Origin of the sequence: Marinobacter sp. G11, from assembly GCF_021282325.1 — a bacterium.
Taxonomy (GTDB): Bacteria; Pseudomonadota; Gammaproteobacteria; order Pseudomonadales; family Oleiphilaceae; genus Marinobacter; species Marinobacter vinifirmus.
In genome coordinates this window covers 1-57671 of record NZ_JAJSPB010000022.1, presented here as the reverse complement: position 1 = coordinate 57671, position 57671 = coordinate 1, and the positions used below count along the sequence as shown (strand labels likewise).

Sequence of the window (57671 nt, the reverse complement as noted above, 5' to 3'; positions counted from 1 at the left end):
GGCGCGGCGGGCGCAGTTTCTGGAGGAGATGTGCCGGCAGTTTGCGATGGCGCATCATGGGTTGGCGTTGAGTCACTATGATCTGCATACGGCGATCCGGCCGTCGAAGCGGGAGCGGTTTGCCTTGTATCCGTTTGTGCCGGGGCGGTCGGCGCCGGCGGTTCAGTGTGAGTTTTTGCTGGAGGCGGAGGTTGAGACTTTGCTGCTTCAGCACCAGGAATCCACGGTGTTTTCGTCGTTTACATCCAGCCTTTTGAAGGCCGAGAGTTTTACGGTGGAGCTGGGTAAGGTTGAAGCGTTCGGGCGTAATGATTTGCGGCGCTTTCGGGGCATTGAGCGGGCATTGCGTCGTCGGTTTTCTGGAGCGGCCGCACCACAGGCCCGGCCGCCGTTTGACCGGTTAACGGTGTTCGAGGTGGTGCATGAGGTGTTGAACACCGGGCCGTCGTTCCGGTTTCATGTGCCGGATGAGGTGGCGAATTTTACCCAGTACCAGCCCGGCACGGTAATCTGGGAAGATGACAAAACCAGCTACCGGGTGGGTACGGCGCCGGAGGCGGTGGTGTTTCCCAATCCCCACGTGCCGGTTGGGCAACGTGTGGGTTTGATGATTCGTGCGAAGAACGAGTTCAGGGCCGGGTGATGACCCGGCCCTGCTGTTTTACGCCGGGGCGTTTTCCGGCTCGGCTACCGGCAGTTTGATGACCTTGGCGCACACTGATGGAATCACAAGCAGGGTGAGCACGGTACTGGCCAGCAGGCCGGAGATGATGGCCCAGGCCATGGGTGGCCACAGCGTGGAGCTGGAGAATGCCAGCGGCAGCAGGCCGGCCACGGTGGTGGCTGTGGTCAGCAGGATGGGGCGCGTACGTTGTTCTACCGCGGTGCGCACGGCATCGGCAATGGCCCGGCCTTTTTCCAACTCCCTGTCCATCACATCCAGCAATACAATCGCGTTGTTCACCACAATGCCTACCAGCGCAATCACCCCAAGCAACGACTGAAAACCGAACGGCGAGCCGGACAAGACCAGCCCCGGGAAGATTCCCACGGTGGCCAGCGGCACCGTCAGCAGGATGATGCCAACCCGACGGAAGGAGTTGAACTGCAGTAGCAGGAAAAACAGCAGCAACAGGATGCCGATGGGCGCTGCGGTCAGCAGGGCACTGTTGGCATTGTTGGAGCCTTCGGCATCGCCGCCCAGCTCTACCCGGGTACCGGCGGGCAGGGGTTGTTCGTCCAGTGCTGCGAACAAGCCGTCCAGGGCCTGGCTGAAGCTGTAGCCGTCTTCCAGGTTCGCCGTTACCGCATTCACCCGCACGCCGTTTCTCAGGTATCGGGCCGCCGGCTCCCAGGTGGTTTCAACCGTGGCCACGGCCGACAGCGGAATGGCATCCCCCTGGTCGTTGTAGGTGTTCACCGACAACAGGCGTGACAGCGACAACGCGGTGCCTTCCCGGGAGCGCAGGATGATGGGGATAGGATCATCTTCCTGCCGGTAACGCTCGGCCACCACGCCATAGCTCTGGCCGTACAGGCTCTGGGCTACGTCTGCACGGGTCAGGCCGTAACGGGCGGCGGTGGCGTCGTCTACGTTGATGGCAATGCTGGGCACACCGATGTCCAGGTCGTGCCGTACGTCAACGGTGCCGGTTACGCCACGCAGCACACTGAACACCTGCTCGGTGGCACGGGCCCGGGTAGCGTCATCGGGGTGATAAATTCGCACTTCAACCGGCGCGGTACGCGGCGGCCCCTGCCCCAGAATACCGGCAGAAATATCCAGCTCCGGCACGGTGGGCGCCAGCTCATGGCGAATCCAGTCTACGAGGTCTGTGGTGTCTTCGAGCGCCGGCGTACGCACCACCAGCCTGGCCCGGTTAGGTGCCTGGGGCGCTCGCTGCAGGTTGTAGTAAAACGCCGGGCCGGTGAAACCGACAAACCGGTGCACTTCCAGGGTTTCCGGGCGGGCGCGAATGGCCCGTTCCAGCTCCGCAGCGGCCTCAGAGGTTTGTGCCTGGTCGGTGCCTTCGGGCAGATACACTTCTACAATCACCCGGGGCCGGTCTGCGTTGGGGAAAAACTGCTGGGCCATGAACGGCGTCATGCCCACGCTGATGGCGACCAACAGAGTGCCCGCGACAATCAAACGGCCCGGATAGCGATACACCAGGCCCCCCAGCGAACGGGCCAGGCCCATCAGCCGGTCTTTGTGGATATTCTTTCGCGGCTTGAGGAACCGGGCCGCCAGCAGCGGCACGGCGGAAATGGCCAGCAGGTAACTGACCGACAGCGTGAGCATGATCATCACCGGCACGCCACGGGTGAAATCAGCCGCACCGCCCTTGGCCATCAGCAGGGGTGCGAAGGCTGCCAGCGTGGTGCCGGTAGACGCACCCAGTGGCCCGGCCAGCTCGCCAACGGCCTTGCGCAGGGCATCCAGCCGGCGCATGCCTTCGTCCAGGTGACCCTGGATGTTCTCCACAATCACAATGGCGTTATCAATCAGGATACCGAGCGAGATCACCATGCCGATCACGGCAATCTGGTGCAGCACGCCACCGCCCAGGTCGTACAGCCCCACACTGATCAGGGCCACCATGGGCAGGATGGATGCCACCAGCAGCCCCATGCGAATACCCATGCCGGTAAACACCACCGCTACGATAATCAGCACCGACAGCACCAGGCTCCAGGCCAGGTCGTCCAGCCGGTCGGATACCTTGTCGGGCTGGAAGAACATCTCGCGGATTTCGTAGGGCTCGAAGTCAGCACGTACCTGTTCCAGCCGCTCGCGAATACGCTCGCCGAAACGGATGGCGTCGGTGGAACCTTCTTCCATGATCACCGAAAGCAGCACGACCCGCTCACCATCAAACCAGGTTTCCGGCTGCCGGGGCTCCGCCGGGCCGCGCCAGACTTCCGCGGCTGCCGCCAGCGGCACCTGGGAGCCATCCGGCAACTCGATGGGCGTAGCGCGAATGGCGTCGATATCAGCAAACTCGGTATTGGGAAGAACCGACAACCGCTTGCCTTCCACCACCACAAAGCCCCCGGGGATGGTCTGGTTTCGCCGGGCCAGGGTATCCAGGATGCGTTTGGGCGCTACACCAAGGCGGTAAAGCGCGGCGTCGTCCAGCGCCAGGGTAATCTGTTCGTCGGCGTCGCCCTCAAGGTCGATACGGGAGATGCCGGGAATATCCAGCAGGTTCTGCTTCAGTTTCTCCGCCACACCGGAGAGTTCGGTGACGGACGACGAACCACCCACCGCAAGCACCACCGCAGGAATATCAATCAGCCGGTCATCCAGGGTCATCAGGCCGACATCGTCCGGGAAATCCTGCCGTGCCCGTTCCATGGCCTGGCGCACCCGGTCCCAGGCGCTGTCAGTGTCGTAGATGTGATCACGCAGTTTCAGGCGGGCCAGCGCCACGCCGGTGCGTGCTGTGCCCTGGCTCCAGTCCAGCTCTTCCACCTGGCGCAGTTCATCGGTCAACGGGCGCAGTACCAGGCGCTCAACCGCCTCGGCACTGGCGCCCGGATAGCTCACGGTCACCATGCCGGCCCGGTACGGAAAGGTAGGGTCTTCCTGGCGTGGCATGGTGCTGTAGGCGGCAATGCCCAGCACACAGAGCATGGTTACCACCATGCCCAGCAAACGCTGGTAATTCAGCAGGCGGCGGGTCATCAGCGCACCTCCACGGTGTCGCCATCCACCAGCCGGGTCATACCGGCATAGACCACCTGGTCACCGGGGTTCAGGGCACCGGCGTGAATCATTACCCGTTCACCGATCACCCGGTCCACTTCCACCGGCACCTTGTAGGCCACGGAATTTTCAACCCGGAACACGCTGGTGCCCGTGCTGTCCCGCATCACCGCCAGCAAGGGCACGGTGACCGCAGATTCCTTAACCGGGGCGATGCCAACCTCCACCGGTTCACCGGCAGAAAGCGAATTCGGCGGCAGGCTCACCAGCACCGGATGCAGCTCGCCACGGATGGAACTGCCCTGGGCAATTTCCACCACCGTGCCGGTAGCCGGCTCCCGGTTGCGGTCCTGCACCAGCCAGACCGGCAGCTCCTGCCCGAGCCGCACATGGCCCAACAGATGTGCGGGCACCCGCACTTCCACTTCACGGCCCAGTGGCGAAGACAGGCGAACCACCGGCTGCCCGGCGGCGACAAATTCGTCCCGCTCTACCAGCAGGGCTTCTACCTGGCCGGCAAACGGGGCTTTCAATACGCTTTCTTCCAGTAACCGGGTAGCTTCCGCCAGGGAGGCCCGGGCCGTAGCCATGCTGGCCCGCAGGGAATCCCTCCGGGCGGCGATCTGTTCCAGGTTCTGTTCCGAGACCACACCGCGCTGGTGCAAGCGGCTGGAGCGCTCCCATTCCCGCTGGGCCTGGTCGTACTGGGTTTTCAGTTCATCCAGCCGGGCCGCAGCAGAATCCCTTGCCGGTTCCAGGGCCGGGTTATACACACTGGCCAGCACATCTCCGGCTTTCACTGTCTGCCCCAGTTCCACCGGCCGCTCTTTCAGCGTACCGCTCACCTGAAAAGTCAGGGTGGCCCGTTGGGCCGCCCGCACAATACCGGAGAAGCGCAGCGGAATTTCCACCACCTGGCCACCGGTTACCTCGGCCACCCGAACCGATACCGGCTGGTCTGCAGCCTGTTCGGAGGCACTGCTGTTGCAGCCGGATAAAGACACGACAGCCAGCAGTATGCTGGCCAGAGTTATTGGCAATGAACGCGCGAAGAGAGACATGACTGGTCAGCCCCGTTCCCTGAATAGATGATTTGTTGGCGCCTGTTTCCGTCAGAAGCCGCCGTTGTTTTCCCGACATCATGTCACTCTTTGACAAATTGTCAATAATCGGCTTTTATCCTCTATCAGTTATCATTCAGGCCATGACCACAACACCGGAAGCACCATGAACGAGCCGTTGAAAACACGCAGGGAACGGGAAAAACAGGCAAGGTACGATGCCATTCTGGACGCCGCCGAGCTGGTGTTTTCCGAGAAAGGCTACGAGCGCACCTCCATGGACGACATCGCCCGCACCGCCAGCCTGAGCCGCGCGTTGCTGTATGTGTACTTCAAGGATAAGGCGGCGATTCAGCGGGGCATCATGCTGCGGGCCGGCCAGAGCCTGGTCGCCCGGTTCGAGCAGGCACGCACAGCGGCAGATACCGGGCTGGCCCAGATCCGGGCCATGGGAGATGCCTACTACCGGTTTTACCGGGAAGAGCCGGATTACTTTTCGGCCCTGACCAAGGCCTCAACCGCCATGGCAGAGGCTGAGCAGGAACAGGCGTCGGAGATGATGTGTTCCAGGAACGAGCTGATGCAACTGATGGAAGCGGCCATCCACAAAGGCCTTGAGGATGGCACAATGAGCCGGGAGCGCATCACCTCGCCGGCCCAGACCGCGTTGTATCTGCGCGGCGCCCTGCACGGGGTGATCATGCTGTGCCAGGCAGAAGCGGGGGAAAACCCGGACTTTCCCGCCGACAACCTGATTCATCACACCATGGACATGCTCACCCGCTCTATTGCCAGCTGATGCCTGTCACAGCTGGAAATCGTAGATCGAGCCCAGCCCCAGTATACCGGTCAGTTCATCCAGGGCCTTGCGCACTTCGTCCAGCAGCATGGGGTCTGCCAGGTCCTGCTGGCTCAGCTCATCCCGGTAGTGGGCATTAACCCACGCGGTCAGGCGGTCGTACAGGGCATCGGTCAGAATCACACCCTGATTGATGGCACGCCGCTCTTCATCGCTCAGCACCACTCGCAGACGAAGGCAGGCCGGGCCGCCGCCATTGCGCATGGACTGCTTTACATCGAACACTTCCACTGCGGTAATGGGGCCATTCTGTTGCAGCAGGCTGTCCAGGTAACGGCTGACCGATGTCACCTCGCGGCATTCACCGGGCACCGCCAGCAACATGCCATCCGGGGTATTCAACAGCTGGCTGTTGAACAGGTACGAAACTACGGCATCTTCAATCGGTACCTCTGCCGCTGAGACCCGCACCGGTTGCAGTTCGGTTCCGGCCAAACGCGCCCGGATATCCGACAGCACTCCGCCTTCATCCAGAAACGCCAGCTCGTGGTAGAACAGACAGCTACCATTACCCACCGCAATCACATCGTTGTGGAACACCCCGGCATCAATGGCCGCCGGGTTCTGCTGGGCGAATACCGCATGGCGGTCGTCCAGCCCGTGCAACCTTGCAATCGCCCGGGAGGCCTCCAGCGTCTGCCGGGCCGGGTACTTCACCGGTGCCGGAGCGCTTTCATTGAACGCCGCCTGGCCATACACAAACAGCTCCACCCCGGGGTCACCATAACCGGCACACAAACGGGTATGGTTGGCGGCGCCTTCGTCACCAAAGTGACTGACGGATGGCAGGGCCGGATGGTGGGCGAAATAGCTTTCATCGGTGAAGATGGCTTTCAGGGCCCGGCCCGTCACCCTATGTTCGATGGAGCGATGGAACTTGGCACTCAGGTTGGCCGGGGTGAAGTGCACGCGGTGGTCTGCGGTATCGGCGCTTGGCGATACCGTAGCGGCATTGGCGGTCCACATGGCCGAGGCAGACGACACCGCCGCCAGGATGGCCGGATCCGCCTGCGCAGCCTGTTCCAGAACCTGCCGGTCGCTGCCGGCAAAGCCCAGGGCCCGCAGGGTGGGAATATGGGGCCGCTCGTGGGGCGGCAGAACCGCCTGCACATAGCCCCTGTCTGCCAGTTTTTTCATCTTGGCGAGGCCCTGCAGGGCTGCCTCTTTGGGGTTGGACACGGCGTTCACGTTAGACTTCGACGCCACATTACCCCAGGACAACCCGGCGTAATTGTGGGTAGGGCCGACCAGGCCGTCGAAGTTCGCTTCAACTGCGTGTGTTGCCATCTCTCTCACCTTCGGTGCGGAATTCGTAATTGATCTTTCAGGGGCGCCAGCCGAACCGGGTCTCCGAACTCTACCCGAAGCGCATCTGCCACATCCCGGGGCAACCGGATGGTATCCGGCTCGATGCAGTCCACGGGGATGGTGGTTACCCGGAAATCCCGGAACGAGCGGTTGGAGATCATCACCCGCTGCTCCGGCGGCACATCGAGATCAACGGGCTTGCTCACCACCATGGCGTGCCGGTTGACGGATTCGCGGATGCTGCGGATGTTATGAATAAAGGCCTCCACCACCGGGCCGCCGTCGAAGATATCGACCATGCCGTTAAAGTTGAAGCCCTCGGCTTCCAGCATCTTCAGGGCCGGCAGGGTGTTGTCGTGCACCCGGCCAATCACCGCCCGGGCGCTGTCGGGCAGCATGGGCAAGTAAATGGGGTATTTCGGCATCAGTTCAGCAATGAAGGACTTATTGCCCAGGCCGGACAGCCGGTCCGCCTGGCTGAACTCCATGTCGAAGAACTTGCTGCCAAGGGCATCCCACAGGGGGCTCTGGCCATTGGCATCCGACACGCCACGCATTTCTGCGAACACCTTGTCGGAGAAATGCTTGCGAAATTCGTCCAGGAACATGAACCGGCAGCGGGACAGTAGCAACCCGTTGCCGCCGCCCTTGTAATTGTCTGCCAGCAGCAAAGAGCAGATTTCAGTGGTATCAGTCATGTCATTGGACAGGTGCAGGGTGGGCGTCCGCACGTGCACACCCAGTTCGCGGGAGGCGTTTACGGTCAGGCTCAGGCGATAGTTGTAGAATACTTCCTCGAGCCCGACCCGGGCTTCGATGCCGCTGATGCCCACCGCCTGCCCGGTTTCGGTATCTTCCAGCGCAAACAGGTAAAGGCCCGCTTCCGGAGCACAACGCTGGCTGAAGGAGTCCCGGGCACGGTCGATCTTGCGTTGCAGCAGCTCCGTGTCTGCCGGCAGTGTGGTCAGGCCTTTGCCGGCATTCTGCGCCATGGCAAACAGGGCATCCAGGTCGTTTTCCTGCAGTGGCCGGATCAAAAGCATGTTGGTGCCCTCCCCTTTTTCGTGGTCATAGCGGAGAGATCCTTGCCCGGTCGCCGGCACTCTTTTCCAGCCCCATCCAGGCACTGACCGGCACTTTCACATCGTCGGTGAGGGTTTCTGCCATCGGGGTAAGCAGGCACCGGAAATGCTCACCTTCACCGGCCGCAACCAGGCAGTTTTCACCATGCTCGTCGTGGCTGCCATGCAGGGTTTTCGGGTGGCTGGTGATCAGGGTTCGCAGGCCATCCGTGCGGGCCTCCAGAACCGGCCCGCCATCGAAGATATCCAGGTAATTACCGGGCAGAAAGCCTTCCTGCTGAAGCAACTCGTAATTTGCCCGGGTCTGGCGGTGGGGCTGGCCGATGGCGGCCTGGGCGGAGTCGCTCAGCAGGGTGACGTAGATGGGGTTAGGCGGCATCAGCTCGGCGATGAAGGTTTTGCTGAGCTGGCCGGAGTACTGGTCTGCGGTTTCAAAGTCCATGTTGAAGAAGTGCCGGCCCAGGCTGTCCCAGAAGGGTACTCTGCCGTCTTCGTTCTGAACGCCCTGAATTTCCACCACCATGCGCGAGCTGAACCAGTCCCGGTGGCTGGCAATGAACAGCATCCGGGCCCGGGAGAGCAGCTCGAAAGCGGTCGTCTCGCGCAGTTCGGGGCGCAGGCTGAAGGCGCACAGCAAGGTGTGGTCGGTTAGTCCGTGGCTGGGGTAAAGCACCTCGACTCGCCGGGAGGTGCCCAGTTCGTGGGAGGCGTGGATCAGGTGGTCGCGGCGGTAGTTGTAGAAGGGTTCGCCGTTGCCGGCCCGGCTGTCTATGCCGGCGGTACCTGCTATCTGGCCGGTTTCGGTGTTTTCCAGTACCAGCAGGATGCGCCGTGGGGTTTTGGGAGCCTGGGCGGCGAGAGACGCCTGGGCGTGGCTGATGCGTTCGGCCAGGCGTTGTTCGGTTTTGGGTAGCGTAGAAGATAGCCTGGCGCCCTGGGTTCCGGCTATGTCCAGTATTTGTTGCAGGTCATCCAGTTTTGCTGGACGGACTCGCCACATGGGCTTACTCCCTCTTCCGGTAAGACATACAACGTCGTTAGCCAACCGGTGCTGAACCGGGAACGCCCTTCCGGAAACCGCTACAAGCACCCGCAAGCGGGTCCAGCCAGCAATCATAGATTGCTGTCGTTCGGCTACGCATGAAGCTTAGCTTCATAAACGCTTGCCTCACCCCTGTGCGCTTCTCTCCGGCCATCCATGGCCTGCGAAATTTCCGGAAGGGCGTTCCCGGCCCATCACCTACTGTGTCATCAGCCTCGCAGCTACGGAATTATGCCGTCAGTTTTTTAACCGCTGCCTCGAAACGCTCCAGCGCTTCTTCAATGTCGACTTCCGGGATGATCAGGGACGGCGCAAGGCGAATCACGTTGGCGCCGGCCATCAGTACCATCACGCCTTCTTCCAGCCCGGCGTTAAGGAAGTCCTTGGCCTTGCCCTGCCACTGTTCGGTCAGTACACAGCCTAGCAGTAAACCAGCGCCGCGCACTTCGGAGAACACGCCGTAACGTTCGCCGATGTTCATCATGCCTTTGCGGAGCTTGTCGGATCGGGCGTTGACGCCTTTGAGGATTTCCGGCTGGCTGACGGTGTCGATCACCTTCTGGGCCACGGCGCAGGCCAGGGCGTTGCCGCCGTAGGTGCTGCCGTGGGTGCCGACGCCGAGGCTTGCGGCGACTTTGGCTGTGGTCAGCATGGCGGCGACCGGGAAACCGCCGCCCAGGCCTTTGGCGCTGGACAGGATGTCGGGGGTTACGCCGTACATTTCGTAGGCGTACAGGTAGCCGGTGCGGCCGACACCGGTTTGCACTTCGTCGAACACCAGCAGAGCGTTGTTTTCGTCACACAGCTGGCGCAGGCCCTTGAGGAATTCGGGATCGGCCGGCAGTACGCCGCTTTCGCCCTGGATGGGCTCAACCACCACGGCACAGGTTTTCTCCTTGGAGATCAGCGCCTTTACCGAGTCCAGGTCATTGAACTCGGCGTGGTGAATGCCGCCCGGGGCCGGTTCAAAGCCTTCCAGGTACTTGTGCTGGCCGCCCACACTGACGGTGAACAGGGTGCGGCCGTGGAAGGCGTTTTTGAAGGAGATGATTTCATGCTTCTCCGGGCCATAGTGTTCCCACGAATAACGACGAGCCAGCTTGAAGGCGGCTTCGTTGGCTTCGGCACCGGAGTTGGCGAAGAATACCCGCTCGGCGAAGGTGTGGTCGCACAGGGTTTTGGCCAGGCGCAGGGCCGGTTCGTTGGTCATTACGTTGGACAGGTGCCAGACCTTTTCGGCCTGTTCCTGCAGCGCGCCAACCAGGCCCGGGTGGGCGTGGCCAAGGCTGGTGACCGCAATGCCGCCCTGAAGATCGATAAACTCTCGCCCTTCCTGGTCCCACACGCGGGAGCCCTCACCTCGCACCGGAATGATGTTTCCGGGGGCGTAGTTGGGCACCATAACTTCATCGAAAAGTTCGCGGGACACGGGTTCTCTGTTCATCGGTTTCTCTCAGTGACTCATTGCTAAGTGACAGGGTGAATCTTCCCATAATACGCCACTCACGGCATAAGAACAGCCGGTTGTGCAACAGCGGGCAACTCGATGATGCGGTGATGGTTTTTGTCTTTCCCCAGAAGTGCCTTGGCCAGCAGCTTGTAGGAATCCAGGTCGAAGGTGACCGGTTCGTTTCCAGGCTGAAAGTCTACCAGTTCCTCTTCACTGTGCAGGGTTTGCAGGTGTATCCAGTTCCAGATAACCAGCAGGTCTGTGCGTTCGTTATCCGGATTCTGCTCCACCAGAGCTACCGGACCGGCCCAGGGCCAGGTTTTCAGGCGCAGGCCATGGAAGGCAATCTGCATGCGCAGGTTGTAGCGGGTTACGTCCTCGGCACCCTCACAGGCACCTTTGCAGCGCCCAAGGCTTCGCTGGAAACAGGGCCCGGGGCCTGTAGGTTCCAGGCCCAGCAGCTTGCCGCAAAGGTCATTCTTGCCAGCAATGCCCCGTAACGCCGCCACCGCATCCCGCTTGCTGCGAAACAGGCCGTAATACTGCCCCAACTGATCCGGCTGCAGGCTGCGGGCAATGCGTGCCTGCAGATAGCCGCCGGCACCCTCTTCCAACACCAGGCTGGCCAACTGCTTTGCCGCCCGGGAGCGGCGGTTGTAGAGGGGATTCAGGGTTTTGATCTGTTTGAGTTCCAGCAGCAACGCACCCAACTCACCGGCGGTTTCTGTGAACTCCACCCGGCGCAGGCTTTCAGACAGCCGTAGCCCGCGGCTGGACTGATGGTCTCCCGAGAAATGGGATGCCACCCGCTGCGCTATATTGGTGCTTTTGCCAACGTACAACAGCACATCGTTGTCACCGTAAAACCGGTAAACCCCCGAGCCATGGGGCAGTCCGGCGAATAATTCGGCAGGTACGTTTGAGGGCGTGCTCTGGCGCTGCAAGAGCTTCCGAATAGCGTTGTTGATGGCATCCGAACCGTGCTCTGCGCGGGCATGCTCGAAAAACGCCAGCATCGCCGCTACATCGCCCATGGCCCGATGCCGCTCCACCTCAGGTAAATTGTGACGGGCAATGAGGGCATCCATGTTGTGCCGGCTATGTTCCGGATACAACGCCCGGGACAGGCGCACCGTGCACAAAACCTTCGCACTGAACGGCCGGCCCAAACGACGGAACTCGGACTTTATGAAGCCATAGTCAAAGCGGGCGTTGTGGGCAACAAAGACCTTTCCCTGCAGCTGCTGCTCCAGCTTGTCAGCGATATCGGCAAACAGCGGCGCATCAGCCACCATCGCATTCGTGATGCCAGTGAGCCTTTCAATAAAACCGGAAATTCTGGCCTCCGGGTTCAGCAAGGTTTGCCATTCCCCCACCACCTCACCGGCTCGCCAGAACCGGATGCCGATTTCCGTGATCCTGTCGCGCTGCGGGTTTCCGCCGGTGGTTTCAATATCCAGGAAAGCGAAGGTTTCTTGCTGCAAGGGACTGTTTCTGGTTGTCATCATGGACCGTACGCCGATCGCCCAACTTTGGTTTAGCTCACCTTGAACTCAGGGCCTATAGACATTCGTCTAAAGAGTGATCAATTCTGTTTGAATTGTCACCTAACCGTAACTAACTTGTTTGTGGGTCCAACAAAAATAAAGATGTGGAGACAACAACGATGCAAAATAACAAATTGAGAATGGCCATTCGTGCGACGGCGGCTGCGGCAATTTTTGGTGTTGCCGGGCATGCGCACGCCTTCAATTTCAGTGCTGGCGATGTAGATGCAAGGTAGATGCAAGCATTTACGGCTATGCGAAGCTGAACATGAGCTACGATCTTGACGAGAACGTTGCTGACAATAGCCAATCCGGAACCTTCCCAACTATTACCGACACCAACGAAGTAGATGGACATTTTGGTGCCTCTGCAACACAAAGCCGCATTGGTGTAAAAGCAACCAATGCAGACGGAGTCACTTTTAATGTCGAAGGTGATTTCTACGGAAATGGCGGTGGTGGGTTCCGCCTTCGCCACGCTTACGGAAGCTACAACGGCATTCTTGCTGGTCAGACATGGTCAAATTACAACAGTTTCGTAGGTAACACCCCAACCGTTGATTTCAGTGGTTCTGCAGGTAATGCGGGTTATCAACTTCGCTCAGCCCAGCTGCGTTACACCAGCGGCCCCCTATCATTCTCCATCGAGGACCCTAAAGGCGGCGGCTTCGATGACAGCAAAGACGGTATGCCCGCAGTAACTGCAAGGCTGGAAGATAGCGCCGGCGGCTTATCATATTCTGCAGCAGCTCTCGTAAAACAGAACTCCTACGACACCGGAACTCAAGATGACTCAGCCATGGGGTATGCCGCATTTGTCGCTGCCAAGATGGCGCTTAGTGACATGATCAGCATTCAAGGCGCACTGAACTACAGTGATGGTGCCAACGCATACCTTTACCGCTCCGGGGGTGATGATGCTTATCTAGACGGAACGGACCTGGAAACCATATCCGGGTACGGTGGCGTAATCGGCACCTCCATCAGCTTGGGTGGTGGACGCAGCATCAACATTCAGTACGGCATGACTCAATTGGACGTTGACGATCTGGGCGCAACTGCTCTTGAAAGAAACAGAAGCGCCTTTGTTAACTATATGTGGACTCCAGTTAACAACGTTAAGATGGGGGTTGAGTACGGCTATTTCGCCAGTGAAAACCAAGGCGGCGACGACGATGACGCCAACCGCTTGATGTTCGCAGCCCAATACAACTTCTGATCCTCCCTATCAGAAGTTAACTCAGAATCACCCCGGCTCCGGCCGGGGTTTTTCGTTTCTGGCTGGTGCACACGCACCATTCTGGCTCAATTTCCAAAACCCACACCTGCCCGGCTCTGGCCTTTCCCTCGGGTATTCAATACTTTACAAGCCAGAAAACAATCTGGCACAGCTCATGCAAATACCGAATTGCAAGCCGGTGAAAACCACTCACCGCATCAACCGCTGCAACTCTGTGAGGTAATGCCATGAAACTTGCCAAAGACCAAAGCCTGTTGTTTGAACTTACCCAAACCGCAGAAGCCTATGCCATGCAGGATCTACACGATTACTTTGACTGGATGTACTTCGCGAACTAACCAGGATGCGATGCAGGGCCGGGCCAAAGGCCCCGGCCCTGCAAACTGCCTATTCACCCGCCCGGAGCCTGCTACGGACGCTTCGGGTTGTCATCACGCCGAGAACCTCCATCAACGACAGAATCCCCCGGTCATGCTGTTTCGGTGCTTTGCCCCTGGCAATCCGGCCGATCTGCCGGGTGTACCAGCTCACTTCCATCAGGGCCATGTCATCAATCAGTCGAATCCCTGTTTTGATGGGCCTAACCGCGCTGGTCACCTGATCGCCTTTCATAATCCGGTTCGGCAAATCCGGCTCCACCACCAACGGCCTCGCCAGGCCCACCAGGTCCGTGGCGCCGGAAGCCAACGCGTCGGCCATTCCGGTCTCGGTGCGGAAGCCGCCGGTCACCATCAAGGGTACGTCGGTGAGCTTGCGCACTTTCTCGGCGAACTCCAGGAAGTAGGCCTCCCGCGCCAGGGTACTGGCCTTTACTTTGCCATTTTCAGCGCCCTTTGCCATGGCCGGGTTCTCGTAATTGCCACCTGAGATTTCCACCAGATCAATGCCCTCGGCCACCAGGGCCTCAATCACCGCCAGCGATTCCCCTTCGGTAAAACCTCCTCGCTGAAAATCCGCTGAGTTCAGCTTGATGCCGATGTTGAAACTAGCGCCACAAACCTCCCGAATGGCCCGGTACACGGCCAACACAAAGCGCCTGCGGTTCTCCGCCGAACCACCCCACTGATCCGTACGCTGGTTGTGGTGGGGTGACAGGAACTGGCTCACCAGATAACCGTGGGCCCCATGAATTTGCACGCCATCGAACCCGGCTTTTTTGGCGATGGCGGCACTGCGGGCAAAACGCTGGATAACATCCTCAATCTCTGGGCCAGTCAGTGCCCGGGGCGTGGCAAACATACCCCGCAGCTCCTTCTTGAAGGGAATCGCGCTGGGCGAGACCGGGTCCTTGTTCAGCATTTTGGGGCTTTGCTTGCCGGGATGGTTCAGTTGCATCCAGATCTGTTTACCTCCCTTTTGCCCGGCCTTGGCCCAGGCGGTCAGAAGCTCAAGGTCGCCTTCGTCTTCCACCACCACATTCTGTGGCTCTCCGATCTGCCGGCGGTCGATCATCACGTTGCCGGTTATCGACAGCCCTGAACCACCTTCGGCCCAGGCCTGATATAGGGTCGCCAGTGCTTTGGTGGGGTGGTTATCAATGGTTCCCAGGGTCTCGCTCATGGCGGACTTGGCAAAGCGATTGGAAATAACAGAGCCGTTAGGAAGCTTGAGTGGCTGAGAAAGCAGTTCTGCGGGAGTCATAAGGGCCTCAAGGTGGTTTGCGGGTTCCATGAGGCTGATAGTGGATCTGCCCGGCGAACCGGGCATTGGCCGAAGAGACTGATTTTATCAAAAGAAAGCCTGAATGCCGGGCAACACCGAATTCGTCACTGATGCCATTGCCGCCGAGCATGTCGCTGGCCAGCCATAAACGGCGCCCCGACAGGGGCATCCGTCGGAGGCCGAAAGCCAGAACGAGCCTGATGACTGCGCTAGAGCTTGTGATGTATAGTTGTACGGAATATCCGTACATAAAGGTGTTTTATGGACACAATCAGCGTAAACAAGTTTAGAGATAACCTGAAAAATGTTGTTGAGCAGATAGTTAGTCAGCATGAACCGGTCAAGGTTACGCGCCGAGCCGGAGAAGCTTTCGTGGTGATGAGCGCTGAGGACTGGGAGCGAGAGCAGGAAACCCTTCACGTGCTCCAAAGTAAGAGCCTGATGCAGCAAATTGCGGCGTCCCTTGAAACCCACAACCGTGGGGAAGGTTATAAACCGACTGACGAGCAGATGGATGAGATCACTGGTATTTGAGGGCAATACCTGGCAAGCGTATGAGGCCATGCGCGAGAAGGATAAACGATTGCACAAAGCCTTGTGCAAACTGCTGAAAGAAATGCTGCGATCCGAAGACCCGTCTGCCGGTCTGGGAAAGCCTGAACCGCTCAAGCATAACCTCTCTGGACTTTGGTCAAAGCGGATATCACAGAAAGACCGCCTGGTATATCGATTCGATGACAAAGCCATTTACATCTTCGCCATTGGCGGCCACTACGATGAGTCCTGATAGCAAATTGGTAGAGATTTGGCCAGACTCAACGCAAAAACGAGAAAGCCGCCCCGCAACTAAAAAGCTACGGAGCAGCCCTCGACTCAGGACTACAGCAACAAGGTCCGAATATCCCCCAGCAGCTGCGTCAGCAGGTTGGTAAACCGAGCGGCATCTGCCCCGTTCACTGCACGGTGGTCGTAAGACAGCGACAGCGGCAGCATCAGCCGCGGCTGGAATTCCTTGCCGTCCCACACCGGCTTCATGGATACCTTGGAGACACCCAGAATCGCCACTTCCGGCGTGTTCACAATCGGTGTGAACGCAGTGCCGCCAATGCCTCCCAGGCTGGTGATGGTAAAGCAGGCGCCCTGCATTTCTGCTGGCTTCAATTGCTTGTCCCTTGCCTTCTGGGCCAGCTCGGCGCTTTCCGCCGCCAGCTCCCACAGGCCTTTCTGGTCGACATCCCGGATCACCGGAACCATCAGGCCATGAGGCGTATCCACCGCAATACCGATGTGGATGTACTTCTTGCGCACTACCTCTTTGCGTTCCATGTCCAGGGACACGTTGAACTGAGGCAGTTCCGCCAGTGCTGCCGCGCAGGCCTTTAGCAGGAACGGCAGCGGGGTCATTTTCACGCCACGCTTTTCGCCGGCTGCTTTCTGGCCTTTGCGGAAGGCTTCCATTTCGGTGATGTCGGCATCGTCGAACTGGGTTACGTGGGGCACGTTCAGCCAGCTGCGCTGCATGTTGGTGGCCGTAGCCGCCATCATGCGGGACATGCCTTCACGCTCGACCTCACCAAACTGGCTGAAGTCCGGCAGTTTCACGCCCGGAATGCCCGAGCCAACCGCCACGCCGCCGCCCTGCTGGGCCTGCTGTAACTGACTCTTCACGTAGGCGTGCACATCATCCTTGATGATGCGGCCTTTCGGGCCAGAGCCTTTCACGCGGGTCAGGTCTGCGCCCAGTTCCCGTGCCAGTTTGCGCACGGCCGGGCCGGCATGCACCTTGGTGCCCGGTGCCGGCGGCTCGTAGGTAGAGCCTTGTGGCTGCGGGGCCGCTTCGGGCTTTCTCTCTTTCTTCTCCGGTTTGCTTTCCCGGCTTTCCGCCTGGGCGCTGTCACCGGAATCTGCCGCTTCGTCCTCATCCTCACCATCATCTTCGATGGTCATTTCCAGCAGGTCGGAGCCTTCAGAAAGCTTATCGCCCTCCTTTACCAGAATCTTGCCAACCTTGCCAGCATAGGGGGACGGAATTTCCATGGTGGCCTTGTCGGACTCCACGGTCACCAGCGGATCATCCTCGCCAATGGTGTCGCCTTCGGCCACGTTGATTTCGATCACCGGCACGTCGTCGAAGCCATCCAGCGAAGGCACCTTCACCACTTCGGTGCGGGAGCCGCCAGACTTTTTCTTCTTCGGTGCAGGCTTGCTGTCTTCAGACCTGGCCTCGGATTTCTCCTCGGCCTTTTCTTCAGGCTTGTCCTCTTCCGCATCGTCAGAGCCACCGGCGTCTCCGCTGGCAGACAACATGCCGATAACATCGCCTTCCTTCACCTTATCACCCACCTTCACGGTGATTTTGGTGATCTTGCCGGCCGCAGGGGCCGGCAGTTCTACCGAGGCTTTATCAGATTCAACGGTCAGAATCGGATCTTCTTCTGCAACCGAGTCCCCTTCGCTGACGATGATTTCGATGATCTCGACTTCATCTGCACCGCCAAGATCGGGAACCTTGATTTCCTGTTCACTCATAGCGGTCTCCTTAGCTCAGCACCGGGTTCGGTTTGTTGCGATCGATTCCGTACTTGCGCATAGCTTCGAGAACCTGCTCCTGCTTGATTTCACCGTCTTTGGCCAGGGCTGCCAGCGCGGTTACCGCCACGTAGTAACGATCCACTTCGAAGAAGCTGCGCAGCTTCTCGCGGGTGTCACTGCGGCCGAAACCGTCGGTGCCCAGCGTCATGTAGGTTTTCGGGATGAATGCCCGCAGCTGCTCGGAGTGCAGCTTGATGTAGTCGGTAGACGACACCACCGGGCCCTGCGCATCTTCCATACACTGGGTCACGTAGGCCTTGCGGGGCTTGTCGTCCGGGTGCAGGTGGTTCCAGCGCTCCACGTGCTGGCCATCACGGGCCAGTTCGTTGTAGCTGGTTACGCTCCACACATCGGAAGCCACACCCCAGTCGTCTTTCAGCATCTGTGCGGCGGCGCGCACTTCATTCATGATCGAGCCGGCGCCCAGCAGCTGAACCCGCGGGCTCTTCTTGCGGCCCTTGGTTTCCACAGACTCGAACTTGTACATGCCTTTGATGATGCCGTCTTCACAGTCTTTCGGCATGGCGGGCTGTTCGTAGTTCTCGTTCTCGATGGTCAGGTAGTAGAAGACGTTCTGGTTGTCTTCGAACATCTCCTTCATACCGTGACGGATCACCACGGCCATTTCATAACCGTAGGCCGGGTCGTAGGCCTTACAGTTCGGAATGGTGTTCGCCAGTACGTGGCTGTGACCGTCCTGGTGCTGCAGGCCTTCGCCGTTCAAGGTCGTCCGGCCGGCGGTACCGCCGATCAGGAAGCCTCGGGCCTGCATGTCGCCGGAAGCCCAGGCCAGGTCACCCACGCGCTGGAAGCCGAACATGGAATAGAACACGTAGAACGGAATCAGCGGGAAGCTGTTGGTGCTATAGGACGTAGCCGCGGCCATCCAGGTGGACATGGCACCGTCTTCGTTGATGCCTTCCTGAAGGATCTGGCCCTTCTTGTCTTCCCGGTAGTACATGATCTGGTCGCGGTCCTGGGGCACGTACTTCTGCCCTTCCGCGGTGTAGATACCCAGCTGGCGGAACATGCCTTCCATACCGAAGGTACGGGCTTCGTCCGGCACGATGGGTACTACACGCTTGCCGATGCGCTTGTCTTTTACCAGCGCGGCCAGGATGCGCACGAACGCCATGGTGGTGGAGATTTCACGGCCACCGGAGCCCTCCAGCACCTGCTTGAAGATATCCAGTTCCGGAATCTGCAGCGGCTGGCAATCCTTGTTGCGCTTGGGATAGAAGCCACCCAGCTCCTGCCGGCGCTTCTTCATGTACACCAGCTCCGGGCTGTCCGGCGCCGGGCGGTAGTAAGGTACGTCTTCAAGCTCTTCGTCTTTCAGGGGCACACCGAAGCGATCCCGGAAGGATTTCAGGGTATCGATGTCCAGCTTCTTCAGGGAGTGCGCGGTGTTCTGGGCTTCGCCCGCTGCACCGAAACCATAACCCTTGATGGTGTGGGCCAGAATCACGGTGGGCTTGCCGTTCGCGTGGTTCACCGCCTTGTGGTAGGCCGCATATACCTTGTACGGGTCGTGGCCGCCGCGGTTCAGCTTCTGGATATCTTCATCCGACATATCCTCCGCCAGCTTGGCCAGCTCCGGGTGCTTGCCGAAGAATTCCTTGCGGGTGTAAGCCGGGCCCTTGAAGGTCAGGTTCTGCAGCTCGCCATCACAGATCTCGTCCATGGCCCGTTGCATCACGCCGTCTTCGTCTTTCTCGAACAGCGGATCCCACATGCGGCCCCAGACCACCTTGATCACATTCCAGCCGGCACCACGGAACACACCTTCCAGCTCCTGGACAATCTTGCCGTTACCACGCACCGGGCCGTCCAGGCGCTGCAGGTTGCAGTTAACCACCCAGATCAGGTTATCCAGCTTCTCGCGGCCGGCCTTGGAGATGGAGCCCAGGGTTTCCGGCTCGTCACACTCGCCGTCACCCACGAACGCCCACACCTTGCGGCCGTCCATGTCGATCAGCTCACGGCTGTGCAGGTACTTCATTACGTGGGCCTGGTAGATAGACTGGATAGGCCCCAGACCCATGGATACGGTCGGGAACTGCCAGTAATCCGGCATCAGCCAGGGGTGCGGGTAGGAAGACAGGCCGTCGCCGTCCACTTCTTCACGATACTTGTCCAACTGCGCTTCGCTGAACCGGCCTTCCAGGAAGGAACGGGCGTAGATACCGGGCGATGCGTGACCCTGGAAATACACCAGGTCTGACGCGCGTTCGTCGCCACCGCCGTGGAAGAAGTAATTGAAGCCCACGTCATAAAGGGTGGCTGCAGAAGAGAAGGTGGAGATATGGCCACCCAGGTCACCCGGGCGCTTGTTGGCCCGTACCACCATGGCCATGGCGTTCCAGCGAATCAGGGAACGGATACGGCGCTCCATGAACAGGTCACCCGGCATCCGGGATTCCTGGGTAACGGGAATGCTGTTGCGGAACGGCGTGGTAATGGAATACGGCAGCTCGGTGCCGTCCCTGCTGGCGCGCTCAGACAAGCGCTCCAGAATATATTTGGCACGGTCGACGCCTTCGTTTTCGATTAACGACTCTAGTGCGTCAAGCCATTCGCTGGTTTCAATGGGATCATCATCGCGGTACATCAAACCCTCCCCCTCGGGAACAATTTAAGCTCTCACAAGCATAGAACAGCTCTGGCATTTTTCCTGCTGAACGACAGAAGAGCATTCAGGAACAAAACTTTCGTATTTTTACTACAAAACGACGCCAGAAAACAAACAAACAGGCGTTTGAAAGTACTTTAATTAGCATTAGTTACGTAATAATGACTACTTCCGATGACAGGAACAAGACGCTCTCAGACCAATGTCTCACACGTACTTCCAACGATAATTCCATCGCCTGACTAAACACTGACCTTAAAGAATTTTTGACGAAATTAGCCGAAAAACGGCACAAATCGATGCAATTTGACACTTTTAAAGGCACTGATCAGCGCCAGGAATCTCTACAATTAATTAGACCTGAAAATGAATTGCGATTTATGTATACTTGCCTGCCCGATTTTTGACCAGTGAAGGAGGAAAACACCCCTCCTTTTGATTTTCCGACACACAACAGAGGGCGATCTATGAACTCCATCGTCACCTTTCCGAACCGCATCCCGGTTCAGGAATTCGAGGAACGCCGGTTCAAGGTTTTTACTGACCGCCAGCTCGACAAAATTGAGGCGATCCAGAATCTCCCTGAAGACACCCTGTTCGAGATGAAAGTGGTAGCCAGCGTGCTGCCATTCCGGGTTAACGAATACGTGATCAACGAACTGATCAACTGGGACAAGGTACCAAACGACCCCATCTACCAGCTTGTCTTCCCTCAAAAAGGCATGCTGAAAGACGAACATTACGAGCGCATGGCCAAGCTGCACCGCGAAGGCGCAGAAAAAAAGGACATCCAGGCCGCAGCCAAGGAAATCCGCGACGAGCTGAACCCGCACCCGGCCGGCCAGATGGAAATGAACATGCCGGAGCTGGATGGCGAAGTGCTGGACGGCGTACAGCACAAGTACCGCGAGACCGTGCTGTTTTTCCCGTCCCAGGGCCAGACCTGCCACAGTTACTGCACCTTCTGTTTCCGCTGGGCCCAGTTTGTCGGTGACAAAGACCTGAAAATGGCCAGCACCGATGCCGAGAAACTGCACGGCTACCTACAGGAACACACCGAAGTGACCGATCTGCTGGTGACCGGTGGCGACCCCATGGTAATGAAGACCAAGAACCTGGTGCAGTACCTGGAGCCGCTGCTGCAGCCGGAGTTCGACCACATCCAGACCATCCGCATCGGCACCAAGGCCCTCACCTTCTGGCCGTACCGCTTTGTGACCGATAAAGATGCCGACGAGCTGATTGAACTGTTCGCCAAACTGGTTGATGCCGGCAAGCACGTGGCCATCATGGCCCACTACAACCACTGGCAGGAAATCACCACCGACATCGCGGAAGAAGCCATTCGCCGCATCCGCGCCACCGGTGCCGAAATCCGCGCCCAGGGCCCGCTGATCAAGCACGTGAACGACGATGCCGACGCCTGGGCCAAGCTGTGGAAGAAAGAAGTGAAGCTGGGCATCATCCCCTACTACATGTTTGTAGAGCGGGACACCGGCGCCAAGAACTACTTCGAAGTGCCCCTGGCCGAGGCCTACAACATCTACCGCGAAGCCATGAAGCAAGTCAGCGGCCTGGCCCGAACTGCCCGAGGCCCCAGCATGAGCGCCGGCCCCGGCAAGGTGGAGATCCAGGGCATCACCGAGGTCAAAGGCGAAAAGGTGTTCGTGCTGCGCTTCCTGCAAGGCCGCAACCCGGACTGGGTACAGCGCCCGTTCTTTGCCAAGTACAGCGAAACGGCCACCTGGCTGCATGAGCTGGAGCCGGCCTTTGGGGAGGAGAAGTTCTTCTTTGAGGATGAGTTTGAGGCGATGAAGCAGGGGAACGCCTGAATCAGGTGATACTCAGCTAATCCAGAGAGCCGGGCAAATTGCCCGGTTTTTTTGTGCAATACAAATAGATCATGATGATCAGTGGACCTTCGGCACAAACCCCGCCGGCTTCTCCCGAATCCACTCCACGAATCCCCTCAACTCCTCCAGCTCCATCAACTTATCCCGGCTGTTGTAATACAACCCCAGCTCATACTCCGAGCAAGCCTTATGAATCGCGTTATGGCAGGGCCGGCAAACCCAGAGCGTGCGGGTGATCATGTCTTCCTTGCTGAACAGCTTCTGGAAGCGCTTCTTTCTATGCAGGTGCTTGGGAATCAAATGATGGCGGGTGAGCCCGGCAACGGGGCGCTGGCAGAGTTCGCAATCATCGGGCTGGGGCGGAAGTTTGAGCATCTTCAGGTCATTATCAGAGCCAGGCGGTGATGCAACCGCCCGGCTCGGCTCTGGCAGACCGGGTCAGTGCATCAAGGTATACAGCTTCCTACGATAGGCCCGCACATCCGGATTGTTGTTCCCCAGCTTCTCGAACAGCTCCACCAGGGTGGTTTTGGCAATGCCATCTTTATAAGCACCGTCCGCCTGCATCAGGCGAATCAACAGGTCCATGGCTTCGGCATTTTTCTCCTGTAGCACCCTGTGCAGGGACAACTGGTGCAGTGCCTCCGGGTCTTTCGGGTTGGCTTCCAGTTTAGCTTCCAGCTCGGCCTGCGGCGGCAGTTCGCCAGATTGCTTGAGGAACTTCACCCTGGCTGCCAACTGTTTGGCCTTGTGCTGCATTTTCTCTTCCGGCGGCAGGCTGTTGAGTACCTGCTCGGCGGTGTCCAGATCGCCCTGCTCGGCTTTCAGCTGTGCCAGGTCGATCAGCACATCCAGGTTTTCCGGGTCTTTCTGGTTCATTTCGGTGAGGATCGCCAGGGCACCGTCTACATCGCCAGCGTCCCACAAGGCGTGGGCCTTTTCATACGGGTCTTCCGCCGGGGCTTCGATGTGCTTTTCCAGTACCTTGCGGATTTCACTTTCCGGCATGGCACCGTTGAAGCCATCCACTGCCTGGCCATCCTTCACCAAAATGACTGTCGGCAGGCTGCGCACACCCAGGGATGCTGTCAGCTCCTGCTGCTCGTCCGCATTCACCTTGGCCAGCTGGAAATTGCCCTGATACTCCTCCGCCAGCTTCTGCAGAATCGGCATCAGCTGCTTACAAGGCGCGCACCATTCGGCCCATACGTCCACCAAAATAGGTGTAGTGGCGGAGGCTTCCATCACTTTCTGCTGAAAGTTGTCGGCGGTGGCGTCGAATATATACGGCGAGTTGCTCATAAGTCGGGAACCTGAACCAGAATGAATAAAATTGCCATAAAGATATGGAGCCGGCAGCAGAAAAATCAAGCCAGCTTGAAAACCTGGCTTTCGTCGTCACATAGGTCTTTAACCACTCAGCCCTGAGAGCAACACGGTATGAATGACGAGAACCGCAAAGACTCCCTGGAAGAATTTGAAGACGACGTGACGGAGTACATCGGCAAAGACGAGAACAGCAAAAGCCTGATCCTGCCGCAGCAGGCCAGGCCGCGGCGTATGTATGTTTTGCCGGTGTCTAACCGGCCGTTCTTTCCGGCGCAGGTGCAGCCGGTGGTGGTCAACCAGAATCCCTGGCAGGAGACCCTGAAGCGGGTGGGTGAAACCGAGCACAAGGTTCTGGGTATCTGCTTTGTGGAAGATCCGGAATCCGACACCGGCATTCCCGCCAGCGACGACCTGGAAACCATTGGGTGCGCGGTGAAGGTTCACCATGCCCAGAGCGAAGGTGGCAAGGTTCAGTTTATTGCCCAGGGCATGCAGCGGTTCAGGATTGTTCAGTGGCTCCGCCGTCGCCCGCCCTACCTGGTGGAGGTGGAATACCCGGAGGAGCCGGAAGAACCGGCGGATGAGCTCAAGGCCTACACCCTGGCCATTATCAGCGCAATAAAGGAGCTTCTACGCACCAACCCACTGTATGGCGAAGAGGTGAAGCAGTACCTGTCCCGCTTTGGCCCGGAAGACAGCTCGCCGCTGGCAGACTTCGGCGCCTCTATGACCAGTGCCCCGGGCCGGGAATTGCAGGATGTGCTGGATACCGTGCCCCTGCTCCGGCGTATGGAGAAAGTCCTGCTACTCATGCGCAAAGAGCAGGAAGTGGCCCGCCTGCAATCCGAGATCAACGAGGAAGTGAACGAGAAGGTGCAGAAGCACCAGCGGGAATTCTTCCTGCGCGAGCAGTTAAAGGTCATCCAGCGGGAGCTGGGCATTGCCAAGGACGACAAAACCGCCGATGTGGAGCGCTTTGAAGAGCGCATGGCCAAACTGAACCCACCGGACGCGGTGCAGGACCGGTTCAAGGATGAAATCCAGAAACTACAGGTGCTGGAACAGGGCTCCCCGGAATACGGCGTTACCCGCAACTATCTGGACTGGATTACCCAAGTGCCCTGGGGTGTGCATTCCGAAGACCACTTCGACCTGGCCGAAGCCCGCCGCATTCTGGACCGGGACCACGACGGCCTGGACGATGTAAAAGACCGTATCATCGAGTTCCTGGCCGAAGGCACTTTCAAGGGCGAAGTGAGCGGTTCCATACTCTTACTAGTCGGCCCGCCGGGGGTGGGCAAAACCTCCATCGGCCGTTCGGTAGCCGATGCCCTAGGCCGTGAGTTCTACCGGTTCAGCGTGGGAGGCATGCGCGATGAAGCCGAAATCAAAGGCCACCGCCGCACCTACATCGGCGCCATGCCCGGCAAGTTCGTACAGGCCCTGAAAGACAGCAAAGTGGCCAACCCGGTAATCATGCTGGACGAGATCGACAAGATCGGCAGCTCCTATCAGGGCGACCCGGCCTCGGCCCTGCTGGAAACCCTGGATCCGGAACAAAACAAGGAATTCCTGGACCACTACCTGGACGTGCGCATGGACCTGTCCAAGGTGCTGTTCGTGTGCACCGCCAACCAGCTGGACACCATTCCCCGTCCGTTGCTGGACCGGATGGATGTGATCCGGCTGTCGGGGTACATCGGCGAAGAAAAACTGGCCATCGCCAAGCACCACCTGATGCCGCGGCTGCTGAAACGGGCTGGCTTGCTGAAAAAACAGCTGAACATCACCGATGCGGCCATCCGCCAGGTGATCGAAGGCTACGCCCGGGAAGCCGGCGTGCGGAACCTGGAAAAGCTGCTGCACAAGATCATCCGTAAGGGCATTGTAAAACTGCTGGAAAACCCGGACCAACCGGTAAAAGTGGGCGTTGCCGACCTGCCGGACTACCTGGGACAGCCCGCCTTCCGCAAAGAGAAATCCATGAAGGGCACTGGCGTGGTCACAGGCCTGGCCTGGACCGCCATGGGCGGCGCCACCCTGAGCATCGAGGCGTCACAGGTTCACACCAGCCAGCGCGGGTTCAAGCTCACCGGGCAGCTGGGGGATGTGATGAAAGAATCCGCCGAGATTGCCTACAGCTTTGTGTCGTCCAACCTGAAACGGTTCAAGGGCGACCCGACCTTCTTCGACAAATCCTTCGTGCACCTGCACGTACCGGAAGGCGCCACCCCGAAAGATGGACCCAGCGCCGGAGTAACCATGGCCACCGCCCTGCTCTCCATCGCCCGCAAAGAAGCCCCGCAGCAGAACATCGCCATGACCGGGGAGCTGACCTTAACCGGGCAGGTGTTGCCGGTGGGAGGTATTCGCGAAAAGGTGATTGCTGCGCGCAGGCAGAAGATCAACAACCTGATCCTGCCGGAGGCAAACCGGGGGGATTATGAGGAATTGCCGGAGTATCTGAAGGAAGGGATTACCGTGAACTTTGCGAAGCACTATAACGATGTGTTTCAGGTTTGCTTTGGGAATAAGCCCAGGAAAGGGGCTTCGGTGCACTGATTTTTTTTGCCACGGAAGGCGCGGAAGGACACGGAAAAAAGAAAGCTTCTTTGCCACGAAATCCACCAAAGAACACGAAAGGGAAAGACAGAAAGGCTTCTGATTGTCAGTGAATCTTTGTTCGTGTTTTTTCGTGGATTTCGTGGCAAAAAACCAACCGACTATAACTCACAAGCCTGCCGGAACCAGCCACCATGGGTTTCAGGTTGGGTGCCATGGAGGGGAGCCCGAATAAGCCTTGTGCCATGGGGGTCTGTCCACGTAGGGACAGACCCCTTGCCAGACTGCGTCTCAGGCTTTTTCTTTCCAGCCGTCGTCTTTGAGGACGGAGCCTACGGTGAGTACCGGCGAAGCGTCGATGTCGTCGGCGTCCATCATATTGGCCACGCGCTGCAGCGAGGCCAGGATCATGGTCTGCTCCCACTCTGCCAGGCTCTGGAACTTCTGGATGAAATCTTCCTGCAGGGGGTTCGGCGCCCGGGCCAGTATCTCGGCGCCGGCTTCGGTCAGGTGGGCGTGCACCTTGCGCTTGTCCTGGGTGCTGCGCACCCGGTACACCAGCTTACGCAACTCAAGGCGATCCAGAATGGTGGTCACCGTGGCCTGGCTCAGGCTCACATTCTCGGCAATGGTGCCGATGGTCACCTCACCCAAGTCCCGGATGGTGCGCATAATCAGAAGCTGCGGCCCGGTCAGGCCTGCGTGCTTGCTCAACCGCTTGGAATGCAGATCCGTTGCCCGGATAACCCGCCGAAGTGCTACCAACACCTGCTCGTAATTATTCACACCCTACTCCACTCAGGACCCGTTATTTATACCTCTAATTATTAGAGGTCTTTGCACCACAGAATGCAAGTGGCGGATATTACCTAGCTTGCGCCCTTTCTGCCCGCTGTATTCAACACCCCATGCGGCATTATTTCCGCCAGCCACTATGCTAAGGTCATCACCTGCTAGCCAATACATGCACCAGAAAACGGAAACGGTTGATGATCAGGTACTTTCTAGCGTTCGTCTTTTCACTCGCCTTCGCCACCACGCTCCAGGCACAACAGCAGCAACTGGGGCCGGACAAAGAGCTCACCGCAGAAGACGTTGAGGAAAGCATCAAAACCCTCGAAAAGCCCATGTATACCCCGTTTGTGGAGCTGTACCTGCTGGACGAGTCCAAGGCCCTGCGCAAGGAAATGCAGGACACCCGGGCCGAGTTGATCGAAAAGGTGGTAGAGAAAGAACTGTCCGTGGCTGACAAGTCCATGTCTTACGCCACCGATACCGTTACCTACTTCTTCTACCTGATTGCCGGTGCCACCTCCATCCTGGTGGTGATCGGCTGGAACTCCATCCGCGATATGCGCCACCAGCTCACCAGCCTGGCCGAAAAGCGGGTGAACGAACTGGTGGTGGAATACGAACAGCGGCTGAAGTTTATTGAGGAACAACTGCAGCAGAAGTCTGAAATCATCCACCAGAACCAGGCGGAGATTGAGCGCACCAACGAGGTGCACGCGCTCTGGTTGAAGGCAAGCCAGGAAACCTCCCAGCAGAACAAGATCGCTGCCTACGACCAGATTCTGGACCTGCGACCAGACGACGTAGAGGCACTGAGCTACAAGGCTGACGCGGTGCTGGAAATGCGCGAGCCATTGTGGGCCATCAGCCTGTGCCAGCGGGCGCTGAAGCTGGCTCCGGATAACGGCCACGCCCATTACCAGCTGGCCTGCGCCTATGCCGAGATCGGCCGCTGGGAAGATGCGGTGGCCACGCTGGAAAAAGCCATCGACATTTCCGAGGCTTACCGGGATGACGCCTCGGTAGACCCGAGTTTTGAACAGCTGCAGGATCACGAGACTTTCAGGAACCTGGTCTTTATTGACCAGGACGACAGCACGGACGCGTAATCATCCGGAGACCGGCACGGCGTTTGCTATTTCGACTTCGAATAGCAACGCTGTGTTCCGGAGCAAATGCCTCAGCTCCCATGCTTGACAAGGCTCGGGTGGTGGTGTTTTTTAAGTCTCTGAGAACATAAGAATAACCCTGACACAAACAGGAAAAACACGATGAATACCTCCGTAAAGAAACTCGTTACCGCTGTAAGCGCCTCCGTTGCCTTGATGGCTGCCGGCCAGGCTGCTGCTGAAATCAAGATTGGTATTGCAGGCCCCATGACCGGCCCCGTAGCCCAGTATGGCGACATGCAGTTCTCCGGTTCACGCATGGCCATCGAACGCATCAATGCCGCCGGCGGTGTGATGGGTGAAGAGCTCGTTGCCGTTGAAGTGGACGACGTGTGCGACCCCAAGCAGGCCGTAACCGTCGCCAACCGTCTGGTGAACGAAGGCGTTCAGTATGTGGTGGGTCACCTGTGCTCAAGCTCTACCCAGCCGGCGTCTGACATCTACGAAGACGAAGGCATCCTGATGATTACCCCGGCCTCCACCAGCCCGGAAATCACCCAGCGCGGCTACGAGCTGGTGTTCCGGACCATTGGCCTGGACAGCATGCAGGGCCCGGTTGCCGGCAACTACATTGCCGCCCAGAAGCCGGAGCGTGTGGCGGTGGTTCACGACAAGCAGCAATACGGTGAAGGTATTGCCACGGCCGTGCGCGACACCCTGAAAGACGCCGGCATTGAAATCGCCATGTTTGAAGGCATCACCGCCGGCGACAAAGACTTCTCTTCCCTGGTTACCAAGATCAAGCAGGCCGACGTGGACTACGTTTATTACGGCGGCTACCACCCGGAGCTGGGGCTGATCCTGCGCCAGGCACGCCAGGCCGATGTTGATGCCAAGTTCATGGGGCCTGAAGGTGTGGGCAACAAAGACATCAACACCATTGCCGGCGATGCCGCCGAAGGCCTTCTGGTAACCCTGCCACCGGCGTTCGACCAGAAAGAAGAAAACCAGGAACTGGTGGCAGCCTTCGCCGAGAAAGGTGAAGACCCCTCCGGCCCGTTCGTTCTGCCGTCCTACACCGCGGTTCAGCTGATTGCCGAAGGTATCGAGATGGCGGATTCCAAGGACCCGTTCGAGGTAGCCAGCGCCCTGCGTTCCGGCACCTTTGAAACTCCGATCGGCACCGTACAGTACGACAAGGCCGGCGATCTCAAAGCCTTCGAATTTGTTGTGTACGAGTGGCACGCCGACGGCAGCAAGACTCCGGCAAACTAAGCCAGATTCGTTTAATTGCAGTATAAACGAGAGCACCTTCCCGCCGTGATCCGGGGGAAGGTGCCTTTCTGGGCGCTGTTTCTCGGAGCTCCACACCCATGCAAGACCTCCTGTATTTCTTTCAGCAGCTCATTAACGGGCTGACGATCGGGAGCACCTACGCCCTGATCGCCATCGGCTACACGATGGTTTACGGCATCATCGGCATGATCAACTTCGCCCACGGCGAAATCTATATGATTGGCGCCTACACCGCGCTTATTGCCATTACCGGCCTGGCTACCCTCGGCATTGCCTGGCTTCCCCTGATCCTGATTGTCGCGCTGCTGTGCGCCGTGATTGTGTCCAGCTCCATGGGCTGGGCGGTCGAACGGGTTGCCTACCGGCCGGTTCGAGGCCGGCACCGGCTGATTCCCCTGATTTCCGCCATCGGCATGTCCATCTTCCTGCAGAACTATGTGCACCTGGCCCAGGGCTCCCGCAACATCGGTTTTCCGGCCCTGATGGAAGGCAGCTTCCGCTTCGGTTCGGCAGAGGGCTTCCAGCTTTCATTGTCTTACATGCAAATCACCATCTTTATCACCACCCTGGTGTGCATGACCATCCTCAGCCTGTTTATCTCCCGCTCCCGTATCGGCCGCGCCTGCCGGGCTGTGTCGCAGGATCTGGGCATGGCCAACCTGCTGGGCATCGACACCAACCGCATCATCTCTGCCACCTTTGTGATTGGCGCGGCGCTGGCTGCGGTGGCCGGCCTGTTGCTGGGCATGTACTACGGCTCGGTTGACCCGCTGTTCGGCTTTATTGCCGGCCTGAAGGCCTTTACCGCAGCGGTACTGGGCGGCATTGGCAGCATTCCGGGCGCCATGCTCGGCGGCCTGATTCTGGGTGTGGCAGAAAGCATGACGTCCGGCTACCTCAGTGGTGAATACAAAGACGTGGTGTCGTTCAGCCTGCTCATCCTGATCCTGCTGTTCAAACCCACCGGACTGCTTGGCAAACCGGAGGTTGAGAAGATCTGATGGCCACCCCCAACTTCAAACATGCGTTGTTCTGCGCAATCGTAACGCTGATTATTGCCTACCCCATTCTGGGCCTGAACCTGGTGGCGCAAGGCACAAAGGTGGGCCTGGAAGGCGCCACCACGTCTACCGTGATCTCGGTGGTGCTGGCCGCGTTCGTGGTGTTTTTCTTCCAGCTGTTCCGCGACAGCATTATGGGTAGCCTGGGCAAACTGCCGAAACTGAACCCGCTGAGCGGGCGCGAGCCCATGCCCCAGGCCAAACGGGCAAAGCTGGAATCCTGGGTGCTCACCGCCATCGTGGTATTTGCCCTGTTCTGGCCGTTCCTGGTGTCCCGCGGCTCGGTAGACCTCGCCACCCTGGTGCTGATCTACGTGATGCTGGCACTGGGCCTGAACGTGGTGGTTGGCCTGGCTGGCCTGCTGGACCTGGGCTATGTGGCCTTCTACGCCGTCGGCGCATATACCTTTGCACTGCTATCGCAATACTTCGGCTTCAGCTTCTGGGCGGCCTTGCCCATCGGTGCCTGCCTGGCGGCCTTGTTCGGCCTGGTGCTGGGTTTTCCGGTGCTGCGGTTACGGGGTGATTACCTGGCCATCGTGACCCTCGGCTTCGGGGAAATCATCCGCATCCTGCTGAATAACTGGACGGCGGTCACCGGCGGCCCCAACGGCATTGGCGGCATTCCCGAGCCCACCCTGTTCGGCATGGAATTCGGCCGGCGGGTGAAGGAAGAAGGCAATACCTCTTTCCACGAAACCTTCGGCATTGCCTACAGCGGCGAGCACAAGGTGATCTTCCTGTACCTGATCGCCCTGGTGCTGGCGGTGATTACCGCACTGGTGATTCGCCGGCTGATGCGCATGCCCGTTGGCCGCGCCTGGGAAGCCCTGCGGGAAGATGAAATTGCTGCCCGTTCGCTCGGCCTCAGCCGCACGGCGGTGAAGCTCTCCGCCTTCACCATCGGTGCTTTCTTTGCCGGCTTCGCCGGTACGGTGTTTGCCTCCAAGCAGGGCTTTATCAGCCCGGAGTCGTTCGTGTTCCTGGAATCCGCCATCATCTTGGCCATTGTGGTGCTGGGCGGCATGGGCTCGCAGATCGGCGTTATCCTCGCCGCCATTGCGGTCACCATCCTGCCGGAGCTGGCCCGGGAGTTTGCCGATTACCGCATGCTGATCTTCGGTGCGGCCATGGTGCTGATGATGGTATGGCGGCCGCAGGGGCTGATGCCCATGCGCAGGATTCACATTGAACTGAAACGGCAGGAGTGACAGGCATGCTAGAAGTATCCAATCTGTCCATGCGCTTTGGCGGCCTGCTGGCAGTCGACCAGGTAAGCCTGGACGTACAGGAACGGGAAATCGTATCGATCATCGGCCCGAACGGGGCCGGTAAAACCACAGTGTTCAACTGCATCAGCGGGTTCTACAAGCCGACCGGCGGCAAGATCCTGTTCGAAGGGCGGGAGATTCAGGGCACGCCTGACTACAAGATCTCCCGGCTGGGCATGGTGCGCACCTTCCAGCACGTGCGGCTGTTCAACCAGATGACGGTGGTGGAAAACCTGCTGGTGGCCCAGCACCGGCACCTGAACACCAACCTGCTGGCAGGCCTGATTAAAACCCCGAACTACCGGGAGCGGGAACAGAAGTCACTGGACCGGGCCACCTACTGGCTCGACCGGGTGGGCCTGCTGGACCTGGCCAACCGGGAAGCCGGCAACCTGGCCTATGGCCAGCAGCGGCGGCTGGAAATTGCCCGCTGCATGGTGACCGAGCCCAAGCTGCTGATGCTGGACGAACCCGCCGCCGGCCTGAACCCGGCCGAAACCAAAGACCTCAACCAGCTGATTGTCAGCCTGAAGTCCGACTACAACGTGTCGGTACTGCTGATCGAGCACGACATGAGCCTGGTTATGGACATTTCCGACCGGATAACCGTGATCAACCAGGGCCGCCCCCTGGCCAGCGGTACCCCGGCAGAAGTCCGCCAGAACGACGATGTGATCAAAGCCTATCTGGGCGAGGCCTGAGGAAACACCATGCTAGTACTGGAAAACGTTCATACCCACTACGGCAAGATCGAGGCCTTGCACGGGGTGTCTGTGGAGGTGAACAAGGGCGAAATTGTCTCCCTGATCGGTGCCAACGGCGCCGGCAAGACCACCCTGCTGATGACCGTTTGCGGCAACCCGCAAGCCAGCGCCGGCCGGGTCATTCTGGAAGGCCGCGATATCACCAACGAAGCCACCTCCAACATCATGCGTTCCGGCATTGCCATTGTGCCGGAAGGCCGGCGGGTGTTCTCGGGGCTGACGGTGGAAGAGAACCTGCACATGGGGGGATTCTTCAACACCAAGGCCGAAATCCGCAAAAGCCAGGACCACGTGTACGAACTGTTCCCGCGCCTGAAAGAGCGGGAGCACCAGAGGGCCGGCACCATGTCGGGCGGTGAACAGCAGATGCTGGCCATCGGCCGGGCACTGATGAGCAAACCCAGAATGATCATCCTGGATGAGCCGTCACTGGGTCTGGCGCCGATCATCATCCAGCAGATCTTCGAGATCATCGGTCACCTGCGCGAAGAAGGCATTACAGTCTTCCTGGTGGAGCAGAACGCCCATCAGGCGCTGAACCTGGCAGACCGGGGCTATGTACTGGAAACCGGGCGTATCCGGCTGCACGATACCGGCAAAAACCTGTTGGCGAACCCGGAGGTGCGGGAGGCTTACCTGGGGGGTTAAGGCTGCCTGAAAAACACAAAAGCCGGAGAGGTCCTGCCCTGCTCCGGCTTTTTTCTGGCATGGCCAGATCCGTTACTCTACGCTGCGGATCGTGCCCTTATAACCTTCAACGGTTACGTCGATGGTGCCGTAAACAAGATAGTCATTCTTCTTTACGATGTAGCGTGGAGCTACAATCACATCGGCGCCAGAGGTTTTGATGGCATTATAGGCAGCAGCAGACTTCACCGCAGAAACCGGATCCAGGCCACCCAGCCCCAGACCGCTGCCGCCGCCGTTGCCGTAGGTCATGCCATCGGCGTATTCGCTGTCGTCACTCATGGTGAAGAACAGGATCTTGGTTGCGGAGGATTTGCCAGTAATCTTCTCACCCACTTCGATATCGGCCTTGATATCGGTGGTCACGCTGCCATGCAGGGGAACCGGGTTAGAGCTGACATTCAGGGAGGAACAACCGGACATTGCGCCGGCTACCAGAAGGGTAGATGCAATCAGTGCTTTTTTCACAAAACTTCTCCATGTGTTGTTACTCGGCCGTCATGGCCGCGCGCACTATACTGAAAGCGCCTGCTTATGACAAGATCGGTTAAATTTTGAGAAAACCATCACATTTAGGCATAAGAAACCTCTTCGCCACGCCTCCCCGCCAACCCTTCCCTCTTCCAATACACTGATTTATTTACCCAAGCCAGTTTTGATCTATACTTGTAGTAACGGTCTTCAACCAAACCGGCACCGGCCGGGGCCGTTGTCTTGCAGCCAACCCAGGAAATTCCGGTTGCAGGGTATGCGACGAAGCAAAAAACCACATAAAGGAGTGGATAATGAAAAAACTGATCGCAGGTGCAATTCTTCTTGGCGCATCTTCCATGGCATTCGCCCAGCCTGGCTGTGGTGTTGGCGCCATGATCTGGAAAGGCCAATCCGGTATTGCTCCACACGTACTGGCCGCCACCACCAACGGAACCTTCGGCAACCAGACTTTCGGTATGACCACCGGTACTCTGGGCTGCTCCACCAACCAGTCTGTGCAATCCATGGCTATGTACATGGACAGCAACATCGACAAGGTTGCCCGTGACATGTCCCGTGGTTCCGGCGAAAACCTCGAAACCCTGGCCGTTCTGCTGGGTGTAGAAGAAGCCGACCGTGATACCTTCCGCAAAGTACTGCAAGACAACTTTGCAGCCATTTTCCCGAACTCTGACACCACCTCCGGTGAAGCGGTAGATTCCATCGTTTCCCTGATGGAACAGGACGAGTCTCTGAGCAAGTACGTAGCCGCCTGATCGGCTAAACCCGAAGGATTGAACCCGCGCCATGGATGGCGCACTATCGCCGTACCAATCCAAACCGGACGTAAACAATTCCCATGGGCTACCCCTTGCGCACTGGGCAGGCTGCACTCTGGCTTGCATGTTCACTCGCAACCCCGGCAACCTTTGCCGCCATTCCCGACAACCTTCACGAACATCCGGTATGGCTCACGCTTGGCCACTACCACCAGGATACCCTGGGCTCCGGTTTCACCAGCCAGGCAGACGATCCTGCGTTTTTCCTGAGCGAGAATGGCAAAACCTCGCCGGAAGCAGAACTACAGGCAACCCTGGAAGCCATCCGCCAGCCCGGCGGTGGTGATGACCATGCCCGCTGCCGTTTCCCGGCCCGGGATGCCTGGTTGCGGGAACAACTGGATTTACCGGACACCCCGGTAGACTGCCCGGCTTACGACGAATGGGCCGCGACCCTGAACACCGAGAAAGTCACCCTGGTGTTTGCGGCCTCGTACCTGAACAGCCCGTCCTCCATGTTCGGCCACACCTTCCTGCGGCTGGACCCGCCCCAGGACGACGAAGAAACCGATCTGCTACTGGCCAACACCATTTCCTACGCAGCCGATGCCGCCGAACACGACAGCGAGCTGCTATTTGCCTATCGCGGAATCTTCGGTGGCTATCCGGGCATCACAGCTATCCAGCCCTATTACGAAATGATCCGGCTGTACAACGACATCGAACACCGGGACCTCTGGGAATACACCCTGAACCTCACCCAGCCAGAGGTCAACACACTGCTGGCCCATACCTGGGAGATTCAGGACAAGAACTTTGACTATTACTTCTTCGACGAAAACTGTGCCTACCGCCTGCTGGCACTGATTGACGCTGCCCGCCCGGGCACTGACCTGCTGGATGAAGTAAGCACTCACGCCATTCCGTCTGACACCGTGCGCTGGGTGCGGGATGCCGGGCTGGTGGAAAGCATTCATTACCGCCCCTCCGCCGCCACCTCCGTTGCCCACAGCCTCGACAGCCTGCCTCCTGAACACCGGACCATCGCCGCTGCGGTCGCCAACGGCTATGTGGATGTGAACGGGCCGGAAGTCCGGGAGCTGGACAAGAACGACCGCGCCCAATTGCTGGACGCCACCTACGACTACGTTCGCTACCAGAGCGAAGCCGAAGGCTGGCCCCGGGAGCATGCGGCACCGCTGTCCCACCAGCTGCTGGTATCCCGCAGCAAGATTGTTGGAGCGGAAGAGTTGCCCAAGGTACCGGAACCTGAAATCCGCGACGACCAGGGCCATGACACCTTCCGCCTGAGCCTGGGCTCCGGCCAAATGGCCCACAGCGAATTCACCCAGCTAACCCTCCGGCCCGCCTACCACGACGTGCTGGACCCGCCCGCCGGTTACCGCACCGGTGCACAACTGCAGTTCCTGCGTCTGGATGCCCGCCTGTACCACGGCAACAACGAACTGCAGGTAGAGCAGATCACCGGGGTGGAAATACGCTCCCTGAGCCCGAGAAACCCGTTCTTCTCGCCAATCTCGTGGCAGGTGGGCTTCGGTGGCCGCCGCACCGATACCGGTGATGACCGCGTGCTCACACCCTATCTGGAAGGGGGAGCCGGTGGCAGCTGGGGCCTTGGCCAGAATACCCAGGCGTTCGCCATTGCCACCGCCGATGTGGAAATCGATGACGACCTGCGCCGCGGCCACGATTTCGCCCCCGGTGCAGACCTCGGCCTGCTGCACCAGAACAACCGCTTCAGTCTGCTGGCCGGCGCAAAAACCAAGGCCTGGATCATCAGCAGCCAGCACCGGCAGGATCAGCTGTACGCCGAAGGCAACTGGCACATCGGCCGGGAGTTCAGCGTATTCGCCAAATTCACCCGGGAAGACCACTTCGACAGGTACCAGAGCACATGGCAAGCCGGCCTTCACGCCTACTTCTGAATCCCAGGGCGGCCATCGTCGCCCTACTGGCCATCACCGCACTGCTGCAAACCGGCTGCAGCAGCGTGTTCTTCTACCCGGACAAAACCACCTACATCACCCCGGACCGGCTCAACCTGGACTATGAGGACGTCTACCTCGACACAGCCGACGGCGAAACCCTCCACGGCTGGTGGCTCCCCGCCCTCACCGACGAGCCTGCCAAGGGCACGGTTTACTACCTGCACGGCAACGCCCAGAACGTCAGCGCCCACATCCTCAACGCCGCATGGCTGCCAGAGCAGGGCTACAACGTATTCACCCTCGATTATCGCGGTTACGGCCAATCTACTGGTGCACCCGATATAGAAGGCGCTTTACACGACGTAGAAACCGGCCTGCGCTGGCTGATCGAACAGAAAGACACACAAAACCGCCCGCTTTACCTCCTCGGCCAGAGCCTCGGCGGCGCCCTGGGCGTTGCCCTCGCCAGCGAATGGACCCAGCGCAGCGAACAGCCCCCGCTAAACGGTCTCATCCTCGACGGCACCTTCTCCGGCTTCCGCTACATCGCCCGGGAGAAGCTCGGCCTGTTCTGGCTCACCTGGCCACTCCAGTACCCCCTGAGCTGGACCATCCCGGATGACTACGAAGGCACCGACAGGATCGCCGGTATGTCACCGGTGCCGGTGATGGTTATCCACAGCGTGCGTGATGGCATTATTCCGTTTGATCACGGTGTGCGATTGTATGAGGCGGCGGAGCAGCCCAAGGAGTTTTTGCGGACGGATACGCCCCATGCGGCGACGTTTGTGATTCCGGCATACAGGGAGGCAGTGCTGGAGTTTATGGAAAGGAATTTTTAGCCACGAAAGCCACAAAATCACACGAAAAAAATAAAAGCTTATTAAACAGAAAACCCGCCATGAAAGCGGGTTTTCGTGTTACTGACTAACTGAAAAATCAGTCAGCGAAGTCAGTCGGCTGCTCGCCTTCCTTAACTTCCTTCATGGACAGCTTCACGCGGCCACGGTTGTCGACATCCAGAACCTTAACCAGAACTTCCTGACCTTCGCTCAGCTCGTCAGTCACGTTCTCGATGCGGCGCTCGGAGATCTGGGAGATATGTACCAGACCATCCTTACCCGGCAGGATGTTAACGAAGGCACCGAAGTCCACAATGCGCTCAACGCGGCCCTTGTAGATTGCGCCCACTTCGATCTCGGCAGTGATTTCCTTGACCCGGTTTACAGCAGCCTGAGCGGCGGCGGCATCAGCGGCGTAGATTTTCACGTTGCCGTCGTCATCCAGGTCGATGGACGCACCGGTCTCGTCGCAGATACCACGGATGGTAGCACCACCCTTACCGATAACATCACGGATCTTGTCCGGATGGATCTTGATGGTGGTGATGCTCGGAGCGCGCTCAGACAGCTCGGCGCGGGGCTCGGCGATAACCTTGTTCATCTCGTCCAGGATGTGCAGACGCGCAGCGTTGGCCTGCTCCAGGGCGATTTCCATGATTTCGTCGGTAATACCCTGGATTTTGATATCCATCTGCAGGGCAGTTACGCCGTCTTTGGTACCGGCAACCTTGAAGTCCATGTCGCCCAGGTGATCTTCGTCACCCAGGATGTCTGTCAGAACCGCGAACTTGTCGCCTTCCTTGACCAGACCCATGGCGATACCGGCAACCGGCGCCTTCAGGGGCACACCCGCGTCCATCAGCGCCAGGGAAGAACCACATACGGAAGCCATGGAGCTGGAACCGTTGGATTCAGTGATCTCGGATACCGCACGGATGGCATACGGGAATTCTTCGATGGTCGGCATAACCGCGGCGACACCACGCTTGGCCAGGCGACCGTGACCGATTTCGCGACGGCCCGGGCTACCCATACGGCCAGCTTCACCTACGGAGTACGGAGGGAAGTTGTAGTGGAACAGGAACGGGTCTTTGCGCTCACCTTCCAGGGCATCGATGATCTGCACGTCACGGGTGGTACCCAGAGTGGCAGTTACGATGGCCTGGGTCTCGCCACGAGTGAACAGGGCAGAACCGTGAACGGACGGCAGTACGCCAACTTCGACCTTGATCGGGCGAACGGTTTTGTTGTCACGGCCATCGATACGGGGCTTGCCTTCGATAACCTGCAGGCGAACCACAGACTTCTCGACCTTGCCGAAGTACTTCTTCACTTCCTCTTCGGAAGGCTGGCCTTCTTCTTCACCGGCCAGTTTTTCAACGGCGGCAGATTTGATCTCGCCCAGACGCTCGTAACGGGCCATCTTGTCGCGGATCGCGTAGGCTTCTTCGATGGCACCACCGAATTCGGCCTTGATAGCGTTCAGCAGCTCGGTGTTCTCTGCCTCAGGCTGCCATTCCCAGCGCGGCTTGCCGTTTTCAGCAGCAAATTCCTTGATGGCGTTGATGGCAGTCTGCATTTCCTGGTGGGCAAACAGTACGGCGCCCAGCATCTGGTCTTCAGTCAGGCCCTTGGCCTCGGACTCAACCATCAGTACCGCTTCGTCGGTACCGGCCACAACCATGTCCAGCAGGGAGCTGCCCAGCTCTTCGAAGGTCGGGTTCAGGAAGTAGCCTTTCTCGTTGGTGTAACCCACACGGGCAGCACCAATCGGGCCGTCGAACGGGATACCGGAGATGGCCAGGGCTGCAGAGGCAGCCAGCATGGCAGCGATGTCCGGGTCCTGGTTCTTGCTGGACGACATGACCGTCAGCACAACCTGGACTTCGTTCATGTAGCCGCTTGGGAACAGCGGGCGGATCGGACGGTCGATCAGGCGGGAGGTCAGGGTCTCTTTCTCGGACGGACGACCTTCACGCTTGAAGAAGCCACCCGGGATTTTACCGGCGGCGTAGGTTTTTTCCTGGTAGTTCACTGTCAGGGGGAAAAAGCCCTGGCCCGGCTTGGGCTCTTTGGCGCCTACAACGGTGCCCAGAACAGAGATGTCACCACAGCTGACCAGTACTGCGCCAGTGGCCTGGCGGGCGATGCGGCCAGTTTCCAGGGTGAAGGTTTCGCCACCCATTTCGAATGTTTTAATACGTGGTTGCAGATCCACAATAAACTCCTGCTTTTTTCAGTTATGAACTCGGGTTTCAACTGCAGCAGCTTGACCTGTGAACCGAAAGGCAACCCGTCTGAAAGCTAACAGGCTGTTGTAAAACCCCGGCTGGGACTGTGGTTTCCCGACAGCACCCGGGCTTTCAACAACCTGCTATCAATATCGGCTTTCCATTAGACAGAGAAAATCCTTCGGTTTCACTGACAAATCAACTGCAGTAAAAATAACGGGAGAAAAGCGCGGTAAAGGCCGGGACACGCCCGGCCTTTACCTTCAGGTCGAAACCCGGATTAGCGACGCAGACCCAGACGCTGGATGAGTTCCAGGTAACGGTCGGCGTTTTTACGCTTCAGGTAGTCCAGCAGCTTACGACGCTGGTTTACCATCCGGATCAGGCCGCGGCGGGAATGGTGATCCTGCTTGTTGGCCTTGAAGTGATCCTGCAGCTTGTTGATGTTGGCGCTCAGCAGAGCTACCTGAACCTCAGGGGAACCGGTATCGCCATCACCTTGCTGAAAATCCTTAACGATCTGAGCTTTCTCACTGGCAGAAAGTGCCATATTACACCTCATAGGTTGCGATGCTGTTAAATCCGGCCGAACCGCGCATCTCTACAGCCCGGCTAAACAACGGCGGGGTTACCTGCCGTTGTTTTTTACCAGCCGGCGCGGCACCAGATTGGTGTCGTCGCCTTCCGGCATAGCTTCAGCCAGCCCCACAAAGGAACGGTCGCCATAAATGCGCACGAAGCCTTCCAGAGACTGACCGGGTATTCTAACCGGTTGTCCGTTCAAGATCGATACCAGCGCAGGCCCCGCCAACCGGTGCTCGGGGAACATGGTCAGGGCGCTTTCCGGCGGCAGCAACAGGCCATCCAGACTCTCGCCCCGCTCACGCATGGCTTCCAGGTCTTTGACATCACGGGCATTTGCCAGGGTGTAACCGGAGGCCAGGGTTCTGCGCAGGGCAGACACATGGGCACCGCATCCCAGAGCTTCGCCGATATCCTCGACCAGTGAGCGAATATACGTACCCTTGGTGCAGGTGACCGCCAGGTCGAGCTCCTGCTCGCGCACCGCCAGCAACTTCAGCTCGTAGATGGTGACAGGCCTCGCCGGCCGGTCAATCACGATGCCTTCGCGGGCGTATTCGTACAGGGGCTTGCCCTGGTGCTTCAGGGCGGAGTACATGGAAGGAACCTGCTGGATATCGCCCCGGAAGTTTTCCAGGACAGCCTCCACCTGCGCTTCGGTCAGCGCCGGCACCGGCTTTTCTTCCACCACCGCACCTTCACTGTCGCCGGTTTCGGTACGAATACCCAGCTTCGCAGTGGTGATATAGGCCTTGTCGCTGTCCAGCATCATCTGGGAGAACTTGGTGGCCTCTCCGAAGCACAGCGGCAATACGCCGGTGGCGAGCGGATCAAGCGCTCCGGTATGGCCGGCCTTGGCCGCACCATACAGGCGCTTGACCTGCTGCAGGATTCCGTTGGAGGTAACGCCCTGAGGCTTGTCGATCACCAGAATGCCGTTTACATCACGGCCTTTGCGTCTACGGCTCAAGCATCACGCTCCGGGTTGTCGGAAACGGGATCGTCGTTGTCGTCCCGGGGTACGGCCGGCTTGTCGCCTACCGCCTCGCGGATCAGCCGATCCATCTTACGGCTCTGGCCCAGCAGGGTATCGAAGTGAAAGCGCAGGTGGGGAACCACCCGCAGTTTCATCGCACGGCCTACCTGGCCCCGCAAAAAGCCGGAGGCATTGTTCAGCACTGCCAGCGATTCCTTCACCTCGGGCGATTCCTCGGTGAGCTCTTCGGTAGACAGCAATGAAACATAGATATCGGCATAGCCCAGGTCACGGCTGACCTTTACGTCGTTCACCGTGACCATACCAACGCGAGGGTCTTTCACCTCGCGCTGGATGAGCTGGGCCAGCTCACGCTGCATCTGGTCGCCAATGCGTTCTACGCGACTGTATTCCCGTGCCATCAGGCCCCCGTGGATTCAAGCTGACGTTCAACACGGACGCGATCGAATACTTCGATCTGGTCGCCCACTTTCACGTCGTAGCCTTTAACACCGATACCACATTCCATACCGTTGCGAACTTCCGGCACGTCGTCCTTGAAGCGACGCAGGGATTCCAGCTCGCCTTCGAAGATCACCACGTTGTCACGCAGTACGCGGATCGGCTTGTTCCGGTATACGGTACCTTCGGTCACCATACAGCCAGCCACCTGGCCGAACTTCGGTGAACGGAACACGTCACGCACATCGGCGATGCCCACGATATCTTCGCGGAACTCCGGCTTGAGCATGCCAGTCAGGGCCGCTTTCACATCATCGATCAGGTTATAGATGATGCTGTAGTAGCGCAGATCCAGGCCTTCCTGCTCAACCAGGCGCTTGGATGCAGTATCCGCACGCACGTTGAAACCGAAGATTACGGCGTTGGTGGCCATGGCCAGGCTGACGTCGGTCTCGGCAATGCCGCCCACGCCGGAGGACACGATCTTCACCTGAACCTCTTCGTTACCCAGGTCCTGCAGGGCCTTGGTAATGGCTTCCAGGGAACCACGCACGTCGGTCTTGAGCACAACGTTGAGGGTTTTGACCTCGTCTTTGCCCATGTTCTCGAACATGTTTTCAAGCTTGGCCGCCTGCTGGCGCTGCAGACGCTGTTCACGCTCGCGGGTCTGACGGAATTCAGCCAGTTCCTTGGCCTTCTTCTCGTCGGCTACGGCGAAGAACTCGTCACCGGCATCTGGTGTGCCGTTCAGGCCCAGAATCTCAACCGGGATGGACGGGCCAGCGTCTTTTACCTGGCGTCCGGCTTCGTCGGTCATGGCGCGAACCTTACCGAAGAAGGAACCCGCTACCACCATATCGCCCTGGCGCAGGGTACCGTTCTGAACCAGAACAGTGGCTACGGAACCACGGCCACGCTCCAGGCTGGATTCAACCACAACACCTTTGGCAGCCGCATCCGGAGAAGCTTCCAGCTCGAGGATCTCGGCCTGCAGCAGCACCGCTTCCAGCAGGTCGTCGATACCCATACCGGTATGCGCTGAAACCGGCACGAACTGAACGTCGCCGCCCCAGTCTTCCGGAATCACGTCCAGCGCAGACAGCTCGTTCTTGATGCGGTCTGGATCGGCTTCTTCCTTGTCCATCTTGTTGATGGCAACCACCAGGGGTACGCCTGCAGAGCGGGCGTGCTGAACGGCTTCCTTGGTTTGCGGCATAACGCCGTCATCGGCCGCCACCACCAGGATAACGATATCGGTACACTGGGCACCGCGAGCCCGCATGGCGGTGAACGCCGCGTGGCCCGGGGTATCCAGGAAGGACACCATGCCGTGATCGGTTTCTACGTGGTAGGCACCGATATGCTGGGTAATACCACCGGACTCGCCGGCAGCAACCTTGGCGCGACGGATGTAATCCAGCAGCGAGGTTTTACCGTGGTCAACGTGACCCATCACGCTGACAACCGGTGCCCGCTTGATTTTCTCTTTGCCTGAGTCGTCGCCGGTGATTTCACTCAGCACTTCTTCTTCAAAGGCATCTTCGCTGACAGCCCTGGGCTTGTGGCCCAGCTCTTCGGTTACCAGAACCGCAGTTTCCTGGTCCAGCGCCTGATTGATGGTGGCCATTACGCCCATACCCATCAGGGTTTTAATAACATCAGCGGCTTTGACAGCCATACGCTGGGCAAGGTCACCTACGGTGATGGTTTCCGGAATCTGTACTTCTCTTACCATGGGCTTGGTTGGCCTCTCGAAAGCATGACGCTTTTCTTTCGGTTTCTTTTTAGCCCGCAGCTGCTTGCGAGGACGGTTTTCTTCGTCGTCCTCGGAAATAACAAGAGGTTCTTCAACCGGACGGCTGCGAGGGCCGCGATGACCAGCCTGTTTCTTCTTAGGCTTGCCTTCTTCGATTTCGTCGCCGCGCTCGCGTACCTTTTCTTTCTTCTTCTTGGGCTTGCGATCCCGTCCTTCATCTTCCGGCGGAGGCATGGGAATGTCCTCCGGTGCCGGCTCGGGCTCCTGGGCTTTCTTCGGCTCGGCAGCAGCTTGTTCCTGCTCCGGCGCCGGGGCAGCAGCGGATGTCTCCGGCTGTGCCTGTTCTGCAGTTACCTGCGGTGCCTGTTCCGGCGCTTGCTGTTCCGCTACCGGCTGCTCTGCCACTTCTTCCGGCTTCGGTGCTGCCACCTCCGGCTCGGGCTGCAGTTCCGCACGCTTGATATAGGTGCGGCGCTTGCGTACTTCCACGTTCACGGTTTTTGCCTTGCCGGCCTTCAACGTGGTTGTGGTTTTACGCTTCAAGGTAATCTTGTTCGGCTCTGCCTGGGCTTCACCGTGGGTCTTTCTCAGATAAGCCAGCAACTGCTGCTTCTCATCACTGGTGACAGCGTCGTTCTCACTGCGGGCTTTCAGGCCCGCTTCAACGATCTGCTTCAGCAAACGATCCACGGGAGCGCCTACATCTGCGGCCAGTTGTTTTACCGTTACTTCAGCCATACTGGTCCTCCTCTCCCGAATCAGGCCTGGTCTTCAAACCAGGGTGCGCGTGCGATCATAATCAGCTGACCGGCGCGCTCTTCATCCATACCTTCAATATCAAGCAGATCATCCACAGACTGCTCGGCCAGATCTTCCATGGTACGCACACCCATCCCGGCGAGTTTGAACGCCAGGCCACGGTCCATACCTTCCATATTCAGAAGATCTTCAGCGGGTTCTGCACCCTCCAGGGCTTCTTCACTTGCCAGCGCCTGATTCAGCAGCACGTCTTTGGCACGGCGGCGCAATTCAGAAACGGTGTCTTCGTCAAAGCCCTCGATCGCCAGCATTTCTTCCATCGGTACATAGGCCACTTCTTCGATAGACGTGAAGCCTTCTTCGATCAGAACACCGGCAAACTCTTCATCAACGTCCAGGTGAGCGGTGAAGTGCTCAACCAGGCGGTTGTATTCCTGTTCCTGACGCTCACCGGCTTCTTCTTCGGTCATCACGTTCAGGGTCCAGCCGGTCAGCTCAGTGGCCAGGCGAACGTTCTGGCCATTACGACCGATGGCCTGCGCCAGATTATCTTCAGCGACGGCGACATCCATGGTGTGACGGTCTTCGTCCATCACAATGGAGGCCACTTCTGCCGGTGCCATGGCGTTGATCACCAGCTGCGCGGGGTTGTCGTCGTACAGCACGATGTCTACACGCTCGCCGCCCAGCTCGTTGGAGACCGCCTGCACGCGGGAGCCCCGCATACCAACACAGGCACCCACAGGGTCGATCCGGCGATCGTTGGTCTTCACCGCGATCTTGGCGCGGGAACCGGGATCACGGGCGGCGCCACGGATCTCGATCAGGTCTTCGGCGATTTCCGGAACCTCGATGCGGAACAGTTCGATCAGCATCTGGGCATCGGTACGGCTGAGAATCAGCTGCGGACCGCGATGATCAGTGCGGATTTCCAGCAGCAGGGCCCGTACCCGGTCACCCATGCGGAAGGTTTCCCGCGGGATCAGGTGTTCACGGGGCAGCAGCGCTTCGGCGTTACCACCGAGATCTACGATAACGTTGTCCCGTGTCACCTTCTTGACGGTGCCGGACACCAGCTCACCGATGCGATCACGGTAGCTGTCGACAATCTTCATGCGCTCGGCTTCGCGCACTTTCTGGAAGATGATCTGCTTGGCGGCCTGGGCACCGATGCGCCCGAATGCCACAGATTCCACCTTCTCTTCGTGCATGTCGCCCGGCCGGAGATTGGTATCAATCTCTTCGGCTTCCTGCATGGTCAGCTCGGTGCCCAGTGCCGGAACCGCATCGTTGTCTACCACCAGCCAGCGGCGGAAGGTCTCGTATTCGCCGGTACGGCGATCGATAGCAACCCGGATGTCGGCTTCTTCGTCTTCGTAACGTTTTTTGGCAGCGGTAGCGAGTGCGAGTTCGATCGCCTCGAAAATCACATCCTTCTCGACGCCTTTCTCGTTCGAGACGGATTCCACTACCAGCAAGATCTCTTTACTCATTGGATTGCCCTGCCCTCAAAATAATCGATACATCTACAGATTTGTTCGAATGTGTCATTCAAAAACCGGAATGATGTTGGCCTTTTCAATACTGTCGTACGGCAACAGGTACTCGTGGTCATCAACCACGACCACAACCTCGTCACCCTCGACGCCTTTGATCAGCCCCTGGAATTTGCGACGACCCTCAAAGGCCATGCGCAGCTTGATCTGTACTTTATGGCCGACAAACGCCTCGTACTGTTCCAGGCGGAACAACGGCCGGTCCATACCCGGGGAAGAAACCTCCAGGGTGTACTCGCTCTGGATGGGGTCTTCCACATCCATCACACCGCTGACCTGCCGACTGACTTTTTCACAGTCTTCAATGCTGATGCCGTTTTCGGCATCATCAATAAACACCCGGAGCATGGACTGATGCCCGCGGGAACGAAATTCAATGCCCCAGAATTCAAATCCGAGCCCTTCCACTACCGGGCGCAGGATGTCTTCCAGTTGTTTAAGCTTGGCTGACAAGTGTCGCCGCCTCCGTATTCAGATTTTCAGGGTACAAAAACAAAAAAAGGGCTGTTAATCAGCCCTTTTATGCACCAGGGCCCTTGCGCCAGGCCCCTTAATCAAAAAGCCCCTGAAAATGGGGCCTTTTGTTGCAAGAATTCGCAGAAAGCTAACCCAACCATGCTCTCTGCCGACAGACACCTGGCCTGCCTGGAAGCCAGAAAAAACACTGACTCCAATAACCGCCGGAGTATAGAGGACACCGCGCGGAGTGGTCAAGGACTGACCAAAAAAAACGGCCTGGGTTTGCCAAGCCGTCTTCTTCAAATATGGTGCCCGGGGCCGGACTCGAACCGGCACAGCTTTCGCTACCACCCCCTCAAGATGGCGTGTCTACCAGTTTCACCACCCGGGCAACACTCTTTACTCGAGGTCAGGGAGATCAGACTCCCCGGCCCCGGCTTCGCTACCTGCGCCTTCGTCAATAGCCGGCGCGCTGCTATCACTTGCAGGGGCCTGGGTAGATTCCTGAACTGTCGGAATACCCGCCTCACCTGCTACTTCAGCGCGCTGCTTGGCAAAGATCGCCAGCGAAAAACTTGTCACAAAAAAGACAACCGCCATCAGGGTGGTCATCCTGGTCAGGAAGCTGCCGCTGCCCTGACTACCGAAAACCGTCTGCGAGGCACCGCCACCAAATGCCGCACCGGCATCCGCGCCCTTGCCCTGCTGGATCAGAACCAGGCCCACCAGCGCCACGGCGATCACGACGTGAACTACAACTACCAGTGTTTCCAACCAATCCATACAGACTCTCGTAAACGTTTCGGATTACGCACCCGCCGGGAATGCCCGACAGATACTGATAAACTCATCGGCCTTCAGCGATGCTCCGCCAATAAGACCACCATCGATATCCGGCTCTGAAAACAGAGCGGCCGCATTATCCGCTTTTACGCTGCCGCCGTAAAGTACCGAAATGGATTCGGCAGGCGCTTTCATGCTCGAAAGCACATTGCGGATTTCCGCATGCATAGCCTGGGCGTCCTCTGCGGTTGCGGTTCTGCCCGTGCCAATAGCCCAGACAGGCTCGTAGGCAACAACCACCTGCGACCAGCTTTCACCCTCAACACGGGCCAGCCCGCGTATCACCTGGGTGGCCACAACACGCTCGGCATCACCGGCCTCACGCTGCTCCAGGGTCTCCCCAACGCACAACACCGCCGTCAGACCGCTTTGCAGAACCTGTTCAACCTTGGCTGCAACCATTTCATCGGTCTCACCAAACAACTGGCGACGCTCGGAGTGCCCAACCAGCACGTAACCGCAACCCATATCACGGGCCATGTCGGCGGAAACTTCACCGGTGTAGGCGCCGGACTGCCACTGACTGACGTTCTGGACACCTGTCGCCAGGTCATCTCCTGCCTCAGCCTGAACAGCACTTACATACAGCGCAGGAGGAATAATCACCACCTTTGCACCGTTATCGAGACGGCCAGCCTGCTCGCGAACCGGGCCAACCAGTTGCTGCACCAGGTCTTTCGACCCGTTCATTTTCCAGTTACCGGCTACAATCCTGCGACGCATACTTATTCTCAGCTATCCCGAAAACCCCGAACAAAAGGGAGCGCGAACTATACAGCAGTCATTTCCTGCACACAACCCGCTCCCCGCACCGCCACTCAGGGGTTTGAGCGCTCCACCACCCGGGCCAGCTCTTCGGCCACACGGGTAATTTCTGCGGCATCCCGGCCCTCTGCCATCACCCGGATCAGCGGCTCGGTTCCGGATGCCCGCAACAAGATACGACCGGCATCGCCCAGGCCGGCTTCAGCCTGGCGCACAGCCTCGACAATATCCGCGCGGGAAAACGGATCAAAACGCCGCGCCACCCGCACATTCACCATTTTCTGGGGCAGCTTGCTCATTCCCTGACGCAGCTCGCTCAGGGTTTTACCGGAATTGCGCACAGCCAGTAACACCTGCAGGGCAGACACAATACCATCGCCGGTGCTGGTGCAGTCACGAATGACCATATGGCCGGAACCTTCACCCCCGACCACCCAGTTGTTAGCCAGCAACCGCTCCATCACATAGCGGTCGCCCACTTTCGCCCGCTCGAACTGGATGCCGAGTTCACGCAGGGCCAACTCAACGCCCAGGTTGGTCATCAGGGTACCCACCACACCGCCTTTGAGGCGCCCTTCGGCCTGGCGCTGGTACGCGAGAATGTACAGCAGCTCATCGCCGTCCACCTCGGAGCCGTCACGGTCAACCATCAGCACCCGGTCACCATCGCCATCGAAGGCAATGCCCAGGTCGGCTTTTTTCTCGGCAACTGTCTGCTTAAGAGCATCCAGGTGGGTGGAACCAACATTCAGGTTGATGTTCAGACCATCGGGCTCGGCGCCGATCACGGTAATCTTTGCACCCAACTCCCGGAACACCTTGGGCGCCACGTGGTAGGTGGCACCGTGGGCACAATCCAGGACGATATGCAGGCCATCGAGGGTAAATTCGTTAGGTACGGTGCTCTTGCAGAATTCCACGTAGCGACCGGGCGCGTCATCAATCCGGGTCGCCTTGCCCAGTTCGTTGGGCTCACAGACCTTGATGGGCTGGTCCAGCCAGCGCTCGATTTCAGCTTCCAGGGCATCGTCCAGCTTGGTGCCGGCGGCAGAGAAAAACTTGATGCCGTTGTCGTGGTGCGGGTTATGGGACGCACTGATAACGATACCGGCAGAGGCGCGGAAGGTACGGGTGAGGTAGGCAATGGCCGGTGTCGGCATCGGGCCCAGCAGCTTCACATCCACTCCGGCGGCAGACAGGCCGGCCTCCAGGGCCGACTCGAACATATAACCGGACAACCGGGTGTCCTTGCCGATCAGCACACTGTTGCGCTGGCCATCTTTCTTGAACGCCTGGCCGGCAGCCCAACCCAGGTGGAGCATGAACTCCGGGGTAATCGGGCCTTCGCCAACATGGCCACGAATGCCATCGGTACCAAAATATTTACGCTCGGACATCAGATTGCCTCCTTAACCGCCGCTACTACCTTAACGGCGTCTACCGTTTCCCTTACATCGTGCACCCTGAGGATACTCGCACCTTTCATGGCCGATATTGTCGCGGCCGCGAGGCTTGCGGGCAACCTTTCATTCACATCCCGGCCGGTGATTGCTCCCAGCATGGATTTGCGGGACAGACCGATCAGCAGTGGATGGCCCAGCATGTGCAGCTGCTCCAGGGTCGCCAGCAACTGCACGTTGTGCTCGACGGTTTTGCCAAAGCCAAAGCCGGGGTCCAGGATGATCTTGTCCGGGTTCACCCCGGCGGCCTCTGCCACGCGCATGCGCTCGGTCAGAAACGAGCTGACTTCCCGGCGCACATTCCGGTAACGGGGATCGTTCTGCATAGTGTCCGGCTCACCCTGGATGTGCATGATACACACAGGAATATCCGCCTTCGCCGCCACTTCCGGTGCTCCGTCACGCTGCAGGGCACGGACATCATTGATCAGCCCCGCGCCGAGCTTTGCGGTTTCTGCCATTACCGCCGGGTTGCTGGTGTCTACGGAAATAACGGCATCCAGCTCCCGGGCAATGGCCTCGACCACCGGGCACACCCGGTCCAGCTCCTCCTGGGTGGAAACCTCTGCCGCTCCCGGCCGGGTGGATTCACCGCCTACATCAATAAATACTGCACCGTCCACCACCATCTGGCGGGCGCGGATCATGGCGGATTCCAGCGAATTGAAGCGACCACCGTCCGAAAACGAATCCGGGGTTACATTCAGGATGCCCATTACATGGCACAGGGAGAGGTCCAGTTCACGGCCGGCAAAGTTCATTTTCATAGCGAGGATTCCAGGGGCAACACTTTCGGGGAAACAAAAACAAACGCCGCCCGGAGGCCGGGCGGCGCGTTATATCACTCAGGCTTCGGCTGCGAGTCAGTGCTCGCCGGCCGGGCGCCCTACTCCGGGCTGGCGCCCGTCGTCAGAGCCTTTCGGCTCCGGAGCCTGCTCCGGCTCTTCAGCCTTTACGCCACCGGCGGGACCACTATCGCCCCAGTTCTTCGGCGGGCGCGGCTCTTTGCCGGCCATGATGTCGTCAATCTGGAAGCGATCGATGGTTTCGTACTTCATCAGCGCTTCCGCCATCATGTCGAGCTTGTCCCGGTTATCAATCAGGATCTGCTTGGCGGTCTCGTAGCAGGTATCAATGATGTTACGGACTTCCTCATCAATACGCTGTGCCGTTTCCGGCGAATACACGGTATGAGACTGCCCGGCAGAACGACCCAGGAACGGCTCTTCGCTGTCGGTATCGTACTGCAGCGGGCCCAGCTTCTCGGACAAACCCCAGCGGGTGACCATATTGCGGGCCAGGCTGGTAGCTCGCTCGATATCGTTGGACGCACCGGTGGTCACACCCTCAAAGCCCAGAGTCAGCTCCTCGGCAATACGGCCACCAAACAAACTGCAGATCGAGCTGGTCAGGTAGCGCTTGGAGTGGCTGTACTTGTCCTCTTCCGGCAGGAACATGGTGACACCCAGTGCCCGGCCACGGGGAATAATACTGACCTTGTAGACCGGATCATGCTCCGGCACCAGTCGACCCACAATCGCATGGCCAGACTCGTGGTATGCGGTATTCCGCTTTTCTTTCTCGCTCATCACCATGGACTTGCGCTCGGCGCCCATCATGATCTTGTCTTTTGCCAGCTCCAGCTCTTCCATGGACACCAGGCGCTGGTTACGGCGCGCCGCAAACAGGGCAGCCTCGTTCACCAGGTTGGCCAGGTCTGCACCGGAGAAGCCGGGAGTACCACGGGCAATCACAGCGGGATCGATGCCATCGGCAAGGGGCACTTTCTTCATGTGCACCTTCAGAATCTGCTCGCGACCCAGGATATCCGGCAAGCTCACCACCACCTGGCGGTCAAAGCGACCCGGGCGCAACAGCGCAGGGTCAAGAACGTCCGGACGGTTGGTTGCGGCGATCACGATAACGCCTTCATTACCCTCAAAGCCGTCCATCTCGACCAGCAACTGGTTCAGGGTCTGCTCACGCTCGTCGTGTCCGCCACCCATACCGGCGCCACGATGGCGACCCACAGCATCAATCTCGTCGATGAAGATGATGCAGGGGCTCTGTTTCTTGGCCTGCTCGAACATGTCGCGAACACGGGAAGCACCCACGCCCACGAACATTTCCACGAAGTCCGAACCAGAGATCGAGAAGAACGGCACCTTGGCTTCACCGGCAATGGCCTTGGCCAGCAGGGTTTTACCGGTACCGGGAGGACCTACCATCAGCACGCCCTTGGGAATGCGGCCACCCAGACGCTGGAACTTGCTCGGATCGCGCAGGAAGTCCACCAACTCTTTGACATCTTCCTTCGCTTCGTCGACACCAGCCACGTCAGCAAAGGTGGTCTTGATCTGATCTTCGCTCAGCAGGCGCGCCTTGCTCTTGCCGAACGACATGGGGCCTTTGCCGCCACCGCCGCCCTGCATCTGGCGCATGAAGAAGACAAACAGGGCAATGATGATCAGTATCGGGAATGCGGCCACCAGCAGCTGAGTCCACAGGCTCTGGCGCTCCGGCTCCTTACCGATCACCTCAACCTGATTGGCCAGGAGATCGTCCATCAGTTTGTTATCGGATACCTGCGGGCGAATGGTCTGGAACTGGGAGCCGTCACCACGGACACCCTGCACCTGCAGCCCATCAATCGTCACCTGCCGTACCTGGCCCTGCTGGACCATTTCGACAAACTGGGAATAGTTAACTTGTTGCCCGCTGGTGGTGGGAGTGAAATTCTGAAACACCATCAGCAGCACGGCGGCTATCACTAGCCAGAGAACCAGATTTTTTGCCATATCGTTCAAGGATCATCACCTGTGAATTGCAGGGCTGCCGCGTCGAAGCCGCGAACCCTTTTCCGACACCTTACACTAATTGTACGTTCGTAAACCAGAAACGGCCTAAGGGAAAACGCCCGCACTACCACTTATATTGGGCACTCCGGGGCCGATTGCAACGCCGGTTGTAAGTGAATACGACCATTTGTGGCGGTGCGCTATCTGTTACAATCACGAAATTATACGACGTTGTCAGCCAGTTCGCCGCTGACCTTTTGTTAATTGCACCGATAAAGAGATTACATCATGAGTCTGTCACCGGAACAGCGCCGGGAATACCGGGCCATTGCCCACAATCTGAAGCCCGTCATCATTGTTGGCGACAAAGGCCTGTCCGAGGGGCTCCAGGAAGAACTGGAGCGAGCCCTGAACGACCATGAGCTGATCAAGATCAAGGTAGCCAGCACAGACCGCGAAGCCCGCCAGGAAGCCATCCAGGCCCTGTGCGAAAGCTCCGGCGCCGAGCTGGTGCAAACCATCGGCAAAATCGCCGTCATCCTGCGCCGGGCCAGGAAGCCGAATCCGAAGTTGTCTAACCTGCTAAGGAATAAGTGATAAAAAAAGCCGGCTCGGGTAACCCCAGCCGGCTTTTTCGTGTGTGCGCGGATTTCGTCAGATGTATTCCACTTCGGAAATCTCGTACTCCACGGTGCCCGAAGGGATGCGGATGGCCACCACATCGCCTTCGTTTTTGCCCACCAGCGCCCGGGCGATGGGAGACGATACCGACAGCTTGCCGGCTTTGATGTCTGCCTCGTCTTCGCCCACGATCTGGTAAGTCACTTCTTCATCGGTGTCCATATTCACCAGGTGCACGGTGGTGCCGAAGATCACCTTACCAGTGTTCTCCATGGTGGTTACGTCGATCACCTGGGCCACTGACAGCTTGCCTTCGATTTCCTGGATACGGCCTTCGATGAAGCTCTGCTGTTCACGGGCGGCGTGGTATTCGGCGTTTTCCTTGAGATCTCCGTGTTCACGGGCATCGGCGATAGCCTGGATGACCCGCGGACGATCTTCGGACTTCAGCTTTTTCAGCTCCTCGCGCAGACGGGCTTCGCCAGTCTGCGTCATGGGTACTCTTTCAGCCATAATCTTACTTCCCTGCGTGTAGGTCCTGGAGGCGACGAACAGTGCGCTCCGGGCCAAATTTGATTGCGCGGCAGAAGGCTTCGCCACCTGCCAGCGTCGTTGTGTAGGTTACCTTGGTCTGCAAGGCGGACTGGCGAATCTGCGCCGAGTCGGAAACGGCCTTACGACCTTCGGTGGTGTTAATGATCAGCTGAACCTTGCCGTTCTTGATGGAATCAACAATGTGCGGCCGGCCTTCACCAACCTTGTTGACCCGCTCAACCTCGACACCCTCGGCTTCCAGGGCCTTGGCTGTACCGGTAGTGGCGACAATCCGGAAGCCGGCATCAACCAGGTCGCGGGCAACCTTAGCCGCCCCCGGCTTGTCGACGTCACGAACCGACATAAAGGCCACACCCTTGGCCGGCAGGCGCTCACCCGCGGCCAGGGACGCCTTGGCGAAGGCTTCGTCAAAGCTGTCACCCAGCCCCATCACCTCACCGGTAGACTTCATTTCCGGGCCGAGAATCGGGTCAACCGCCGGGAACTTGTTGAACGGGAACACGGACTCTTTCACCGCATAGTAAGTCGGCACGATTTCCTGGGTGAAGTTCAGCTCCTTCAGGGTCTTGCCGGACATTACGCGGGCCGCTACCGCCGCCAGGGACACACCGATGGCCTTGGATACGAACGGCACGGTACGGGAAGCGCGCGGGTTCACTTCGATCACGTAGATCTCGCCGTCCTGCCAGGCCAGCTGCACGTTCATCAGGCCGATAACGTCCAGTTCGATGGCCATTTTCTTGACCGCTTCGCGCATTTCATCCTGCACTTCTTTCGGCAGACTGTAGGGCGGCAGTGAACAGGCAGAGTCACCGGAGTGAACACCAGCCTGCTCGATGTGCTGCATGATACCGCCGATAACCACGTCGGTGCCGTCACTGATGGCATCGATATCCACCTCGATGGCGGCATTCAGGAAGTGGTCCAGCAATACCGGGCTGTCGTTGGATACCAGAACGGCACTGCGCATGTAACGCACCAGTTCGGTTTCGTCATAGACGATTTCCATGGCACGGCCGCCCAGCACGTAGGACGGGCGAACCACCAGCGGATAGCCGATTTCACGGGCCGCCAGGATACCTTCTTCATGGCTGCGCACGGTGGCGTTCTGGGGCTGCTTCAAGCCCAGGCGCTGGATCATCTGCTGGAAACGCTCACGGTCTTCGGCACGGTCAATGGCATCCGGGCTGGTGCCGATAATGGGCACACCGGCAGCTTCCAGGCCACGGGACAGTTTCAGCGGGGTCTGACCGCCGTACTGCACAATGACGCCCTTCGGTTTTTCGACGTTGATGATTTCCAGCACGTCTTCCAGGGTGATCGGCTCGAAGTACAACCGGTCGGAGGTATCGTAGTCGGTCGACACGGTCTCCGGGTTGCAGTTGATCATGATGGTTTCGTAACCGTCTTCACGCATGGCCAGGGCCGCGTGCACACAGCAGTAGTCGAATTCGATGCCCTGGCCGATACGGTTGGGGCCGCCACCGATCACCACAATCTTCTCGCGGTCAGACGGCTCCGCCTCGCACTCTTCCTCGTAAGTGGAGTACATGTAGGCGGTGTCGGATGCAAACTCAGCCGCACAGGTGTCTACCCGCTTGTAAACCGGGCGAATGCCCAGGTCGTGGCGCAGCTTGCGCAGGCTGACTTCGGAAATGCCCAGCAGCTTGGCCAGGCGGGCGTCAGAGAAGCCCTTGCGCTTCAGGCGGAACAGGGTGGCCTTGTCGATATCGGCCTTGCCGGCAGATTTCAGGGCCTGCTCTTCTTTGACCAGGTCTTCAATTTGCACCAGGTACCAGGGGTCAACCTTGGTATGACGGAACACTTCGTCAACCGTCATGCCGGCGCGGAAGGCATCACCGATGTACCAGGCACGCTCGGCGCCGGGTACGTTCAGCTCCCGGATCAGGGTTTCACGGCTGCTGTCCGAATCCAGCTCGTCCAGTTTCTCGTCAAAACCATCAGAGCCCACTTCCAGGCCACGCAGGGCTTTCTGCATGGATTCCTGGAAGGTACGACCGATGGCCATGACTTCACCCACGGACTTCATCTGGGTGGTCAGGCGGGCGTCGGCCTGGGGGAATTTCTCGAAGGTGAAGCGCGGAATCTTGGTAACCACGTAGTCGATGCTGGGCTCGAACGAGGCCGGGGTTACGCCTCCGGTAATTTCGTTCTGCAGCTCATCGAGGGTGTAACCGATGGCCAGCTTGGCGGCCACCTTGGCAATCGGAAAACCGGTGGCCTTGGAAGCCAGCGCGGAGGAACGGGATACCCGCGGGTTCATCTCGATCACGACCATACGGCCGGTGTCCGGATTGATACCGAACTGCACGTTGGAACCGCCGGTTTCCACACCAATTTCACGCAGCACCGCCAGTGAGGCGTTCCGCATGATCTGGCATTCCTTGTCAGTGAGGGTCTGGGCCGGGGCCACGGTGATGGAGTCACCGGTGTGCACGCCCATGGCATCAAAGTTCTCGATGGCGCAAACGATGATGCAGTTGTCGTTTTTGTCACGGACAACTTCCATCTCGTACTCTTTCCAGCCGATCAGGGACTCGTCAATCAGCAGTTCGTTGGTCGGAGACAGGTCCAGGCCACGGGTACAGATTTCCTCGAACTCATCCTTGTTGTAGGCGATACCACCACCGGACCCGCCCATGGTGAAGGACGGACGGATGATGCAGGGGAAACCGATATCCTCTGACGCTTCCCAGGCTTCCGCCATGGAGTGAACAATCGTCGCGCGCGGGCATTCGAGGCCAATCTTTCTCATGGCCTTATCGAAACGGTCCCGGTCCTCGGCCTTGTCGATGGTATCGGCGTTAGCGCCGATCATTTCAACGCCGTGCTTCTCCAGTACGCCATGCTTTTCCAGGTCCAGCGCACAGTTCAGTGCGGTCTGGCCGCCCATGGTGGGCAGCAGGGCGTCGGGTTTTTCCTTTTCGATGATCTTTTCGACCGTCTTCCAGGTGATCGGCTCGATGTAGGTGGCATCGGCCATGGCCGGGTCGGTCATAATGGTGGCCGGGTTGGAGTTCACCAGGATAACCCGGTAGCCCTCTTCGCGCAGCGCCTTACAGGCCTGGGCTCCGGAGTAGTCGAATTCGCACGCCTGCCCGATCACGATGGGACCAGCGCCCAGGATCAGGATGCTTTGGATGTCTGTACGTTTTGGCATGTCTCGGTAAACCTGTCAGCAACTTTTGAATTCTTGCAGCGCGGTGTTCAGCGCCGGTGAGCTATCGTCGATGGCCTTGCCCTCAGGCAGATCGCGCTTCCATCAGCTGGATAAACTCGTCGAACAACGGTGCCACATCGTGGGGGCCTGGGCTGGCTTCCGGGTGACCCTGGAAGCTGTAGGCCGCCTTGTCGGTGCGGCGAATGCCCTGCAGGGTGCCGTCAAACAGCGACTTGTGGGTGGCTTCCACATTGGCCGGCAGGGTTGCTTCGTCTACCGCAAAGCCGTGGTTCTGGCTGGTGATCATCACCGTGCCCTTGGCAATGTCCTGCACCGGGTGGTTGGCGCCGTGGTGGCCGTGGCCCATTTTCATGGTCTTGGCACCGCTGGCCAGGGCCAGCAACTGGTGACCAAGACAGATGCCGAATACCGGAATCTCGGTTTCCAGCACTTCCTGGATGGCTTTGATTGCGTAGTCGCACGGCTCGGGGTCGCCAGGGCCGTTGGACAGGAAGATACCGTCCGGGTTCATGGCCAGCACTTCCGAAGCCGGGGTTTGCGCCGGTACCACGGTGATGTCGCAACCGCGGGCAGCAAGCATGCGCAGGATGTTGAACTTTACGCCGTAGTCCCAGGCGACAACCTTGAACTTCGGAGCAGACTGTTCACCGTAGCCATCGGTGATGTCCCATTCGGTCTGGTTCCACTGATAGGTTTTCTCGCTGGTCACTTCCTTGGCCAGGTCCATACCCTTCAGGCCCGGAAAGGCCTTGGCCAGTTCCAGTGCACGCTCGGCGGTGGCATTCTCGCCGGCAACGATGGCGCCGTTCTGGGAACCTTTGTCACGCAGGATACGGGTCAGGCGGCGGGTGTCGATGTCCGCAATGCCAACAATGTTGTTGCTTCGCAGGTAGTCATCCAGGCTCTGCTGGTTACGCCAGCTGCTGGCGATCAGCGGCAGGTCACGAATGATCAGGCCGGCGGCGTGGATGCGGTCGGATTCTACGTCTTCGTCGTTCACACCGGTGTTGCCGATGTGCGGATACGTCAGGGTGACGATCTGGCGGGAGTAGGACGGGTCGGTCAGGATTTCCTGATAGCCGGTCATGGCAGTGTTGAACACTACCTCACCGCTGGTTTCTCCGTCTGCGCCGATGGCGGTGCCGTAGAAGAGGCTTCCGTCTGCGAGTGCAAGGATTGCTGGTGTGCTCAAGGCTTGTATCCTCATCGAGTGGCGTAAGTTCGTCACGAACAGGAACGCAAGCGCAAATTCAGGTTGCAAAAAAGCGAGACAGAGTAAAAACCCGGTCCCGCTTTCTTATAAACTTTTCAAAGGTACGCTTGGTGCAGTCAAATCGCCTTATTGTAAGCGATTCTGGCCGTTTTTGTCCACGGGGATTTGTCCAGTCGTCTTTGACGCAACTCCGGCCGAAGGTTCGGGTCGCTCTTCCGAAAACCGCTACAAGCTCGTCCATGAGCGCTTATTTCAGGCCATCCATGGCCTTCAAAATTTTCGGAAGAGCGACCCGAACCTTCAGCCTCAGTGTTAGCCTCACACGAAAAGCAACTCTTCAGTCTTTTTCCGTGCCCTTCCGAGATGGGATGGTCTCCTCCCCACTCCAAATCGGCGTCGCAATGCGCCAGGATAGAGGTTGCAGACACTATCCAAGAGTTAAGGAGGAGACCATGCATCAGAATACCGTGATCGGCATCGA

At 58.7% G+C, this 57671-nt stretch carries 46 protein-coding genes and 1 tRNA gene (1 of these 47 running past the window's edge); 17 read left to right on the top strand and 30 right to left on the bottom strand.

Going from position 1 to position 57671, the window contains the following annotated elements:
• Positions 1-643, top strand: partial view of a succinylglutamate desuccinylase gene (locus LWH94_RS13745; protein WP_232902586.1) — the 3' portion only. 410 nt of this gene lie to the left of the window's left edge; only the last 643 of its 1053 coding nucleotides appear in the window; the start codon falls outside the window, past its left edge; the stop codon is at positions 641-643.
• Between the two features lie 18 nt (positions 644-661).
• Here LWH94_RS13745 and LWH94_RS13740 read toward each other — a convergent pair whose 3' ends face one another.
• Complete coding sequence (locus tag LWH94_RS13740) at positions 662-3688, bottom strand: efflux RND transporter permease subunit (protein ID WP_022988119.1); 3027 nt, start codon at positions 3686-3688, stop codon at positions 662-664.
• Positions 3688-4770 carry an efflux RND transporter periplasmic adaptor subunit gene (locus tag LWH94_RS13735; RefSeq protein ID WP_232902585.1) on the bottom strand — a complete coding sequence of 361 codons (1083 nt, stop codon included), beginning with the start codon at positions 4768-4770 and terminating at the stop codon, positions 3688-3690. Before LWH94_RS13735 ends, LWH94_RS13740 begins: the two co-directional genes overlap by 1 nt.
• Positions 4771-4936: 166 nt before the next feature.
• Here LWH94_RS13735 and LWH94_RS13730 point away from each other — a divergent pair, with 166 nt between their 5' ends.
• Positions 4937-5569, top strand: coding sequence for a TetR/AcrR family transcriptional regulator (locus LWH94_RS13730; protein ID WP_232902584.1), 633 nt, complete (start codon positions 4937-4939; stop codon positions 5567-5569).
• Positions 5570-5575: 6 nt separating this feature from the next.
• Here LWH94_RS13730 and astB read toward each other — a convergent pair whose 3' ends face one another.
• The 5 genes from astB to LWH94_RS13705 form a co-directional block, all read right to left on the bottom strand.
• Complete coding sequence (astB, locus tag LWH94_RS13725) at positions 5576-6916, bottom strand: N-succinylarginine dihydrolase (protein WP_232902583.1); 1341 nt, start codon at positions 6914-6916, stop codon at positions 5576-5578.
• Between the two features lie 5 nt (positions 6917-6921).
• Positions 6922-7980 (bottom strand): arginine N-succinyltransferase, encoded by a 1059-nt coding sequence (gene astA / locus LWH94_RS13720; RefSeq protein ID WP_232902582.1) that lies wholly within the window; start codon positions 7978-7980, stop codon positions 6922-6924.
• Positions 7981-8005: 25 nt separating this feature from the next.
• The gene (locus tag LWH94_RS13715; protein ID WP_232902581.1) at positions 8006-9019 is read right to left on the bottom strand and encodes an arginine N-succinyltransferase; all 1014 of its coding nucleotides are present in this window, start codon (positions 9017-9019) and stop codon (positions 8006-8008) included.
• 271 nt (positions 9020-9290) lie between these two features.
• Entirely contained in the window at positions 9291-10505 is a 1215-nt protein-coding gene (locus tag LWH94_RS13710; RefSeq protein WP_232902580.1) for an aspartate aminotransferase family protein, read from the bottom strand.
• A 59-nt stretch (positions 10506-10564) separates the two neighbouring features.
• A complete protein-coding gene (locus LWH94_RS13705; protein WP_036219030.1) occupies positions 10565-12016 on the bottom strand; it encodes an exonuclease domain-containing protein in 1452 nt (483 codons plus the stop codon).
• 310 nt (positions 12017-12326) lie between these two features.
• Here LWH94_RS13705 and LWH94_RS13700 point away from each other — a divergent pair, with 310 nt between their 5' ends.
• A complete protein-coding gene (locus LWH94_RS13700; RefSeq protein ID WP_232902579.1) occupies positions 12327-13277 on the top strand; it encodes a DcaP family trimeric outer membrane transporter in 951 nt (316 codons plus the stop codon).
• Positions 13278-13685: 408 nt separating this feature from the next.
• On the opposite strand, the gene LWH94_RS13695 is transcribed toward LWH94_RS13700, so the two are convergent.
• The gene (locus LWH94_RS13695; RefSeq protein ID WP_232902578.1) at positions 13686-14939 is read right to left on the bottom strand and encodes an NADH:flavin oxidoreductase/NADH oxidase family protein; all 1254 of its coding nucleotides are present in this window, start codon (positions 14937-14939) and stop codon (positions 13686-13688) included.
• A gap of 282 nt (positions 14940-15221) precedes the next feature.
• Here LWH94_RS13695 and LWH94_RS13690 point away from each other — a divergent pair, with 282 nt between their 5' ends.
• Complete coding sequence (locus tag LWH94_RS13690; RefSeq protein ID WP_022988271.1) at positions 15222-15494, top strand: type II toxin-antitoxin system Phd/YefM family antitoxin; 273 nt, start codon at positions 15222-15224, stop codon at positions 15492-15494.
• Positions 15475-15747 carry a Txe/YoeB family addiction module toxin gene (locus LWH94_RS13685; RefSeq protein WP_232902577.1) on the top strand — a complete coding sequence of 91 codons (273 nt, stop codon included), beginning with the start codon at positions 15475-15477 and terminating at the stop codon, positions 15745-15747. Before LWH94_RS13690 ends, LWH94_RS13685 begins: the two co-directional genes overlap by 20 nt.
• Positions 15748-15839: 92 nt before the next feature.
• Here LWH94_RS13685 and aceF read toward each other — a convergent pair whose 3' ends face one another.
• The gene (gene aceF, locus LWH94_RS13680) at positions 15840-17489 is read right to left on the bottom strand and encodes a dihydrolipoyllysine-residue acetyltransferase (protein WP_232902576.1); all 1650 of its coding nucleotides are present in this window, start codon (positions 17487-17489) and stop codon (positions 15840-15842) included.
• A gap of 10 nt (positions 17490-17499) precedes the next feature.
• Positions 17500-20163, bottom strand: coding sequence for a pyruvate dehydrogenase (acetyl-transferring), homodimeric type (gene aceE / locus LWH94_RS13675; protein WP_232902575.1), 2664 nt, complete (start codon positions 20161-20163; stop codon positions 17500-17502).
• 488 nt (positions 20164-20651) lie between these two features.
• Between aceE and LWH94_RS13670 the strand changes: the two genes are divergently transcribed.
• On the top strand, positions 20652-22016 hold the full coding sequence (locus LWH94_RS13670; RefSeq protein ID WP_232902574.1) for a KamA family radical SAM protein: 1365 nt from the start codon (positions 20652-20654) through the stop codon (positions 22014-22016).
• Positions 22017-22094: 78 nt separating this feature from the next.
• Here LWH94_RS13670 and LWH94_RS13665 read toward each other — a convergent pair whose 3' ends face one another.
• Both LWH94_RS13665 and trxA read right to left on the bottom strand, forming a co-directional pair.
• The gene (locus LWH94_RS13665; RefSeq protein WP_232902573.1) at positions 22095-22412 is read right to left on the bottom strand and encodes a hypothetical protein; all 318 of its coding nucleotides are present in this window, start codon (positions 22410-22412) and stop codon (positions 22095-22097) included.
• 63 nt (positions 22413-22475) lie between these two features.
• Entirely contained in the window at positions 22476-23339 is an 864-nt protein-coding gene (gene trxA / locus LWH94_RS13660; RefSeq protein WP_232902572.1) for a thioredoxin, read from the bottom strand.
• 138 nt (positions 23340-23477) lie between these two features.
• On the opposite strand from trxA, the gene lon reads away from it, so the two are divergent.
• Complete coding sequence (lon, locus tag LWH94_RS13655; RefSeq protein ID WP_232902571.1) at positions 23478-25928, top strand: endopeptidase La; 2451 nt, start codon at positions 23478-23480, stop codon at positions 25926-25928.
• Between the two features lie 291 nt (positions 25929-26219).
• Here the strand turns inward: lon and LWH94_RS13650 are convergent, their stop codons facing one another.
• The gene (locus LWH94_RS13650) at positions 26220-26714 is read right to left on the bottom strand and encodes a MarR family winged helix-turn-helix transcriptional regulator (protein WP_022988280.1); all 495 of its coding nucleotides are present in this window, start codon (positions 26712-26714) and stop codon (positions 26220-26222) included.
• A 203-nt stretch (positions 26715-26917) separates the two neighbouring features.
• Here LWH94_RS13650 and LWH94_RS13645 point away from each other — a divergent pair, with 203 nt between their 5' ends.
• The 6 genes from LWH94_RS13645 (at position 26918) to LWH94_RS13620 (ending at position 32869) form a co-directional block, all read left to right on the top strand.
• Entirely contained in the window at positions 26918-27829 is a 912-nt protein-coding gene (locus LWH94_RS13645; protein WP_232902570.1) for a TPR end-of-group domain-containing protein, read from the top strand.
• 162 nt (positions 27830-27991) lie between these two features.
• Complete coding sequence (locus tag LWH94_RS13640; RefSeq protein WP_199457078.1) at positions 27992-29104, top strand: branched-chain amino acid ABC transporter substrate-binding protein; 1113 nt, start codon at positions 27992-27994, stop codon at positions 29102-29104.
• 98 nt (positions 29105-29202) lie between these two features.
• Complete coding sequence (gene livH, locus LWH94_RS13635) at positions 29203-30126, top strand: high-affinity branched-chain amino acid ABC transporter permease LivH (protein ID WP_022988283.1); 924 nt, start codon at positions 29203-29205, stop codon at positions 30124-30126.
• Positions 30126-31397, top strand: coding sequence for a high-affinity branched-chain amino acid ABC transporter permease LivM (locus tag LWH94_RS13630; RefSeq protein WP_058341790.1), 1272 nt, complete (start codon positions 30126-30128; stop codon positions 31395-31397). The genes livH and LWH94_RS13630 overlap by 1 nt, the downstream gene beginning before the upstream one ends.
• Before the next feature lie 5 nt (positions 31398-31402).
• Positions 31403-32158: a high-affinity branched-chain amino acid ABC transporter ATP-binding protein LivG gene (gene livG / locus LWH94_RS13625; protein ID WP_022988285.1), complete on the top strand. Its 756-nt coding sequence runs from the start codon at positions 31403-31405 to the stop codon at positions 32156-32158.
• Positions 32159-32167: 9 nt separating this feature from the next.
• Complete coding sequence (locus LWH94_RS13620) at positions 32168-32869, top strand: ABC transporter ATP-binding protein (RefSeq protein WP_058341791.1); 702 nt, start codon at positions 32168-32170, stop codon at positions 32867-32869.
• A 72-nt stretch (positions 32870-32941) separates the two neighbouring features.
• Here the strand turns inward: LWH94_RS13620 and LWH94_RS13615 are convergent, their stop codons facing one another.
• Positions 32942-33376, bottom strand: a complete 435-nt coding sequence (locus LWH94_RS13615; RefSeq protein WP_082641074.1) for a hypothetical protein — start codon at positions 33374-33376, stop codon at positions 32942-32944.
• Positions 33377-33693: 317 nt separating this feature from the next.
• On the opposite strand from LWH94_RS13615, the gene LWH94_RS13610 reads away from it, so the two are divergent.
• From LWH94_RS13610 to LWH94_RS13600, 3 genes are all read left to right on the top strand, one after another.
• Entirely contained in the window at positions 33694-34158 is a 465-nt protein-coding gene (locus LWH94_RS13610; protein ID WP_232902569.1) for a DUF3015 domain-containing protein, read from the top strand.
• A gap of 83 nt (positions 34159-34241) precedes the next feature.
• Positions 34242-36107 carry an Lnb N-terminal periplasmic domain-containing protein gene (locus LWH94_RS13605; RefSeq protein WP_232902568.1) on the top strand — a complete coding sequence of 622 codons (1866 nt, stop codon included), beginning with the start codon at positions 34242-34244 and terminating at the stop codon, positions 36105-36107.
• Entirely contained in the window at positions 36077-36952 is an 876-nt protein-coding gene (locus tag LWH94_RS13600) for an alpha/beta hydrolase (RefSeq protein WP_232902567.1), read from the top strand. The genes LWH94_RS13605 and LWH94_RS13600 overlap by 31 nt, the downstream gene beginning before the upstream one ends.
• A 97-nt stretch (positions 36953-37049) precedes the next feature.
• On the opposite strand, the gene pnp is transcribed toward LWH94_RS13600, so the two are convergent.
• From pnp to ftsH, 13 genes are all read right to left on the bottom strand, one after another.
• On the bottom strand, positions 37050-39164 hold the full coding sequence (gene pnp / locus LWH94_RS13595) for a polyribonucleotide nucleotidyltransferase (RefSeq protein ID WP_227498287.1): 2115 nt from the start codon (positions 39162-39164) through the stop codon (positions 37050-37052).
• A 299-nt stretch (positions 39165-39463) separates the two neighbouring features.
• Complete coding sequence (gene rpsO, locus LWH94_RS13590; RefSeq protein WP_011786757.1) at positions 39464-39733, bottom strand: 30S ribosomal protein S15; 270 nt, start codon at positions 39731-39733, stop codon at positions 39464-39466.
• A 78-nt stretch (positions 39734-39811) separates the two neighbouring features.
• Positions 39812-40735: a tRNA pseudouridine(55) synthase TruB gene (gene truB / locus LWH94_RS13585; protein WP_232902566.1), complete on the bottom strand. Its 924-nt coding sequence runs from the start codon at positions 40733-40735 to the stop codon at positions 39812-39814.
• Positions 40732-41163, bottom strand: a complete 432-nt coding sequence (gene rbfA, locus LWH94_RS13580) for a 30S ribosome-binding factor RbfA (RefSeq protein WP_022988293.1) — start codon at positions 41161-41163, stop codon at positions 40732-40734. The genes truB and rbfA overlap by 4 nt, the downstream gene beginning before the upstream one ends.
• The gene (infB, locus tag LWH94_RS13575) at positions 41163-43697 is read right to left on the bottom strand and encodes a translation initiation factor IF-2 (RefSeq protein WP_094623621.1); all 2535 of its coding nucleotides are present in this window, start codon (positions 43695-43697) and stop codon (positions 41163-41165) included. Before infB ends, rbfA begins: the two co-directional genes overlap by 1 nt.
• Positions 43698-43717: 20 nt before the next feature.
• On the bottom strand, positions 43718-45211 hold the full coding sequence (nusA, locus tag LWH94_RS13570; RefSeq protein ID WP_022988295.1) for a transcription termination factor NusA: 1494 nt from the start codon (positions 45209-45211) through the stop codon (positions 43718-43720).
• Positions 45212-45265: 54 nt separating this feature from the next.
• Positions 45266-45727, bottom strand: coding sequence for a ribosome maturation factor RimP (gene rimP / locus LWH94_RS13565; RefSeq protein ID WP_022988296.1), 462 nt, complete (start codon positions 45725-45727; stop codon positions 45266-45268).
• A 312-nt stretch (positions 45728-46039) separates the two neighbouring features.
• A tRNA-Leu gene (locus LWH94_RS13560) sits at positions 46040-46124 on the bottom strand.
• A gap of 8 nt (positions 46125-46132) precedes the next feature.
• Positions 46133-46516, bottom strand: coding sequence for a preprotein translocase subunit SecG (gene secG / locus LWH94_RS13555; RefSeq protein WP_022988297.1), 384 nt, complete (start codon positions 46514-46516; stop codon positions 46133-46135).
• Between the two features lie 24 nt (positions 46517-46540).
• Positions 46541-47299 carry a triose-phosphate isomerase gene (gene tpiA, locus LWH94_RS13550; protein ID WP_232902565.1) on the bottom strand — a complete coding sequence of 253 codons (759 nt, stop codon included), beginning with the start codon at positions 47297-47299 and terminating at the stop codon, positions 46541-46543.
• A gap of 95 nt (positions 47300-47394) precedes the next feature.
• Complete coding sequence (glmM, locus tag LWH94_RS13545) at positions 47395-48738, bottom strand: phosphoglucosamine mutase (RefSeq protein WP_232902564.1); 1344 nt, start codon at positions 48736-48738, stop codon at positions 47395-47397.
• Positions 48738-49568: a dihydropteroate synthase gene (folP, locus tag LWH94_RS13540; protein WP_232902563.1), complete on the bottom strand. Its 831-nt coding sequence runs from the start codon at positions 49566-49568 to the stop codon at positions 48738-48740. The genes glmM and folP overlap by 1 nt, the downstream gene beginning before the upstream one ends.
• Positions 49569-49664: 96 nt before the next feature.
• A complete protein-coding gene (gene ftsH / locus LWH94_RS13535; RefSeq protein ID WP_269802601.1) occupies positions 49665-51608 on the bottom strand; it encodes an ATP-dependent zinc metalloprotease FtsH in 1944 nt (647 codons plus the stop codon).
• Between the two features lie 279 nt (positions 51609-51887).
• On the opposite strand from ftsH, the gene yhbY reads away from it, so the two are divergent.
• Positions 51888-52196: a ribosome assembly RNA-binding protein YhbY gene (yhbY, locus tag LWH94_RS13530; protein ID WP_094623617.1), complete on the top strand. Its 309-nt coding sequence runs from the start codon at positions 51888-51890 to the stop codon at positions 52194-52196.
• 57 nt (positions 52197-52253) lie between these two features.
• Here the strand turns inward: yhbY and greA are convergent, their stop codons facing one another.
• The 3 genes from greA to carA form a co-directional block, all read right to left on the bottom strand.
• Entirely contained in the window at positions 52254-52733 is a 480-nt protein-coding gene (gene greA, locus LWH94_RS13525) for a transcription elongation factor GreA (RefSeq protein WP_081697550.1), read from the bottom strand.
• Between the two features lie 4 nt (positions 52734-52737).
• On the bottom strand, positions 52738-55956 hold the full coding sequence (carB, locus tag LWH94_RS13520; protein WP_232902562.1) for a carbamoyl-phosphate synthase large subunit: 3219 nt from the start codon (positions 55954-55956) through the stop codon (positions 52738-52740).
• Positions 55957-56038: 82 nt separating this feature from the next.
• Positions 56039-57169, bottom strand: a complete 1131-nt coding sequence (gene carA / locus LWH94_RS13515) for a glutamine-hydrolyzing carbamoyl-phosphate synthase small subunit (RefSeq protein ID WP_232902561.1) — start codon at positions 57167-57169, stop codon at positions 56039-56041.
• Positions 57170-57671: the final 502 nt, after the last annotated feature.

Excerpts from the sequence above, each read along its gene's own strand:
- LWH94_RS13740 (WP_022988119.1), bottom strand. The coding sequence starts at position 3,688 with ATGACCCGCCGCCTGCTGAATTACCAGCGTTTGCTGGGCATGGTGGTA.
- LWH94_RS13735 (WP_232902585.1), bottom strand. The coding sequence starts at position 4,770 with ATGTCTCTCTTCGCGCGTTCATTGCCAATAACTCTGGCCAGCATACTG.
- LWH94_RS13730 (WP_232902584.1), top strand. The coding sequence starts at position 4,937 with ATGAACGAGCCGTTGAAAACACGCAGGGAACGGGAAAAACAGGCAAGG.
- astB (WP_232902583.1), bottom strand. The coding sequence starts at position 6,916 with ATGGCAACACACGCAGTTGAAGCGAACTTCGACGGCCTGGTCGGCCCT.
- astA (WP_232902582.1), bottom strand. The coding sequence starts at position 7,980 with ATGCTTTTGATCCGGCCACTGCAGGAAAACGACCTGGATGCCCTGTTT.
- LWH94_RS13715 (WP_232902581.1), bottom strand. The coding sequence starts at position 9,019 with ATGTGGCGAGTCCGTCCAGCAAAACTGGATGACCTGCAACAAATACTG.
- LWH94_RS13710 (WP_232902580.1), bottom strand. The coding sequence starts at position 10,505 with ATGAACAGAGAACCCGTGTCCCGCGAACTTTTCGATGAAGTTATGGTG.
- LWH94_RS13705 (WP_036219030.1), bottom strand. The coding sequence starts at position 12,016 with ATGACAACCAGAAACAGTCCCTTGCAGCAAGAAACCTTCGCTTTCCTG.
- LWH94_RS13700 (WP_232902579.1), top strand. The coding sequence starts at position 12,327 with ATGAGCTACGATCTTGACGAGAACGTTGCTGACAATAGCCAATCCGGA.
- LWH94_RS13695 (WP_232902578.1), bottom strand. The coding sequence starts at position 14,939 with ATGACTCCCGCAGAACTGCTTTCTCAGCCACTCAAGCTTCCTAACGGC.
- LWH94_RS13690 (WP_022988271.1), top strand. The coding sequence starts at position 15,222 with ATGGACACAATCAGCGTAAACAAGTTTAGAGATAACCTGAAAAATGTT.
- LWH94_RS13685 (WP_232902577.1), top strand. The coding sequence starts at position 15,475 with ATGAGATCACTGGTATTTGAGGGCAATACCTGGCAAGCGTATGAGGCC.
- aceF (WP_232902576.1), bottom strand. The coding sequence starts at position 17,489 with ATGAGTGAACAGGAAATCAAGGTTCCCGATCTTGGCGGTGCAGATGAA.
- aceE (WP_232902575.1), bottom strand. The coding sequence starts at position 20,163 with ATGTACCGCGATGATGATCCCATTGAAACCAGCGAATGGCTTGACGCA.
- LWH94_RS13670 (WP_232902574.1), top strand. The coding sequence starts at position 20,652 with ATGAACTCCATCGTCACCTTTCCGAACCGCATCCCGGTTCAGGAATTC.
- LWH94_RS13665 (WP_232902573.1), bottom strand. The coding sequence starts at position 22,412 with ATGCTCAAACTTCCGCCCCAGCCCGATGATTGCGAACTCTGCCAGCGC.
- trxA (WP_232902572.1), bottom strand. The coding sequence starts at position 23,339 with ATGAGCAACTCGCCGTATATATTCGACGCCACCGCCGACAACTTTCAG.
- lon (WP_232902571.1), top strand. The coding sequence starts at position 23,478 with ATGAATGACGAGAACCGCAAAGACTCCCTGGAAGAATTTGAAGACGAC.
- LWH94_RS13645 (WP_232902570.1), top strand. The coding sequence starts at position 26,918 with ATGATCAGGTACTTTCTAGCGTTCGTCTTTTCACTCGCCTTCGCCACC.
- LWH94_RS13640 (WP_199457078.1), top strand. The coding sequence starts at position 27,992 with ATGAATACCTCCGTAAAGAAACTCGTTACCGCTGTAAGCGCCTCCGTT.
- livH (WP_022988283.1), top strand. The coding sequence starts at position 29,203 with ATGCAAGACCTCCTGTATTTCTTTCAGCAGCTCATTAACGGGCTGACG.
- LWH94_RS13630 (WP_058341790.1), top strand. The coding sequence starts at position 30,126 with ATGGCCACCCCCAACTTCAAACATGCGTTGTTCTGCGCAATCGTAACG.
- livG (WP_022988285.1), top strand. The coding sequence starts at position 31,403 with ATGCTAGAAGTATCCAATCTGTCCATGCGCTTTGGCGGCCTGCTGGCA.
- LWH94_RS13620 (WP_058341791.1), top strand. The coding sequence starts at position 32,168 with ATGCTAGTACTGGAAAACGTTCATACCCACTACGGCAAGATCGAGGCC.
- LWH94_RS13610 (WP_232902569.1), top strand. The coding sequence starts at position 33,694 with ATGAAAAAACTGATCGCAGGTGCAATTCTTCTTGGCGCATCTTCCATG.
- LWH94_RS13605 (WP_232902568.1), top strand. The coding sequence starts at position 34,242 with ATGGGCTACCCCTTGCGCACTGGGCAGGCTGCACTCTGGCTTGCATGT.
- LWH94_RS13600 (WP_232902567.1), top strand. The coding sequence starts at position 36,077 with ATGGCAAGCCGGCCTTCACGCCTACTTCTGAATCCCAGGGCGGCCATC.
- rpsO (WP_011786757.1), bottom strand. The coding sequence starts at position 39,733 with ATGGCACTTTCTGCCAGTGAGAAAGCTCAGATCGTTAAGGATTTTCAG.
- rbfA (WP_022988293.1), bottom strand. The coding sequence starts at position 41,163 with ATGGCACGGGAATACAGTCGCGTAGAACGCATTGGCGACCAGATGCAG.
- infB (WP_094623621.1), bottom strand. The coding sequence starts at position 43,697 with ATGGCTGAAGTAACGGTAAAACAACTGGCCGCAGATGTAGGCGCTCCC.
- nusA (WP_022988295.1), bottom strand. The coding sequence starts at position 45,211 with ATGAGTAAAGAGATCTTGCTGGTAGTGGAATCCGTCTCGAACGAGAAA.
- secG (WP_022988297.1), bottom strand. The coding sequence starts at position 46,516 with ATGGATTGGTTGGAAACACTGGTAGTTGTAGTTCACGTCGTGATCGCC.
- tpiA (WP_232902565.1), bottom strand. The coding sequence starts at position 47,299 with ATGCGTCGCAGGATTGTAGCCGGTAACTGGAAAATGAACGGGTCGAAA.
- glmM (WP_232902564.1), bottom strand. The coding sequence starts at position 48,738 with ATGTCCGAGCGTAAATATTTTGGTACCGATGGCATTCGTGGCCATGTT.
- folP (WP_232902563.1), bottom strand. The coding sequence starts at position 49,568 with ATGAAAATGAACTTTGCCGGCCGTGAACTGGACCTCTCCCTGTGCCAT.
- yhbY (WP_094623617.1), top strand. The coding sequence starts at position 51,888 with ATGAGTCTGTCACCGGAACAGCGCCGGGAATACCGGGCCATTGCCCAC.
- greA (WP_081697550.1), bottom strand. The coding sequence starts at position 52,733 with ATGGCTGAAAGAGTACCCATGACGCAGACTGGCGAAGCCCGTCTGCGC.
- carB (WP_232902562.1), bottom strand. The coding sequence starts at position 55,956 with ATGCCAAAACGTACAGACATCCAAAGCATCCTGATCCTGGGCGCTGGT.